Here is a 55,341-nt window from a genome sequence, read left to right on the forward strand (position 1 = left end):
GGGACACAATGTCCTAATAACGGGACATAACGACCCGAAAAAGGGACACAACGTCCTAATAACGGGACACAATGTCCTAATAACGGGACATAACGACCCGAAAACGGGACATAACGACCCGAAAACGGGACATAACGACCCGAAAAAGGGACACAATGTCCTAATAACGGGACATAACGACCCGAAAACGGGACACAATGTCCTAATAACGGGACATAACGACCCGAAAAAGGGACACAACGTCCTAATAACGGGACACAATGTCCTAATAACGGGACATAACGACCCGAAAACGGGACATAACGACCCGAAAACGGGACACGATGACCCGAAAAAGGGACACAACGTCCTAATAACGGGACACAATGTCCTAATAACGGGACATAACGACCCGAAAACGGGACATAACGACCCGAAAACGGGACACGATGACCCGAAAAAGGGACACAATGTCCTAATAACGGGACATAACGACCCGAAAACGGGACACAATGTCCTAATAACGGGACATAACGACCCGAAAACGGGACATCATGTCCTGAAAGAAGAAAGAAAGGTTGTGATATTCATATGATTGAAAGAGAAATTATTATTGACATGCTAAATGTTGGTATGACGAAAATAAAAATCGCTAATTATCTATCTATTAATCGCAAATATTTATATCGATATCTTCTGAGAAATCCAATTTCTGAAGATGAATTAAAAGCTAGCGATATAAGAATAAAAAAAATGATTAATGATACAAATATTAATAAAAAAATTAACATAAAAGATGATGGGATATTAATTGGAGAAAGAGAATTTATTATTGACATGCTAAATATTGGCATCACGAAAATAAAAATCGCTAATTATCTATCTATTAATCGCAAATGTTTATATCGATATCTTCTGAAAAATCCAATTTCTGAAGACGAATTAAAAGCTAGCGATATAAGAATAAAAAAAATGATTAATGATGCAAATATTAATAAAGAAATTAACATAAAAGATAAGGTGAAATACCCTAAAAATGAATTACCAGATGGATTACCAATTAATTGGAAAAAAATGAACCCAAACGAACGAAGAGCATATTTAGATAGATTCATTAAAGAAGATGTTAAAAAAATTTTGGATTAAATAAAATAATGGAGAATTAATATGAAAATAGCAGTTTTAAATTATTCAGGTAATGTAGGGAAAACAACTCTAGCAAGAGATTTGTTACATTTTTATTTGCAAGACCACGAATTGGTAACAATAGAATCTATTAATAGTGATGGTAAAGAAAAAGTTGTTATTAGAGGAGATGATGGAGATAAAATATATACTGAATTATTAGTAACTGATAATTTGATTTTAGATATCGGATCATCAAATCTAGAGAGTTATTTAAAGAATAGTGAAAAAGAATCTGAATTTATTTCTTCTATTGATTTATTTATCATTCCGGTCACAGCAGAAAAAAAACAACAAGTCGATACATTAAAAACGGTGAAAGATATCTTTGCACTAGGTGCATCGCAAAATATCGAAATTATTTTCAATCAAGTTGATGATAATATGAACATCGAAGAAACTTTTTCTGATTTAGCTTCTTCATTAAAGAAACTCGATGTTAAAGTAAATTATGAAAACTCAATATTTCGTCATGATTTATATAGTCGTGGTCATCAATTATCTGAATTAATTAGTAATGAAGACTACCGCGAACTCATGAATGAAGCTAAAAGAAACGGTGACAACGAGCTGGCAAGAGAATATGCCGCCAAATTTATTAGACAGAAAAAAATAAATGCATTAACAGAATGTTACAGCAAAATATTTACTAATATCATGGACGGAAGGCTATGACTGAATACCAAAAATCAGATGTATCTGTAATGCTATCAGATATCTATTTAGTCGTTAATTCTTTACAAGAAGAAACTTCTAAATTATCGCAAAATATAAACTCATTAACGCTTGATATTGATACGATGATCAGATCAATGGAAACATTCAACAGACAACTTGCAGAGCAAAAGCAAGCTATTTTGTCAGATGTCGCAAAGACTAGTGCAGAGATTGTAGCCGTACATCTGGAAGAATTAAGGAAAAATGCAGCTAAAGATGAAAGCAAAAAACGGTGGTTTATATTCAAATAGCTAATTGACATACTCCCACCACCAAACCTAGCGGTTATGGTGGGGGAATCTTTGCGACCCATAGCAACCTAAGTTACTACCTTTTGCCATGCCACTATCGCTGAATAGTATCGGCATGGGGGAACTCTTTACACAGTAGCAAGCCCTGCTACATCAGCTAACGCCTGTTGACGTATATTGCTTGCAGCATTGGTATCACGGTCATGGTGTGTTTGACAGCTAGGACACGTCCAATTTCTCACAGATAATGGCAAATTATCTAGCTTGTAATGACAATGCGAACAAATTTTACTACTGGCAAAGAACCGATTTACTTTTAGAATGTTTTTACCATACCAAGTTGCTTTGTAAGTAAGTAAGGTAACAAATTGCCCCCAACCTACATCATTAATTGCTTTGGCAAGTTTTCGATTTTTTACCATGTTTTTCACCGCTAAATCTTCAAGTGCATAGCTTGTCGCTTGGTTTTCACAGATAAGGTTATGCGTGATTTTGTGGTGTAAGTCTAGGCGTTGCTGTCGTACTTTTTCGTGAATACGAGCAACGGCTAATTTTTGTTTTTGATAGTTTTTACTTTGTTTTTGTTTGCGAGCAAAGATTTTTTGCTGTACCGCCAGTCGTTTACTGGCGTTGGCTAAATACTTTGGATTATCAAACTTGCTACCGTCTGATAGATTGAGTAAGTGATTGATACCTAAATCAATACCCACAGTCAAATTTGGCTCAACGGTGGTTGGTGTTGGCAATATATCGGAGTTTTCAATCAATACGCTTGCATAGTATTTGCCTGTAGCGGTTTTGCTAATCGTAACCGTTTTGATATTGCCAACAAATTCACGGCTAAATACGGTTTTAATGCTTTTGATTTTGGGTAGATTGATAATGCCTTGTTCAAAGTTTACAGTACAATGTTGGGGGCATTGGTAACTACGCCCTAGGATTTTTTTAGATTTGAACCGTGGAAACTTGGCACGACCTTTGAAGAAATTGGTAAAGGCGGTATAGACATTTAGCAAGGCATTAAGTAACGATTGGCTATTGACTTCGTTTAGCCATGCAAACTTGCCTGTTTTCTTTTTCTTAACTAACTGACTTTGGATTTGGGCACGAGATAGCGACTTGCCAAACATGGCATAGTAGCGTTTTTGCAATGCCAACGCCCAGTTGAACACAAACCGACTACAGCCAAAATGCTTTTCAATTAGCAAGGCTTGTTCGCTGTTTGGGTAAATTCTGTATTTGTAGGCTTTGAGCATGGCTTGTTAAGTGTTAGTCACAAAATACCGCAGAAAATGCTTTACCTCAATTATGCTCGATAGGCTAAAAGAAATCGTAACCGACCTTTGCCAAAAATGGGAAGTTGAGCTGTTAGAGTTCAACGGATAAGGCGACCATGTGCATTTACTGCTTGATATGTACCCTAATATTATGCCAAGTAAATTTATCAATAATCTAAAAACGGTGACTAGCCGTTTGATGAGAAAAGAGTTTGCAAAGCATTTGGCAGAGTTTTACTGGAAGCCTGTACTTTGGACTAGGGCGTATTGTTTGCTAACGACAGGGGGTGCTACGATTGATACCATCAGACAATATATCGAAAAACAAGAACGCCCTGATTAGGGCGAAAGTCGCTTACATCTCCACCTAAATCAGAGATTATAGGTGGAGAATTACGCACGATAAGTTAAAAACCACGAAATCTAATTTCTTTATTTTGAACTATTGCCTGCCGCCTCTAAAAGAACATATGTATCCAACAAGAATTTCATTCTGAACCTAAAAATAAGTTACTGATTTCATCTGTAAATATCTCATCAAAATTATCAGGCACATGAATATGTGGCATGAAACCAATCCGCTGTATTTGTTTCACTTCATAAGGAATTACTTGAACTAATGGCTTACCTGCTTTAGCAATAATAAATGCGTCTCCTCGAGCAGCTGCTTCGATTAAGCGAAAAAGATGAATTTTCGCCTCATGAATATTAATAATCCGCATTCTACTTACCTTTTGATTCAATTTATTAAATTTGAAAGGAGTTGAATTAATACATGAAAAACCATTTTTTACGAATTCACCGCCACACGAGTAGCTTGACGACAAACAAGACTAGATAATGTCATCGACATCAACGCATAAAACATCAGCGATGCGTTTGATAACAGCGACAGAACCATTTTTTTTACCATTCTCGATATCGGAAAGATAAGCAGAAGATATACCCACTGCTTCAGCCAATTTTCGCCCAGTAAAACCACGATATTCACGCCATACGCGCAGAGGCGGTTCATTATCTAAATACAGACGATTAATCACCGAGGCGGGAATACGTTCTTCATCATTCAAACGTTCTGTTAAACCGCGTGCTAATGCAGTGTCTGTGTGCCCCTCTACAATATCAATCATTGCACGATAATCTTCTTCTTCCACTAAAACATATTTTTTATCATTAAAAATGAGTGTATTCATTCTTCCTCCTAATAAGAAGATCCATTTTCTTGACTTTTGTTTTGCTTTGAGTGTCAGCAAATCTGGATTTTTAAAATCGAATACCTCTACCTAACACAATCTGACTAACCTTTTCTACTTCAAATTTAAACGCCTATTTTGAATTCACAGAGTTTTTACCTAACGTCAAAAAAAGTCAAAAAGAAATCTACAAAGCGCCAAATTCGAGTCTTAAAAAGACACAACTCTAAATCATCAAAAAAGCAAGTTTGAACACATGAAGATCCTGTTTTTATCTAACTATTTAGGTAATCAACAGTACTTCTATCTATGACTTTATAAAAATATATATGTACTACATAAATAATATTATTACCACATAAAGTACTACTATAATCTAAAGAAATACTTGTTTAAATACAGGTATGTACCACTTATTCAACATGTACTACATAAAAATATTAGCTTTATATGTTTTATTTATTGGGTTATAAAGACTATCCTCATAAGAGTCATAAAAAAGGGAAAAAAAGGGGAAAAAATGAGCGTTTTAAAAATATATCAATATGAAAACAAAAGAAAAAATAAATTATTCATTATTCCTTCCTCGGAACCCGCAATGCGGGCAGATGGGCGAGGCGTCGAGGTTTTGCTCGGTCAGGGCAAAGCAGCTCTTCAGTCCGGCCAGGCGGTTCTGGTAATCGGTGAGCTGCTGCCGGGGCATCAGGTCTATACCAGCCAGCTTGAGCAGGGTTTGCAGGCGTTGATCGTTGAGCAGTCCTGCCTTGCGCTTGTCGTCGTTCACGCCCAGCCGCGCCTTGGTATGCAGGCCGATGTAGGCGACGGTGTAATCCTTCTTCAGCTTTTGCAGCTTGGCCCCGATACTCTGGGACTGGCTGGCCAGCTCGGTCAGGTCGGCCTGCTTGAGGGCATCCAGCACGTCCTGCCGGGTGGTCTTCATGCGATCCACCCAGTCATGCTCGGCGGGCAGCACCGCCTCGGCGGTGGAGAGCCAGGACGCCGTCGGGCTGTGGTCCATGATGAACTCGCGCAGGGCGTCCAGCTCATCCAGGGCCTTCACGGCCTTTTCGTGGGCCAGCACTTCGGGAGCGCTGTAGCGGAAGTTTTTCAGCTTACCCGGCGAGGAATAGGCCTGGAGCGATTCAAAGAAGCCCTTGGCCTCGTCCAGCCCGCTGGCCTGGCTGGCCAGGTCGGTTCCCGCGAGCAGGTCCAGGCCCCAGAAGGAGAGCCCCTCGCGCAGGGTCTGCTGGGTCATGACGATGCGCTTGACGATCTTGCCCACCGCCTGCTGCAGGTTCTGCACCGGCTCGTCCTTGCCCTGGGTGACGAGCTGGGCCATACCCGGTGTCATGCCGAGCAGCTCGAACAGTGCCTTGAGCGCAGGCAGGTTCCATTCCTTGGGCTGCTCCAGGTGCTTGAAGCGGACCAGCTCGTCCATGCCAGTCGCGGCAAGCTGCTGCAGGCCGGTGGCATCGAATTTCTTGCCCGGGATGGCGAGTACAATATCGCCGGAATAGACCAGCGAAGCCAGGATAACCGCAACCCATTCCGGTTCCAGACGTGAACCGCATGGGTTCATGTATTCCAGCCCGTGGTCGTCCTGAATGATCTCGCTGCGGTTGACCACCTGGCCGTGGCCCTTGGCCTTGACGGTATCGAGAATGAACTTGGTGTACTTCGACTTGTAGGGGTCGATCTTCTCGCCGTCGAGCAGCTCCAAGGCGTCCAACACGGCGGTTGCCTGCTTGGTACGGTTCTGCCCGGCGATGGCTCGCAGGGCATCCTGCGCTGCCTGGGCGCGGTTGTTGCTGGTGATCAGGATCGAGAAGAACGGGTAGTCAGGGGCCTGGTTTTCGAAGTTTGGGGCCAGGCAGACACCGGCGATGGTGTTGACCAGATCGCGGAAGTTGATGGTCTCGTGGGGCGAGATGCCCGACAGATCGCGGATGGATTTGCCTTTGGCCCATTCGGTCATGGTCTTCGTTCGGCCCTGATAGGTGACCTCAAAGGCACCGCTCATGTGCTTCTGCAGCCACTGCACCAATTTCTTCAGGAAACCGTTGGCCTTCGATTCATAGGTGGCCTTGGCGTGGCCCGATGAGGTGGCAGCAAGATCCAAGGCGGCCGCGTAGCTCTTCAGCGCGGTCTGGAATTCCTCGTCGGTGCCTTTTAGGCGGAAGAAGACCTCGTCGTTGACCCTGTCGTCCTTGAAGCGTGGTGGGTCGTTGGGCTGGACGAAATACAGGTAGAAGTCCCGCTGCGGCACGGCGGTAGAGCGCTCGTTCGGTGCCCCGAAAAAGAGATAGCCAGTACGGGCTGCTTTATGCTCCTGCCAGACCAGTTCGTGCTGCCAGATTTTGTAGCCGGTCACATAGGTGGCGTCCTGGCACTCCATGACCCGCTTGAGCGCCTCGTAATAGAAGCGGTCGAGCTGAGCCTGACCTAGGCTTTCGGCCCGCTTGTCGATCAAGGCGTCGAAGTCGTCGGTTTTCTTCAGGTCGAGATAGAACTGGCGGTTGTCAGCATTAAAGGAGATGAACTGGCCGCTGACTGTCTTGTGGATCTCGCGCAGGACCGTTTCCACATGGGTCTGGAGATCCTTGTCGGGTTCGTCGCTACCCAGCTCGGCGATCAGCGGATCAAACAGGCAGAGACGGTCGCGCAGTTCCTCGGCGGATGCGCCCATGGGGGCATAGATGTCGCCAGTGGTAAGGCGGTGGACGGACAGAGCATGGATCAGGCGTAGCGCCATCGGCTTGTATTGCTTGCGGGTAATGGCGTTTTCGATCCGGGATTCCAGCACCTGGCTGCAATCGATGACCGCCCGGATTTCGGGAATGGCGCGGAACGAAGCGTTCTGCTTGAGGGTACCCCAATAGCTGTCGAAGGCGATCAGACCGGGTTCGTCCTGCGGCACGTCCTTGCCAAGAATGCTTTTCATGCCCATGGACAGGGTCTTGAGCACCTCGCGCTTTTCCACCACGGTGACCCGCTCGAAGGTGTCGATGTAATCGGGATGCACCGGGAAGAGCCGGACAAACTCGTCCATGCGCTCATTGAGCCCGCCGTAGTATTTGGCAAAAGGCATCAGGTAGTCGTGGATCTTGGCCTGTTGCTCGGTGGTCTTCTTGAGCAGGCGCTCGGCCACGACGAATTTCACGTCGCTGCGGGCGATAAGGATCTGCTCGAAGCGATCCTTCACCCGGCGGATGCTGTCGGCGACAAAAGCGAAGCGCGGGCTGTCGAAAATGGCTTCCTGGACACCGGCCATGAAGCGGAAGCGCAGGTCCTTGCAGACCTCGCCGACCTCGCGGAGGAAGTTGAGGTCGAGGATCAGCTCCTGGTCCTTGCGGGTGCGCAGGTAGTCGAGCAGCTCATCGACCACCAGCAGCAGACCATGCTCGGGGAAGACCTCGCCGAACTTGGCCATCATGTCTTCGAAGGCCCGTTTGTGGCTGGAGATGGTGCCCGCCTCGGGGAAGACATATTCCACGCCGAGTTTTTCGAGATGCTCTTCCAGTTCGGCCACCAGGATGTCGCGCAGGGACATGGTGGTGGCTCCGATCTCGGTACGGATAACCTTGAAACGCCCGGCGATCTGAGAGGCTGCGTCGCGGACACCTTCGCCTTTCAGCCCTTCCAGCAGGGAGGCGTCTGCGGCAAGGCTGGAGACCACCGACATCAAGTGCGACTTACCGGTGCCGTAGTTACCGACGACCAGCAGGCCCTTGTTGTCGACCGGCTGGTCGAACTGCATCTGAGGAATGACAAGCTGGATGAGCCGTTCGGCCATTTCCTCGGAAATGACATAGGTGTTCACGAGGGTGTGTGCGGCGCTCGATTTGTCCGCGTCACGCAACTGAACGACCGACTCAATCGGGTCGAATTGGATAAGGTCTCCGTATTTCATGCTTGTCCTGCCTCTCTATTGTTTTTTGCCGAATCGACAGTGGCCGTGCCATCCATGCCCACAATCAGCGCATCGACCGAGTCATAGCTGCGGTACTCGGGATGGCCGGTTTCGGCGTACAAAAGCCTCCCGGAATTCATGATTCCGTTCCACGAAGCCACCACGGCCCGATTTCTCGAAATGGACTGCAGCAGGCGCAAGGGGTCCTGCTGGAGATCCTTGTCGAAGAGGATCTCGAGATTATCCATCACCACCGGTGCTTGAGCCTGGTCCGCGATCTGATCGAGGATGCCCGGCAACCGAAGCGACCGCTGCTTTGCCGTCAGCTCAAGCAGTTCGCCTGAAAGCGCAAGATTGACGTTGACGACAGATGAGCCGAATTCCTCGGCAATATCCCGAAGAACGCCGGTCTTACCGGAACCGGTCTCACCCACCAGCAACACCAGACGGTGATACAAGCCTTCGGCTGCCTGGAGGGATCGTTTTATCTTGTCGTGAATCGGCTCGGCCATGGTCGCTCCTTATTGCTCGGTGTCCGGCTTATCGGATTTGTCAGCCGCACCGCCGGAGCGGACCCATTCGTCCACTTCGTCTTGTTTGAACATCCAGCGACGGCCGACGCGATGACCGGGCATAGCCCGTTGTTCGATCCACTTGTAGACCGTCTCGTTGCTTACATTCAGGTATTTGCAAATGTCATCGACCGTCAGCCATCTCTCATCCATAGTCTTCGTCCTTCGTCCTTCGTTCATCATGTTTTCGGTAAAAGCCCGAAGGTCTCCGGGAAACCCGAAATTCGGACACAGTACCGCAAATTAACCTTTATAAATTACATTGATGGATTGCCAAAATCAAGCGTTTTGTGCCGAATAGAGACGACTTTTCCAAAAAACGGCCTGATTGTCGTTGGTGATACGTTCGCCGTTCTGAGGCGCATACATGGTGTAAGTCCATACAGCACAGGAGATTGAGCCCCTGGCTGCAGGCACCATCACCCGCTGGTACATGCTGTGCCCCCCGGGCCGAAATCCTTCCAGCCGGTCGATAGGCGGCAGGTCGCGTTGCGGGTCGGTGAAGGTCACCAGTTCCCCATGGATCAGATCCCAGTCTCCGGTCGGGCGACCGAAGCGCGATGTGCCGATCTCCTGCTGCCTGCGGGCGTCGGCCAGTGGATCGGCGGTGCCCCGGGACAGGATCAGACCCTCCGGCACCTCGAGGGCCGGGAACCCGGCGTGGAGATGGTAGAGCCTGCCCCAGACCATGGCCGGTTCGATGCTGCGGGCCTGGGCGCAGAAGCGTTGATGGTTCCAGTAGCCCCGTTTCAGGGTGCCGTAGACGAAGAGCCGGAGGATGGTCTCGGGACTGTTTTCCGGGTTTGTGTTCAGCTTCGAGGGTTCTTCAATGTTCATGCATTCACTCCTTCTGGAATTGTCCCTTTGCGCTCCTGGGGGATGAAGCGAAATTCGCTGTTCTCGATGGCCCGCACATCCTCGTGGCGGATAGTGAGCATGGTCATGGGCGGCACTTCCAGCTCGCGCCAGCCACTCTCGCTGTCCACGGCAAAATCGATGAAGGCGGCCTCCGAGGCGTAGAGCACCACCCGGTGCTGGCGGTGGATACACAGGCAGAGCGGCTTGTTGCCCTTGAGCACGGTGATGGTGCCGGGGTCGAGCCGTGAGGCCAGCACGGCGCTCATCTGGCCGCGACAGAGGGCGAGCGCCTTCTTGAGGTCCTCCTGGTCGATGGGGCCTTCGGGCGCGAAGCGGTCGGCCAGGCGGAAGATCAGCTCGCTTTCCACCTCGGCGTAGCGCGGCAGCCCCAGACGGCGGAACAGATAATCGGCGTTGTAGATGGTGCCGTTGTGGGTGCCGATGACGATCCCGGCCCGGATGGGATGGTTGTTGCGGTTGTTGAACTCGTTGCCCCGGGTGCGCCAGCGGGTATGCCCCATGAGAACGGTGGTCTCGTTGTCGACCTGCCCGAGCAGCTCCTGGAACGGTTTTTCGTACACCAGCTCGTGCGCCCGCATCGGCCGCTTGAAAATCCGGTGACTGCCGTCGGTCTTGAGCCAGGCGAGACCGGAGGCGTGCGGGCCGCGCTCCTCGCTGTGCAGCAGCATGCGGATGAAGAGCTCGCACAGGTAATCCCGCTCGTCGGGCCTCCTGCGCTTGCGGCCGAAGATGATGCCTACTTGTCCGCACATGGAGCCGGGTCCTCCTTGCCGCCGAAGTTTTTGCCGAGCGGTCTCGTCCCTTCGAGGACGAAGGCCGCGTATTCGCGCCGGTGGTCCGCCAGCCACTCGGCCACCTCCGGGTAGCCCATCTCGGCTATCAGCCGGGTCACCTCCGGGTGATCGAGCATGTTGGTGCGCCCGGAGAGCCGCACCGTCTCCAGGGCTTCGAGGAAGCGTTCCGGCCAGGGATCGCTGGCCTTGTCGTCAGGCAGGAACTCGATCAGGCCGTGCCGCGCCAGACGGGTCAGAAACTCGGCGGCCGCAGCGGCGGCATCCTCCGGCAATGGCTGGGTCGGCCCGCCTTCGATGCCTGAGAGCACCTCGGTCATGTAGTCCCGGGGTGCTCGGCTGGCGGTAAATGGCGTCTGGCCGCGCATCAGCTCGACAACTTTGAGGCAGTCGTCGGCTTGCAGGGTTTCCCCGCTGCCTGGGATTGGTTCGCCGTCCAGCGTGATGGAGCGGATCAGAATCTTCATGGGGCACCTCCTTAAACAGTGAGGCCGGGAACTTGCCCGGCCTCGTTGGTGAGAGTGGTTGTTTCGTCCGGAAGGACGTCCTGCGGTTTGGGGCGTCCGTTCTTGAAGGCTGCGTCGCCGGGCATGTTGGCCATCAGATGCTTGCGGGCGGTCTTGAACTCGTTGCCGATCAGGCCGAGGTGGAGCAGGAAGACCCGGAAGTCGTACTTGGCGCATTGGGGATCGAAATCCCGCTTGCGGCTGGAGGCTGCCCGACCGTTGAGCGCCTTGGCGGCGACGGCGAGGCAGAATTGCAGGTAGGCCTTGATCCGTCCCGCATGGAGGGTCGCCTCGAACCAGCGGAACTCCACCGTGCCCCGGTACCAGACGTTGTGCAGGTTGACCCCGTGATAGCGGCTGTTGTCGTAGTGCTGGGGCTGGCGGTTGTGGTAGCCGTACCAGATTCGGTTGAGCTGGTCCTTGGTGCGCGGGCGATGCTGTTCGATACGCTGGATCAGTTCATCGCTGACCGGACGGGTGTAGCGATTGAGCCGGTCGCGGCTGATGTCGAGGGCGTGGAGGATTAGCGGCTCCTGCTTGTAGATGATCTTGGCCAGGTTACCCAGGTGTCTGCCGTCGAAGGGCGCGGCGTCGATATGGATGTGAATGCCGCACTGGCTGTTGATCTTGCCTCCGGCGCGGCGGATGGCCCGGACCGCCTCCTGCAGTTGCGGGATGTCGTCGTAGCCGAGCACCGGGCTGACCACCTCGGCCCGCAGATGGGCCGGGACGCTGGTCAGGGAGGCGTCACCCACCACCTTCCAGACGCAGCCGCGCAGGTCCTCGACCTCCCAGGAGTCATAGCTGTTGGGGATGCCGACATGGCGGACCGTGCCGCCCACCACCGAGTGGATGGCCCAGGCGATCTGCTCCCGGGTGCGTTTTACGGTCTCGATCTCGATCCCGTAGTGGATCTCTTTCAGGTTCATGCATGCCTCCGTCGTTCATGGCGCTTCTAACTCGTTGTCTGGAAAGGCTTTTTAGCCTCCGCTTACACCATGAATGCTTCTTTCCGGACACAAATCAAGTAGAAGAACAGCCGAAGCCGACATTTAACACGTTTATTTTCAATGACTTACAAGTTGCGCCGGTTTGGGCTGTGCACAGATGGCAGAAACCCCTGACAGGACTGGCCGTATCCGGGGTTTCTGGGTTGGCGTTGGCAATGAGCAGGATCAGCCGGAGGCGGTTTCTCCGGTAATAAGGCTGGTGTGCAATTCCAGATTGCGCGACTCATCGGCCCGCATCCGCGTCAGCAGCGCCACGAAGGCCTTCGCTTCGTCGGGTGGCAGACCCGAAGCCCGCTCCAACCGCGCCAGGCGCTGGTGCAGATTCTCCAGCAGGCCCAGGGCGTGGTCGCGGATCAGCCCGTCGCGTTTCTCCTGCGGCGAGGGAATGAACTCGGTCAGGCCGCCTGTGCGTCGAACGATCATGGCCGTGCCTCCTTAGCTCAGGGTCGCGCCCAGCGAATGGATGCGCGGGTAGATCAGCGGCGTGCCGGTCATCTCGGCCTTGTAGCGGACCTTGTTGCCGGTGTTGTCGGTGAAGGTGCGCACCAAGGTGTACTCGGTCCAGTTCTCGTCGATGGGCCGGGTCTCCTGGATGGTCATCGCCTCCCAGGTCAGGCCGCCGTCGTTGCTGGCGAACCATTGCAGGGTGGTGCCGCTGGGGATTTGCATCTGCACATAGGCCTTGGTCGATTCCACCCCCTGGGTCAGCTTATTCTCGCGGGTCAGGTAGGCCCCGGTGGTCTTGTTGAGGTAGCCCACCAGGTTGACGTCGCGGAAGTTGATGGCCGGGGTGTCGTTGGAAAGCGAGCTGCTCAGACGCACGCGGATCTGGACCCGGGTGGCGAGGTTGGGCAGCCGTTCCTCCTCGGCGGGAACCATGGCGTCCCAGGTCACGCCGCCGTCGGTGGAGTATTCCCAGTCGAGGCCGGTGCCCTGGGGGATGGCCGAGTATTCGTCGAGGTTGATGTCGGAGAACTGTACGCCGGTGATCGGCTGGAAGCGAATCATCCCCTCGGACTGGAAGTTGTAGCCGTAGATCTTCATCGCCAGGTCGGAGCCGTTGAGCGGCGTCCAGGTTTCGGCGTTGGAGCTCTCCAGCAGCACGCCTTCCATGTAGGTCTGGCGGGTGATGATGCCCCAGCGGCCCATCTTGCCGAGGGTGGCGGTGCGCACCTTGTAATTGGTGCTGTTGGTCAGCAGCACCACGGAATAGCTGGTGTTGGCCTCTGCGTAGAACGGGTCGTCGAAGCGAATACGGGTCTCGCCGCTCAGACTGATCTCGTTCGGGGCCAGCACTTTCTCGGCGAACACCACACCGTTGGGCAGACCGGTGGTGACGCCGCGAATCTGCACCGTGACCGGGATGCTCGGGTCCCTGGCGGTGAACTGCAGTCCGATGCTGGAGATCACCTGATTTTGGGTGAAACTGAAGGTCTGGGCCAGGGGATCGCGGGGTACGAAGATGGTCTGGGTGCGCCAGACCACCTGCACCACGGGCACGCGGATGATGCGGTTCTCGATGATGCGCTCGATACGGGTGATGACCAGCGGATCGTTGATCTGCAAGCTGGCGCGTGCCGAGTAGACGCCGTCGGCCATCTCCACGATCCGGTTGCCGTTGCGGGCGTTGGTCGGAATGGTGAAGGAGGCGCTGACCCGACCGGCCTCGTCGCTGATCAGGTTGCTGACCATCACTTGGCCGTCGCAGCGCAGCACGATGCCGGACTTGCTCGGGGTGAAGTTGATGCCGGTGACGGCGATGCCGGTCTGGCCGCGCCGCCCGAGGTTGGGCGTGATCTGCAGCATGGCCGGGGGCTTGTCGAACACCGCGTAGGGGTTGATGTTGCGTTCCTCGGACCAGTCGTTCTGCTCCACCAGCACGGTCTCGTTGCCCGGCAGCAGCACCAGGCTGCCGAAGAAGTTGGCGTTGCTGCCCGCCTGATCGACCGAGAGCACGGTGGAGTGCGGAATGCGGTCCGGCGCGACGAAGCGGGCGATCTCGTTCACCCGGGCGTCCCATTCGGCGTGGTAGATGTCCGACTGGGCGGTGTTCGAGAAGTCGTCCGAGTAGATGCCTTTCTTGGTCTGGGCGTCCCGGTTCTGCAGCTCGTTGTTCATCTGGTACTGGGCATCGTTGTACTTCAGATCCTCGACGTCCTGAATGATATCGTGGATCTGGTCCATGGTGATGCGGGTCAGGCCGAAGTTGCGGATCTCCATGTCGGTGGAGTTGGGCGGGCAGTCGATACTGCCCAGCCCCAGGGCGTTTTCCGGCACGATGGGCAGCTTCGGGAAATCGGCCGGAGCCCCTTCCAGCCGCTTGATCTCGGTGGTTGTGGCGTAAACGATGTCGCGGCGGCCGAGGTAATAGTCGTAGTCCAGGCTGCAGTTGGAACCGTTCACCGGCTGGTCGCCGAGGCTGCCGCGCCCGAAGTTGATCACATTGAGATTGCCCAGCTCGAGCTGCACCGGTGACATGTTGAGTCCGGCGGTGTTGGTGGCCGGAGGCGAAGCGGTGCCGATCTCCTCGACGCCGTCGTCGACGTAGGAAAGCGCCTCGCTGCCCAGCTCCATCAGGCGCTTGTAGTCGGTGCGTGCGCCGTTGGTGGCGGCCCGGTAGACGCGATAGCCGGTCGCGCCGCTGACCGGCAGCCAGGAAAGCTTGTTCATCTCACCGGCGGCGGTGGCCCGGGCAATGACCGCAGCGGCGTTGAAGGCCGTCTCGCCGGTGGCGTTGTAGGCGGTCACCAGATAGAAGTAGTTTCCGGCCGCCGGATGGTTGGCCTGTCCGAACCAGCCGCTGTCCACATAGTCGGTGCCCTTGACCATCTGCTTGGTGTAGGTCCAGCGCACCGTGTAGGTGGTGCCGATGGCCGGTTCGTTGCCGGAGCCGAGCCAGTCGACATGGTTGCCCGACTGCTGCCAGTCCACTCCCTCCTGGAAGATGGTCGCCCCCTGGCTGACCTCGAGGATGTCCACTACGGGATTGGGATCGAGCAGGTCTTCACCGCCGCCCACCGAGCCGCGAGTGACGTTGCGGGTGATCTCGACGATGGCTTCCACCTGGGTCGTCTCCTTGAGCGGCGTGGAGTTGACCGGATAGCGGCGCTTGTTGATGTCGAAGGTCTTCTACTCGCCGCGCACCGACTTGGTGGCGATGGATTTGGGCACCAGGGTCGAGGTAGGCAGATCCCGCTGATGCCGGAAGCCCTGGATGTAGGCGCGTCCGGCGTTGGTGATCGCCTCCACGCTGTCGTCGTCGACGCCGCCGATAAAGGTGTCGAAGCCACGCACCAGGTAGCTTCCTGCCTGGTCGAAGGTGCGCTCGGCGAGATTCTGAATCAGGGATTTGAGCCCCTCTGCGGCAGCGAAGGAGAGCTGATCCTCGGTGATCGAGGAGACGGTGATCCGGCTGCCCGGCAGCGTGCCCAGCAGATCCCGCAGGTAGAGGTTGGATTTCTCCTGTACCGTGGGCGTGACGTCGCCGCTCTCGCGGTCGAACTTGTAGATCGGGATCACCCGGCGCTCGGCCACGTTGTTGGGCAGCATCTGGCTGCTGGTGTCCGTCGCCTTGAGGGATAGAACCCATTTTTCCCGTTCGGCGGTTGGCTCACCGGTGGCCGGGTTGATCAGGGACGGGTCCTGGGTGTATAGCCGTAGTTGTACTTCAGCAGCTCCACATAGACGTAATCGGCCCCGCTGGTGGTGGCCGGGTCGTAGGTCAGGGTCGCGCCGCTCACCTGTTCCAAATGGCCGTCGATGTAGACCACACCCGGGGCCAGGGTCAGGACGTTGGCGGCCGCGCTGACCTCGAGGCCCATGATGATGGAGCCTTCCTTGAACAGGATGTCGGCGATCTTGCGCCGCTCCAGGTTGATGATGTCCTGCTGCTCATTGAGTTCGGAATCCAGCAGGTCGCGATCCTGATGGTAGCGGATGCGCTTGTAGTTCTTGGTCGGGTCGAATGTCTCGCGTGAGATGCTCATGTTTGAATCCTCCAGTTAGATCTTGATGATCCCGACCAGCTCCACGCGGGTGTCGGAAATCTTGTTGAAGTCGGGAATGTTCTTCACCTCGTACAGGTAGCCCGGGTGCAGCACCTCGCCGGTCGGGTTGGTGTCCTGATGGAACACGCCGCCCATGGCGAGATCCCCGGTGACGCTTTCCACGTACTGCACATCACCGCCGAAGAAGCCGTATTCGCGGATGGTGATGCCGTTGGCCTCGGCCTCGTCGAAGCGAAAGAAGATGCCGATGGTGTTGGTCTCGGCGCAGGAGCCGGTACAGTCCGCCGTCCTCCAGGCTCTGGCAAGGGCCTTTTCCTGGGCCGACATCCTCGAATCCGGCCAGATCAAGTCCATTAGCGAGCTTGCCCGTACCCTCGACGTCGATGGCTCGTATGTGGCCCGCATCCTCAAGCTGACGACCCTGGCCCCCGACATCGTCGAAGCCCTGATCAACGGCGAGGAACCCAACGGGCTCTCGCTGGCCAAGCTGACCCAGATCTTCCCCGAGGACTGGGCCGAGCAGCGCCGCCAGTTCGGCTTCGCCACCGACTGACGACCGGACTGGAGACCACCCCAGAGAGCCGACCATCAGCGTCGGCTTTTCTTCTTCGGGGGCAGGAAACCGGAGTTGACCACGCTTCTTTTCATGGCCGAGGCGGGTGATTTCGAAAAAAACGTCCGGTTGCGGCATCGAGCGATGATCTAAGACAACCGCCCAAAACGGCAACCAGCCGCAAACCCATATCAATCAAGGATGTAGCTTTCCGGACGAGCTTCGGACTTGGTCCGGAGAAAACAGAGAATCAGGGGCCAAACAGAGAAAAAAAGGCGGGAGAATGGGGAGAATCGATGGTGCGAAGAGGTGCTTTGGAAAGATGTGAAACGGGCGCAACCCCTTTATAAACAAAGAGAAAAAGAAAACCCGTCACCCCGGAGAATGACCCCAGAGAGACGGGTTTGTCTTTTTTAAATGGTGGAGGCGGGGGGATTCGATAAAACTTATAAAGTACTAATAAAACAACGTACTAAAATATTACTATCTAAATTGCACTACAAATAGAACTACATTAAACAAAGTTAAAAAAACACGATTCGACGCATTTAACTAAAAATTTATTGGATGCTATCGGGGAAAGTGCAATAAATGCAATGTTTAATAAAAAAATTTTTTATTGTTTTTAAAATCATATAGATAAAAGATAAAAGAAAGTGCAATAAAAACGAAATAAAAGTGCAATCTTGTTGCATTATTTGTGCAATATTAGATGTAAAACACAAAAATATTATTAGTTGCTGCTTTGCTGTTTTTGCTTATTGCACAAACTTTCGCACGGAATACCATCGTTATCACGATCTAAGCGGCTAAGACCACATTGATTTAGGTAATACATCGCTTCATGACAAGATGACATTTGTTTACAGAACCGTTTTGAGCCACAATTTGTACTCTGTGCTTTGCTTTGCTGATATTTTTTTTCAGCAATTTGAGCTTGTACTTCTCTTTGCCCATGCCGCCAATCAGATGGTTTAATGATTTCTGCTTCTGGCAAACCCCACAATCCGATTTTTTTTGTTTGTGCTTGTATTTGTAAATCAGGTAAATCAGAACGCTTATTGTATTGTGTGTATACCCACGCACTACCTGACATCACTAAATCAGCATTTACATCAATACCACTGGCATTATAGACAGTGCAAACATTACGTTTGTATCTGTCTTTCTCTCGGCAAATTGCGGTTATATTTTGATGAGAAACTAATTTTTGTAACCGTTGCTTAGCTCTGTTACCAAATGGCTGCCCGCTTTCTGGTGCATCAATATCAGCCAATCTAATTTTATACTGTATATTATTGCTATCTAATATTTTGATCGTGTCGCCATCATAAATACCGATAACCAATCCTTTTATTTCATAATTCGCTGACACTGCTAAAGTTGTAAGCATGTAACTAACTAATACCATTATACGTTTAATCATCTTTACTCCCTTGATGTATGCCACCATTAATGACTGATCCCGTAATATTCCCAATATGGTTAGCAACAGCCCGTGACTGTCCGGTTGCCAATACATTCAGTGCTGCATGACGCACTAGCAACGGTGCTGCGTGCCATAGTGTTAATAATTCGCTATCTTCTTTGCTTAAAGTATCTATTCGATGTTTCCCAGTCAGCAAATAATTCACGTCAAAACCGGCAGCGGCTATTCTCTGTAGGTATTCCGCATTTGGAAAAACATTTCCTTTTTCATATTGCTGTTGAGAACGAATACTTACCCCACCAAGAGTAGCCATTTGTTGCTGATTTAATTTAGCCTTCTCTCTTATTTCTCTTATTCTTTCATTCACTTATTAATAATCCTGCATATTTATGTTGATATATGCAAAATACTGCGTTAAAGTTACCCCAACGCTTAACGTTAAGCGTTAAAAAAGCGGTGCAGCTATCGTCGCCATACTGTCAGCTGCACCTTTTCTCATAACCCCTTAGGAGGACTTATGAAATTTTTTCACGCGTCTAATGCATGCATGAGTTGTTTGCAGAATAAGCGCTTAGCGCAAAGACTTAATGCCAATAAAACACGCGCTTTTTCTGTTAAACAGAATCACATTCTAGCGCTTAACGTTAAACGTTAACAGGTTGAAATATGCGATTAGATTTACACCCTATATCAAACGGTTCTCGAATGTATTCGCACGTTTTGATCAGGCTTTCAGAAGTTGATAGAAAAAATTTAGAAAAACTTGCTAAAAAATCTAAATATCCTATATCAACTATTGCTTACTGCGCTCTTCGTGCCGTTCTTGATGCTGAGTTTAATCATAGGAGCGATCAATGAGTAACAATACTTCTTGTTCTATTGCGCAAATTTTGCAACAACATTTGTTTTCTCTTGCACCACAAGAGATTGTAGATGCCTTAAGTATTGATGCTTCGGCAGTCTCTCGCATTAAAAGTGGTGAACGAGGATTAAAATTTGATGAGATTGCGGTTTTACTCTCATTGAGAAGCAATGCATTCCATGACGGTCTCGATGTCATCGCGAAAGATGGTGGTATGTACGTATCAAAAGACGAATTGATTGCTTTACGTTCTCTTGCTTTGAAATACCTCACCGCGGATGTGTCACATGAGTAATATTTATCGAAAATTGCTTTGCCCTATTTGCGGTGCAAGAACAAAAATTCATGCGAGTCATTGTGATCATCAACTATTAAGAAGATCTTACGCTCAATGTACTAATCCACTTTGTGGCGCAACGTATCGTGTTATTACAGAGATTATGGCGCTTCATTCACCGTCATGTGGATTATTCAAAAAAATTCCAAAAATTAAAGGAGATACCATGGATTTAGATGATCAAGCACATGATTTAGCTTATTTTTTTGTTAAAGGAAGTAATCCACGATGGAGTAAAGATGAAACTTTTGTTCAAACAACATCGTATTTAACCAATCATCTTGAAAATCTATCTGAAGACGATGCACAACATGTTGCTGCACGCGCAATCGCAGAATTTGAAAGTAGAGAGTATTCCCCAATTTGGAGAATTGATATTGATACTTCATCAAGTTATGCAATTTTTATCAACAGGTATGTTGAAGACAAAGGTATACAAAAGCACATTATTAGTTTAGCTGAACTCGTTGAATTTATAGAAAATAGAATTAAAAAAGAATGTTGACGGTAACTAATTATGAATGACAATCAAAAAGTGCACATTCTGTCGCGTCTAACTAATGATTACTCGTTTAAAAAATCAGAAGATGGTAGGTGGCTGAACCAAGGTAGCTGCCCAAAATGTCGTAAAAAATCATTATTTATAGCCACTGATAATCCATATGTGATGAGATGCGGTCGTGAAAATAAATGCGGCGCAACGTGGCTAATTAAAGATTTATACCCAGAAGAATTCTGCAAATTTAATGAACGCTATCCAGCTAACGTTACTAATCCAAATGAAACTGCTGATGCGTATATGCGCGAAGCCCGTGGACTCAATGTATTAATGATGAAAGATTATTACGTACAAGGTCTATGGGAAAATCGCTATAACAAAAAAGAAACAGCGACAGTGCGTTTTGAAATTCCACTTACAAACGGCGCATTTATGGAACGGTTTGTTGAAGAAATGGAAATTGAAGACGAAGATGGTAGCGTTGATGTACGTAAATGCCATTTTAATGGTGCACACGCAGGCTGCTGGTGGTTACCGCCAGATATGGAAATTCAATCTGGTGACGAAGTTTGGATAACCGAAGGTATCATAGATGCTATCAGCTTGTGGCAGCATAAAATCAAAGCTGTTGCAATACTATCATGCAGCAATTACCCAGAAAAATCATTAAATAATTTGAAAATTGCCCATACAGTGAATTGGGTTTGGGCTTTAGATAATGATAAAGCCGGTAAAAGTGCAATTATAAAGTTTGTAAAGAAAATGCGTGATCATGGCATGAAATGCGATGCTGCCATTTCTTCAGTGTCAGAAAAAAATGATTGGAACGATCTTCATTTAAAAGGCAGATTAGAAGAGAAAGACATTGAAAATTACAGATATAGCGGAGGCTTATTAATTGCTGAATCAGCGGTTAATAAAGCAGCATTAATATTTGCTCATTCGCAATCACAAAGATTTATTCTTGATTTTAATAATCAGTTGTATTGGTTTTCAATTGACGCGAAAGATTTTGTGGCTGGGAAAGAAGAGGCTAACGCATCACTGACAGAAAAAGAACAATTGATGGCAATTGCTAAGAAATATGGGTTACTTTATATGGTCGCAAATGTTCGACCAGAGTTTTTATATTTTCAACGTAATGAAGTTACAGACGAAAGTTGGTATTACTGTCGCGTTCATTTCCCTGATGGTCGTCAATCAATTAATTTAACATTTACGCCAAGTCAAATAACAACTAGCTCTGAATTTAAAAAACGCTTAGCGCACGCGCCCGGCGCTTGGTGGTCAGGCGATGCAAAGCATCTTGATTATATCGGCAGTCGAGATTTACAAAAAATAAAAATTGTTGAAACAATTGATTATCTTGGTTACTCGTCAGAACATAATGTGTATATTTTCCCGAAACATGCTGTTTTTAAAGGTAAAATATATACTATCAATGAAGAAGATTTCTTTGATTTACCGAATAACAAATCAGTCAAGTCTCTGATCAAAGACAAAAACATAAAATTAGCAGCAACACCAAAAAATTATGAAAAAAATTGGGCACAATTAGTCTGGAAAGCGTTCGGTACAAACGGCATTATTGCGTGCGTTTACTGGTTTGGGTCATTATTTGTACAACAAATTAGACAAAACCAATCATCATTTCCTTTTTTAGAAATTATCGGCGAACCTGGATCAGGTAAAACAACATTAATTGAATTTTTATGGAAATTATTCGGTCAAGATCGCGAAGGAATTGATCCTAATAAAGCAACATCTGCTGGATTAGATAGATCATTAACGCAATATGCAAATATGCCAAATGTCTTTATTGAAGCTGATCGTGCTGAGAATTCGCATAGTAAAAAATTCGATTGGGATGAATTAAAACCATTCTATAACGGTCGCGGTATGAAAGTTCGCGGCGTAAAAAATTGTGGTAATGAAACTAGAGAATCTCTGTTTAGAGGATCTTTAGTTATTGCTCAAAATGACCAGATCAGTGCAAGTGATGCTGTATTAGAACGAATTGTTCAACTTAAGTTTATGCGTTGCAATCATAATTCTGAGTCGAGACATGCAGCCGATGTAATGATACATCTTAGCATTGAACAATTGAGCTATTTTGCATTATTAGCAGTACAACAAGCTGATAGTGTAGTCGACTACATCATAAAAAAAATGCCTGAATATCAAGATAATTTATTAAAAGACAATCGTATTAATCATATGCGGCTAGCAAAAAATCATGCGCAATTAATTGCATTAACTGAAAAATTCTCAGAATTAGTTGGATTGACACAGTTTCAAAAAGACACAACTTGTAATGCTTTAAAACAAGCGTGTATCGAACGAGAAAGTGAAATTGCTGCCGATCATCATATTGTTGCTGAATTTTGGGATATGTTTGATTACATTGAACAATCAGCTTTGTCAAATGAACATGATAACTATCAATCTTGCCTTAACCACAGTCGTGATAAAAATATTATTGCTGTTAACTTAAATGAATTCGTTGAACGAGCATCTTGTTTGAGGCAACAAGTACCAGAATTGGCATTATTAAAGAAGCTACTGAAAACAAGCAAAAAGAGAAAATTTATTGAAGCAAGCAGGACTGTAAGCTCTGCAATTGCATTTAATAAAAATAATAGACCAAAAACTCCGCGCTGCTGGATTTTTGAAAAAGAAAAACAGTTTAGAGGTGAATTAAATGAGTGATTTGAAAATGTTGCCAAGAGAAGCTCACGTAACTATTAATGATATTTCTTCTTCAAAAGCAAAAGGACAAGAAAGAAAAGGATTAACTCCACTATCACCACAAACTATAAAAAGATTGGAAAAAAAAGGAGCATTTCCACAATCTCATAGATATAAAAATGTTAAAGGGCGATTTTACATATTAGGTGAAGTGCTTGATTGGTTAGAAAATCAAACCAAAGATGACGCTAATAAAATGAATTCATGACGCAAACAAACGCGACATATTCTGATAATGTCATTCGTTTTACAGTTTGTTTGCATAGCCAAACCGCCGAAGAGTGCTGGCGGATAGTTGAAGGCGAAGGGCGACCGCCGGAAAATCCATTTATCGCTGTTTTAATTATTAATCTTGCTGATTTTGAGCGGTGTATTGCTTGGGGCTTTTATGAATCTAAGCGTCGTTGGGCGATGCAATGAAAACATCAGCAAAGCAATTAGAGCATGCGCGCAATTATATTCGTCGCTGTTGTACGATAAAAGCTGTTAATTTTCATACTCAAAATGATGCCGATTTAATCGAAAAAGTAGAGGCGCTGCCGCGCGGCGCTTTTTCAAAACTAGTACGCGATTTGCTGCGCGAGCATTTTGATGAAACAACGCGTCGGTAATTTTGTTCATTGACTGTGGATAAGTCTGTGGATAACTTTATTTGATTAAAATATATTATAAATCAATGCGTTATTTTAATAATGCGATTACAGACGCTAAAAAATAAAGTTTAACTATTTAGTTAAGGTTGTCTGAAAAAATGCATTAGAACGCGTTCTGTGCAGTCAATTTACAAACAAAATGCTTAAAAATGATTTTATTGATTAACTTTGTAACTCTTCACAATCAACTTGTGTTGTTAAACCCATCTCATTTAGAGTATGTGTAATTTCTTTTGCAAACCAATGTACAGCATCAATTTCGGCTTTAAATCCATGAACAATTATGGGCATTTCAGCTTGTATATCTGGTCTACCGATCGGTAATTGTAAAGTTAGTGTTTTAGCTTGTGTTTTTATGCGTTTAAATTTACCAGCGGCTGCTTCATTAGCTTCTTCCTCGCTGTTGTATGTCTGTTTTAGATGTCTGCAATATCCACTTTTTCCAGAAGTTACTTTTTTTCGCTTGCCTGTTTTCTTATCTTGCCAGTATGCACAGACCCCAGTTACACATTGATCTCTATCTGCGTCGTGGTAGTCGTGCCTATCATTATCATTACGAATAATCGTTGCTGGTGGCAATTGATTACAACTCGCTGTTTTCCCAGTTGCTCTCGTCACGAACAGTAATCTTTCATCTTTTATTGTGCCAATAGCATCATGTTCTTCTGCTAGTCTAGTAATGAGATTTGCATCAGATTCATTTGTTTGATCAAGATGTTCTACAGTGATGCTTCCAAGATCATCTGTTGCTAATTGCAACCTATTTCGTTCTGCAATTGCACCTAAAATCACAGCAATGGTTGTGTTATGGTAGCTTATTTCGCGTTCTTCCAATAACGATTTTCTAAAATCTGATGAGCTTGCAGATATGCTCAACGTATCTGGTGGTCCGCTATGGCGTAATTCATCGACAACAAAAGAACCAATATATAAAGCATGTTCATTAAAACCAAAAGATAATGCAATCAAAGCACCTTTGCGCGGTAATTGAATATGCCCGTCGGTATCATCAACATCGATGGTTAATTGATCAGCTTCCATGCCATTTTTGTCAATTACTTGCATTGAAATCAAACGACCTTGAAAATCAATCGGATTTCCATCAACAGATAATGTATAAAATGGTTTCAAAATAATCTCGTCAATAATGGTAATAATGGAGCAAGTAACCCAAATTGGCTATTGCCGGTGTAACGTTTTAGAATTAGAGAAAAATCAATTTTTTGCGCAGTACCATCTTCTAGAAAATATGTTTGATCTTCGCTCAAACGGTCAATAAAATAATATCCATAAATTTTTCCATTTCCACTCATTAATAAGTATGGTTCACCACGATCAGCCATTTCTCTCAATATATCAATGTTTGTTAACCCGCCAGAAAATTCTGGCATCAGTGTACCGGATAATGAAATCGTCTCTTCACCCTTACCTGTGAATTGGTATGCAATATCATCATTAGTGCGATTATTCCCAACCCAGCGCCACGCACTCTCACGCTGTATTTGGTCAAATGGCGCAGTCTGCACCGAAAAAACAAACAAACCATATGCCATTAACATCATGTTCTCCTAATCTGTTAACCGCCGCAAATTTCGTGACTGTAATTGTCGTTCTCTGGCATCGAGTTCACGGCGCACAACTAAAGCAATGGTTTTTGCATCATCTTTAGTTGCGTTACCATTGATGTTGATAGTGATCATGTAATTTGTTGGTGTTGCTAAAGATGCATTATTGTTTATTGGGGCAGCAACAGTTGGTAAAGCACTTAAAGTTGCTAAACCGCCAACTGTTGCAGCTTTGCTTAAAGAGTAGGCGACATTTTGCATTACAGAAATAGGTTTTTTCCCATCACTTCGAATTCCAGCAGCTAAACCTTGAGGAATAAATCGTCCGAGTTCTATCATAACGCGAGAAGGTGATCTAATTTGTAGTTTTTCTTTGATGCCATTTACTGCATTTGTTGCCATACTTTTTGCTGCGCTGCTAACAGAACTTGCTGCGTTACTGATACCATTTTTTAAACCGGTGGCGATATTGTTACCAATATTTTTTGCCATTTCGACTAATCCGGATAGCAACTGCGATGCAGCATTGATCGCTGAATTAATCACGTCAACCATCGCACTTCTGATATCCCAATTTTTAATTGAATCACAAAGCCTGCTGCCAAGTGATTGTATAAACTCAGTTAATCTAGTCGGCATTTCAACGCCAAAAAATTCAAAAACTTTGGCAAATGCCATGTACACCATCCCGATAGGAGACCAATTAAGTATGGCTTGACCGATATTGAATAAAGCTTGCATTGGGCTCATTTGCAGTAATTGCCATTGCTCATGCCAAAACGATGAAAAATTACTCCAAATTTGCTTGGAAGTAGAAACAACACTATTCCAATTTTTGTAAAGTAAATACGCTCCAGCTATCAGCACAGCAATCACTGACATTATTGGATTAGCCACCGCAGCTCCTAATAAACTGCGCAATAAACCACCGATTTTGCTGAGCAACGGAACACATGAATGTAATAAACCGCGGACTCTACTAATTTTTGGGAGCAAGCTAACAAAAGTTCCTGCTGCCGATGAAAAAACAGTCATTGCGCCAGAAAAAATCAATAAAAATGCGCCAGCAATCACACTTAATCCAGCAAATGCTGCAGTGGTAAGAATGATACCTTTTACTAGTTTCGGGTGACGTTGTATCCAAGGTTGAATTGTTTCTTCAATAAAATGCGAGCCCCAGTTTGCCAAATTGCGCAAATCATCAGAAACTGCGCTACCAATAGTACCTAATAAAAGTTCTGAGGTTCCAGCAAGCTGCTCAAAAGAAGATGATAATGTCGCGGTTTTTGCCGTAATTCTTGTTTGTAGATCAGCTTGTTCTGACATATCAGCGATGGCTTGTTTATAACCATCAAATCCTTGTTGGGCGATGATTTTAGCGACCCGTCCTCCCTCAGTCCCAAACATTTGTTGCATAGCAATGATCGCTTCATCATCACCCAACTTTTGTCTGATAACATCGAATTTTTCTAACTCCTTAACAATGTCTTCTATATCTTTGATTTTTCCATTTCTGAAAAAATCAAATGACACGCCAGCTTTTTCTAATGCATCTTGTGCCGCCGCTTTTAAACCGCTGCTTGCTGCTTTTAATTCTCTGGGACCAGATGCCATCTTATTAAGCATCGTTGAAAAGTTAGTACCAAACATGGAGCCTTCTAATCCTTGCCTAGCAGCCATTCCTTGAATAGCTAATAGTTTTTCAAAATTTGCTCCACCTGTTAAACCTAATCCGTTGACAGTTGGCGCATAGTACTTCATTGACTCAGCCATATCTTCTTGTTTTAAGCCGAATGCATGGTAAGCTTGTTGCAATTTATTTGCCGAATCACCCAATTCATTAGGATTTAATCTGTGAGCTTCGATCATCTTCGCAGTAAAAGTGCCGCCTTCCTCCATTCCCATGTTCATTAATACTGACAATTGCGCTGCGGTTTTTAAACCACCAGAAGTGAGTAATTTATCGCTAATACCTTGCTCTTTTAATGCTCGTGCCAGTGCAATAAAATCTTCTGTAGTACCGGGTAAAACCGCGCCTAATTGTTGCGCTTGCTCGCGTATCGTATCGAATTCTCCGCTTGTACCATCTCGGCGCATCATTGTTACTTTTAAATCTGCTGCCGCTTGTTCTTGACGCTTATAAACATCTATAGGGTGACTAAGCATACTTAACCCTTTTTGCCCGAAACTCACAGCGGCATAACCGGTTATCGCCGTTGATGATGCAATTTGCATGCGTTTTTCTCTTTGCAATTGTCTCGCGTTTATTTTTTCTAATTGTTTGACTTGTTGATTCAAAGTATCATTGACCAAATTCGCTTCTCTACGTAAGCGTTTTTCTTCATCTGCTAACGCATTAATCTTTATTCCAGCTTTATCGAGTCGGCTGATGTTTTCAGTTAATGCTTTTTTATCAGCATACTGTTGTTTGAAAAGAAGACGCATCTGCTCACGCGTTCTGCCATATTCAGCTCGTAACTTCTTTAGTTTAGTTTCAGAAAGAGAATCTGCATTTTTTAATTGCTGCCGTAATGAGACCATCTCGCTGCGCATTTTAGTAATCGCACTTTGAGAACTTTCAATGTGTTTTTTTAGTTTTTCTAACTTGTTGATATCACGGATCTGCTCATTGAGTTTTCCAAGCGCCTTTCTACTGCCGTCAAATTGCTTCATAAGTTTGTTGGCACTATTTCGAATATGCTCAAATTGCTTACTTGCTTTATCAAAAGCCCTAAGCTGGATATTTAGATTTAAATCTGCCATGATAAAACCTCTGCAATGATAAAAACCGAGAGAGCAATGGCAGATGCAATAATGACCGTTTTAGCGTTACTCATCATTTTAATTTTTGGTGGGTTATCGCTGCTGCTTATCCTAAGCATTATGATGCTGTTCATTGCTGGATTATGCCGTGTTTTTGAGAGTATGGCGTTTTGTTTACACGCACTGAGCACAATTCGCAAAAAAAAGTATTAATTTTTCATTAGCGATTTTTGTTGTTCATTGCGTTCATAAGCCACTTGCCACCATCGCATCACCTCATCAAATGACATCTTATCAAGCTCGGATGGTTGCCAACCGCCACCAAAAACTAAGTTGATATCTGCCCACGCATTTTCTACGCTGCTGGGAATTCTTCCTTTTCTGAAAAAAACTCTCCTATCCCTTTTGCAAGTTCAGTAAAATCAACCAAATTCATCGCGCGTAATTCTATTGGTGATAAAGATGGAGTAGTTATCCGTGGTAGTAATTCTACCAATGCGTTAACGTCCATCGCGACCACATCGAGTAGTTTTAAACCGCGTAATTCACCAGCCGAAGGTTCCCTTAATTCAACTCTGGTAATTTCATTTTTATCACCGCGCTTAATTGCTGTTTTTAATTGAATAACAAGCATCATTTCCTCACTTTTTATTACATCTTCAAGTTTTTACGACGTTTTTCAAGCAAATCAATGCCATTGACTACGAAAATATTATTAGCGTGATCAATATCAAACATTGTTTCACCATTAATAGTGTATGTCAGAGTTGCCAGTGCAACGTTGTATTTACTTGATTGCAAGTCACCGGGTTTAAATTGACCAGGGTCAATTTCACGGAAACGTCCAAGCCCAATCACTTCAATTGCATCACTACCACAGCCTGCGCCATCTGATTCTGCTGATGCATTAATTCGAAAACGAATCGCAGTCACAGCGCAGATAGCCCATTTTTTAAGTAAATCAGCTGATTGTTCATCAAGCTCAAATTCCATTTCTAGCTTTTCGCCGCCTAAATCAATTTCGACGGGACCATGCATGCCACCAGCGCGGTATTCTTCCATTTTGCGCGAAAACTTGGGCCACTGAATCGTCTTCACACGTCCTGCATACCCAATCCCATCAACGGATAAAATGGCATCTTTAATAACTTTTGGTAACATTGTTAACTCCGGCTAAATGGTTGCTGCTTCTACACGTCTAGCAAAATCAATCAAATATGTATCTGTAATCTTTTGAATAAATTCAAGTTGTTCTAATGGTGGCACCGGCGTGTAATCATAAGAAATTACCATTTTTCCAGTTCGTAGAGTTTCTTTTGTGTTAATTGATGTATCAAACCACGCACTACCGCCTAATAAATAACCTGCTGCAGTCAATTCTCGTAGTTTTACATTTACTCCAGCAATGATGTCACCAGCTAGCCCCGGTGTTAACGGCTTATCAATTGCCCATTGATGAGCTTCCTCAATTGTATCCGCTAAAATCTGCGCCGTGCGCGTGTAAGACTCAAAAGCAAATGCTACATCATCAGATGTAGTACGATTACCCCAGAAACGATAACCATCGCTGTGTATAAGTGCCGTTACATTTTTGCTATTAAGATAGTTAGCATCATTAGCTGGATCAGACAGATTAAAACTAACGTCAAGTTTCGTTCCTAATACCCCGTTAACCGCCACATTAGATAGTGTTTTATGCCAACCAATATCATTATCGAGTTTTGCGCGTAAGCCAAGCGCCGTTGCAATGCTATCAATATGCGTTGTTTTCTTTGTAATTTCATCAAAACCGATAAAGTCCCCGTATACAAGCATCAGCTCGCGGTCAGCAAAATGTTCCTCATAAAGTACTGCATCTTCTTTTGTATCTCCGTTCGCATGGGCATAAACAAAAGCACGTAATCTTTTAGCAATACTAACCAGCTCAGTAGTTACAGCTTGTGTATCTAAACCCGGTGCCCCAATGATTCGCGGCGTAATACGCAGTCTATTTTGTGCTGTAAGCAACGCTTTTGCACCAGTATAGATACCATTTTCATAAGCACCAATCACATGAGCTTCTTCAACAAGTGGATCTTCATTTTCTTCGACACGTACTACAATCGTCATCGCATTAGCCTGTCGTTGTATAGCATACAAAGCTTTTGCCAATGTGCCGGTTTTTCCAGCTTTACCAATCGCATTAGGTAAATCAGTGAGTAATACAGGTTGGTTAAGTGGGAATAACTCTACATCTGCATCTTTAGCAGTTGCAATAATCCCGATCACCGCCGTTTGTATCGTGCGAATCGGGCGGATACCATCCGTTTTTTCAATAACACGAACACCGTGTAAAAAATCAGGCATGACGCTGCTCCATTAAGTACTCAAAAAGTGTTTTGGGGCTGTATTGATGAGGATTATCAAGCCCTAGTAGGGCTGCACAAAGCTCTGAACAAAACCATTTTTTCGGATTTTGTTGCAAGCTGCGCAAAATAAATCTAAACACACCGCACCAGTCATAGCGACAACCTTGTATCCGCCCAAATCGTGTACGGATTTTTTCTGCACTTTCAGCAACCGGCACTAGATCCCAGCGCGTATTTGAAAGATACATACGTTTACAGCGCACACCTCCATCGCGCATCGATGCTGAATAACAGTAAAAAACGCCCGCAACAGCTTCATCTCCGATTGCGATTTCACAATGTGAATAACAGCTGTGCGTCACTACTCGAATCAAAAAATCAGCAATATGAGCAACACGTGTTTTAAGATCAGCATCCTTTTTGACTTTCCCCTTATAAAATGCAACATAAACATTACTCATGCTTATACCTCACAAGCTAAAATTGCATCAGCACGTCCCGATTCTAAAATATGAATTGCTTCTAAATATTTAATCCCAATAATAATTTCTGGATCGTGTAGATCAACATTGCGTGCCAAATCAAGTAACGTCCACCAATCATTAATTTCTTGGGAATTGCTTCTTTCTGCCGCGATTTTCAAACGCTCTTCAGCGGTAAACCTGCGCACAAATGCGAGTCGTGTTATTTTGCTTGGTGTGATACGGTCAATATCTAATATTTCCAAGCGATAGAGATTAATCTTATCTGCTTCATTTAGCGATAAGACAGCTAATTCTGCACGATTCCCAGCCCGCCGAATCGCTTCTCTTTCGGCATAAACTTCGATAAGTGTTTCACCTCCGACACCGATTACATCACGTTCCCGAGCACGTTCAACACGCCACTCAATTTCTGCGAGCTTAATACGCACCTCGTCTTTAATTTCAGCAATTTTTTGAATTTTCAAAGCCTGTAAATCTAGATTGTTTTCTACATTTGTTGCCTCTTTTGTCGATTCAATGATGCGTTGTCCTGAAGCGGGTATGATTTTTTCGGCAGTCCAACCGATAATTTCACCGCGATCATTCATAATGTGATAAGCCATTTAAAACCTCTTCTTGCACTATTTTGCTGCCCAGAGTTCGCAATAAACATAACCATCCCCTTCTTCCGTAAAAGTCGCACTGTTAAAGCTTACGGCATCAACACTATTCATTTTCTGCGGATTCGATGTTGTTCTATTTACTGCTGCGAGCGAACCATCAAAATGAAGCATTTTTGTTTTGCCATTTGATGAACCGTAATACCCTAGGCATGCGAAAACTAAGCCAAACGGCGCCGCGATCGCCGCATTAGCATTAGCGACACCATCTTGAGCTTGCTTACTTTTTATTACCCAAGATTTTTGCACAGTGTCATAAAGCGTATTGCGTTGTTGTTGAAAAATATCGTTATGAGCAATAATTGATTGCCGAGCAACATCTGAAGCAGCAACCGCTGCCATCGCAACATCTGAAGCAGCAACCGCTGCCATCGCAACATCTGAAGCAGCAACCGCTGCCATCGCAACATCTGAAGCAGCAACCGCTGCCATCGCAACATCTGAAGCAGCAACCGCTGCCATCGCAACCGAACTATCACTTAATCCTTGTCGAACAACATCTTGTGACAACAGCCAAAGCCATAAGCTTTTGTCTTTAATAGCAGCTTCTATCGGTGTTTGCGGCGCCGGTAATTCGCTCGTTGCTAATCTCCAAAAACCCGCTTTTCGCCCCAATTCAACTTGTAAATTCCGAACACGATAAACGCCATCAGCTTGATGATGAATTTCGATCGAGTCAGATGATTTAATATCGGCAGGAAGAAGCCAAGTATGAATAACGCGCATTTGTGCAGGGGTATCAACCATCGCGGGGAGAGTCAATACATAATTTTGAGGCTGTAATGTATTATCAGATAGAGTTAATGGTAGCCTTACAGTAATCGTCCCAGTATTCTGCGGTGCAGCCGTAGCGTATAAATCATAAGATAAAGTTAGATGCATACCGCTGTAATCCTGAATATTAACACCGTTATCCCATAACCATACTGACGTACCATTACCCACTTCGCGGCGGCTTTCCTTAATTAAATTACGGGTAATTAAATCGCCCATCGCTGCCGTTTGTCCAGCCCATAAGTCAACCGCGGCGCGATGCGCAAAAAAAGCATTCCTAATCGCATCGTTTTGATATAAATCTGCAACAAAATCCGCCCGCGTCAATAAATAACGCACCGCTTTATCATGATGAATAAGCACATTGATCGCAGCCGGCGTAGTTAATAATTTCTGGTAGGAAGCACGATGTGATAATAATAACGGTAAATTCCCCTGTTCAATGATTTCTGTCAATAACGTTGTGGATTCCGCTAATACTGACATACCATTATCTTCAGAGGAAAAATATTCCCAACCATTACTTTGATGAAGGACAGATAAAGCATAAGTGTTTTGCAACAAACGGCGACTACCATGCACATTTTTTGCAAACAGTAAGACGCCATTTTGGGTTTTAAGCAAAATTTCTACTGCTTTTGTGTCTGCAAAAAATAAATCAAGCGCATTATCATCATCTAATAATTGAGCAAAAGATGAAGCATAAGTTTCATGCCAAATCGCCATATCAGCGCTATCTTTGATCGTGTTGATGAATCGCGCCATGATGCTAGGTTTATATTTGTAACCGTTAGCAAGATGTTGTAATACTGCGTAGTCTGTTGGATTTTGAAATAAAGTATCGCGATCAAAGCGCCGCGCAAGTTCTTGTTCTAATCGAAGCGGAAATTCTTTATCTGCTTCCGGATTTGCACGATAAAGCAAACATAATTCAATGAGCTCATCATTCGTTAATTTTTCTATTTCAACAGCGAGTAATGCCGCTGTTGCTGCTAGTTGAATGGGGTTAGCCATCACTTCTCCTTATGACTTATAAAGCAGCAAGTGCAAGGATGCGAATTTTTGCCAATTTTTCGGCGAGATTTTTATTGACTTCTTCACTTGATTTTTTTTGTAAGCTAAGTGCTTCGTCAATACGATTGAACGTAGTTTTAATTCTTTTCACATCTTCACTTAATAAATTTTCAGCATCGGGTAATGGAAAATCATAATTCTTTGTTTTCTCATCAATCATCATTGACACCTTTAAGTTGTAATCATGCGCAACTGACGGCAACGAGGACGGGCATTAATGCCGCCAGAAAGCGTAATCTGACAACGCACCGTATCGCCTCCAGTAACACTTTGTTTGTATTCATTGCGCACCCAGCCGTCGCCGATCGGTTCGCCATTTTCGGGGCTGCATATCTGATATTCGCCGTTAATTTCAATCTCAACTTTTACGCTTGAGCCTTGCGGTGTATTGACTTCTAAAGTCACAATCGCTTCACCGCTGCCAGCTGGGATAGCGCGACTGATATAAGTTGCGCTTTTTTGTAGATCTCCAAGTGCAGCAAAATGACCTGGGTAAAGAATGGGAGAGCGCTTACGAGAGCCCGTTAAAACGGCTTTGGTATGGAATTTTCCATCAGTACGCTCATCAAGCTGTACCGATTGATTTTCTTGTACGCGATAGTTATTGTCGCCATCGTCACTGAGCTGGAAAATCACGTCCGTTTCTATGCCGGTTCGCTCAACTTGCGCCATCACATAGATATCAGAAGCATTGTTCGCGGTAACATCAGCAAGCGTGATTTGAGATTCAGTTACGCTAAACTCAGCAGCATAAAGTCGGAATGCTAAATCAGCGTTATTATGCGGTGTCCACGTACTAGCATTACTTGAAGAAAGTAAGACGCCAACAGTATAACCTTGTTCTGTAACGTAACGTTTGGCGCGTGTATCATATTGTCCAACTTCCGCAATCGCTAAACTGTGCACGTTATCATCGGTCAAAATGACAATCGCAAACTCTTGTAACGCTTCGAGGTAAATCGCGATTGGAAATTCAATAATAGTTTCTTCGCCGTTATTTTTTAAAACATCAGCATTGATGCGTGTTTCTGCTAAAACTACCCCCGTAGGCATCCCCGTGCTGGTTTCTCTAATTTGCACAGTAACGGGTTTTGTGCCGATATCCTCAAACCACAAACCAACCGCTGAGATATGTCTGCCCTCGGTGAGTAAGGTAAACGTTTGTGCGAGTGGATCGTAACGCTCGACGACGCGCACACGACGACGCTCTTCAATTGTGATTTCACCTCGCCCTGTAAATTGAGTCACGCCTCGAGTACCACGGTCGCCAATAAACTCAACATATTTGGTGCCAGCTGGAATATTGCTAGGTATGGTAAATTGTCCGCGGACAATGCCGCTATGATCTGCTGATATCATGACTGTTCCTCTACATTGATTTCAATACCATCAAAATTTACATGACGTAATGGTTCATCAGGTCTAAAACCTTCAATACGAAACTTGATCGTTATAGGGCGTAAAAATTCGGCAGCTTTAATACCGGTAGTTCGCCGTTCTTCCTTTTCGCTAACGCGTTCGCGCAGACCGCTGCCAATTTTTTTAGTGATTAAAGCGTGGTTTACGGTTTCGGTTTGTGTCCAAAAATCCACTGGTGGCATGAGTGTAACCGTCGCAGGAATGGGATCGAATGCAGCGTAAGGATTGATTTTCATGATGCCCGTGCGCGCCGTTTGCTCAACGAGCACAACATGGTTATAAGGCAACGTCATTGGCTTATCAGCAGTATCTAACGCTTGTACATCAGCATGGATAGGCAGCATCAGCTCGCCGTCAACGATTGCCGCGGTTTGGCTTTGCCCAAGGTCGCGCATATTGTCATTCTGAAATGGATCAACAAAGACACCGCGTGTAGCCGATGGCGCAGCAGCAATGGCTTCTCCCTTCAGCCGCTCGATTGCTACCAAATCATAAAGGGTGAAAATATCGTGGCGCATATCCTGTAACGTTGCCATGCTTACGGCACTAATTGCGGTATCACGTACTTGCGTCGGGTAATCGTTAAACCAAGTATGATGCAGTTGTGCCAGCTCTAACTGCCCACTTGGTGCCGGTAAAGCGTGCGGATTAAATCGCCGCGGCATCCCTTTGATGCGCGTAATCTTGCCATCACGGTCAATCGAAAGGGTATCGACACGTGGCAGGCGCCATTGATAATCAATCAAAATTAATGAGCCTTCAACCGCTCCTTCAATCGTAAAACCTCTCTCATCTGCCGCTTGTGCTACAACTTGGGTAATGTATTTATAGGTTACTTCATATGAAGAGCCAGGCGATGGCTCATCGCCTGACGGACTCCAGTCGATTAAGCCACCACTAAAAAGGTAGTCGGTCGTTTTTTTGTAAGTGGTTTTTCCTTGTTTGACCTCGACAATCTCAATTACAGCGTTATCTGGTAACGCATCTGAAACGCCCGAATAACTACCGTGCAAAATCGTTTCAGTTTTTTGCTTAGTAATATCTATTTTTCGAATGTCATGAATCGGTGCGCGGTCGACGTTGACGCGCATCTTGCCGTTGCCTTGATCGGTGAATTGATGGGGCTCTGAAAGAATCGTTTGTAAATCAGGGTCAAATGGGAATTTCATTCGCAGCGCCGTTGGCAATTCAATTTCAAAGCCGTAAACGTGCGCTTTACCTTCCAAAATCGAATAAGTTTCATCACGGTCATCATGGGCAACATAAACCACATCTAAACCATGAATTACATAATGCCCTCCGTTGTTATCACGGTCATAACGCGCCAGTGCATTGTTAAACCCAGTCATATCAGGTGGCGCAGACTTGATCTTCAGCACGGCATTTTCAACGTCAAACACGCGATAGAAATTGCCGGTGTGATCATCGTCGCTCGTTCCCCATTCAGCACTAATGCGCAACCTCGCTGCGCCCGGTTCATCATAGTTACGCGTGCCTTCGGCAGGATCTCGTAATCTTGGATCTTGTAATTCTGTAATTACCGCTTCGGTTAACCAAACCCCGATTTGGACTTCGCCGATAACGGGGATAATCAGTTGTTTTTCTGGCACATCACGCACACGCCCGCGCAGATAAATTTCAGAAGTGGCACAGGTGGTTTCTCCGCTGTTTTGATCTATAACCACTGCACCACCGGATAAGATGCTGCCATCGACCATAAATTGATCAGCAATGCGTTTGATTTGTCGCTCGCGTATCGACTGTAATTCATTTAGTTCCGCAGATTGCAAGCCTAAGCCTGCACGAAATAATAACGTTTCATCTGAGTTTTTATCGTCATCACGGTTGTAATAATTGGCGAGATTAATATTCATCGTCTCTCCTAGAAAGTTATCACAAAATCAAAAGCAATCCGCGCGCCGACGCCGCGCTGGATCGCCGTGATGTAATCAAGCGCAAGCAATGTGCCACCATTGGTAATTTCGGTGGGCTTGAAATAGGTTTGACCGAGGGGTAATCCGGCTTGGATTTCAGTGCTGATAAATACCCCTAATTCTCTGATGGTTTCACCTAAGCCATCGTTAAAATCAAACTCTGTTCTGACGTGTAGGTTCGGTGTAGGCTCACTAGATGGCGAAAACCTTGCGCCCAACATGATGATATTACCGCCCTCATCAGGGGTGCAAAATTCCGCAAGGGTAATCTTGCGCCGTCCGATTTCATGGGTTAATTCCGTAGCTGTTCGTTGTTCGCGCGGCGTGTCAGCATCCCAACTCGGCTCGCCGCTGCCCCAAGCTAAATAAAGTGTACTGTTTTTGACGGCGGTCGCAAGGGCGCTGCGTCCGCTGGTAGTTAATATAGCCATTAAGATTGCTCCGCTTGTGTGATAATCGTACCTGTGTGTTTCCAGCTGCTGTTTTGCCAAGGTTGGTCTGCCCAAATCTGTCCGTAATAGATCGCAAGGGAAGACGGTGTGCTTGCCCCCGTCGATACTTGCCAAACCTCCATTGGTTCGGGTAAGTCGTCTAAATAAGGCATATATGCTTGCCACGAAGTGATGACATAACCATAAGTTACTAACATGGCAACAAGAACGCGCGTATTACTCTCCTCGCGTTGAGCGTAGCTGCTATGTTGAGAGGCAAAAGAGAATTTTGGAATATCAAAACCATTTAGATTGTCGGGCAAGCAAGGTAATTGCGCGCGCGAAGGGCGCCAACCGCTATCATCATCTAAATACGCATCAGACAACAAGCTGTTATCGAGTTTAAAAACACTGCGGTCAAATCCATTTACTAAACGCCATAGGCGGCTGCGAACAGGTTGTGCGAGTGTTGCCAAACGTATCATCGTGCAGATTTCATCACGCGCTAAAGCGCGATCCAAGCGCAGATCATATTCAGCAAAATGAGCGTGTGGGCGATAGCGACTAGCATCAATATCGGCGTTATGTTCAATCGATGGCGGAGACTCTATAATTTCCGCGAAAAGTCCTGCCCAACTCAACGCTATATGAACACTTGCTGGCGTACCACGGATGCGTTGCCACGCAATTCCTTCTCGAATTAATTCTCTTTTATTTGAGATATACGGTGATAGTTCATTTAATCCGTATTCAAAAATCAGCGCATCTAACCAGCTCTCCGGCGGGTTTTCTAATTTTGCGCCACGAATAACATCTGCATCTAAATCAACAGCACACGATAAAACTTGCGATAGTTTGCGCTCTAGATCAGTGCTATTAGGGGGGAGCAAATCCATTAGTAATCTCGCCCTATTAAGATTAAATGAACAGCGTTAATCTCTGCTGCTTCATCTTGGCTAATAACGATGTCTGAAGTAGGGGAGATAAGATTGACTTTTTGTACGCCTGCGCCATGTAAAATACTAATAATCCAGCTGCGCGTTAAATCTCGTCCAAGTCCTAATTGAGACCCAACCGCGCCGCGTAGTTGAGCTTCGAGAGTCCTCAATGTATCTTCAGGCGCATCGGGTAATAAAGTAATCTCAGCATGAATATCCACACCTTGTACCGTTGCTGCTGTAACTGTCACCGTATCCGTTAAAACACGAATATCAGAGCGATTAATATAAGCCGAAACTTTATTTAATAAGTTTTTGGAAGCAATGCCTTGTTGCGCAATCACTGCGATTCTAACCAGCCCAGGTTTCGGACTAGAAACATAGACATCTCGAACATGAGTGCTCGATGCGAGGGCGTGGTAGCGATAGTAAACCGCTGGACCTGCGGTACTTGATGCACGAATTCGTAAAATTAATCGAGCGCGAAACTGTTCATCAGTTTCGTCATGCATTCTGATGAGACCGTAAAAATCCGCTAATCTGTCGAGGTCAGTGTCGCATGCATAAATTAATAAATTAGCAAGCGCGGCATCATTGATACGTGCCCGAAGCAATAATTCTAAATAAGCGGATTCTTCGAGCAATTTAGTAACTGGCTCTGACTCAAGCGCCAGCGTATCTGCCCACGCTTGCTGATCGTGCGCAGGCCACAAAGCAATAAACGCGGCTTTGCGGCGTTCAAAAATTTGCTCATAATTAAGCGGTTCAATAATAGTCGGGGTGTTCATAACACGAGATTATGTATTTGATGTTTATCTCGTGCATCAATCACTTGTCCGCAAACGTACTCAGCGGATATAGACTTGATTTCTGATTTCTTCACCGCTCAAAGTTCTAGCACAGTAGTCGACAGTAATACGACCCTCAAAACTGAGTTTAACCTGTGCATAAGTGATGAAAACGCGTGGTTCCCAACGATATGCTGCATCAACAATTGCTGCTGCAAGCCGTAAACGTCCCGCTTCATTCATCGGGCTATCAATGAGCGCAAATAAATAGCTGCCATAATCGCGACGTTGAATACGTGTTCCGATCGGAGTTGTAAAAATATCGTGTAAAGATTGATGAATATGTTCTAATTGTGGTGTCAATAATGTGCCTGTGCTGCGACTCATACCCTGTTTAGCTAGTTGTGGTTTTACAGTCATTTCGGATGCCCCGTTACAGATGTTCCGGACATGACGCCAAGATGTTTGTGATCACTTCCGATATTGATACCGTTATGTATTAACGTTGTTGATTCTAACTCGATGTTTTTAGCTTTAATTTTAAAACTACAGGGTGTTTCTAGTTCTAGTGTTTCAGTTTTCCGATCGTATTTTATTTTTGTGCCATCAACAAATTCTATTAATTCTGTGGTTTCTCGGTCTTCAATCGGGATTTCTGGCGCTGGTATATTATCATCACAAAGCATTCCAATTACGCAAGCAGTATTCAAATCACCACTCGGTGAAACCATCACAATTTGCGCGTTTTTACGCAATGGGTACCAATATTTAAAATTAGCAGTAATCATTGCGGGCATTTCTAGCCAATTCGTTAGAATTTCACCGCGGCGCGCTCTGAATTTTCTTTTTTCCCAGTCGATTTTTTCAACCGTTGCGATAACGATTGAATTATGTAAACGACGGCAATCATCATTAAAAGTCATAAAAGGTCCTCAGAAGTAAAATGATCAATAAGTAAATCTCTCACAATCGCCTTATCTTCGTCGGTTAACCCGATCAACTCACGTTTCGGGTATTGTGCTAATCCGTATTGAAGCCGTTGTCTTAATCCATAATGATGGATGCGCGCAATATAACCATCTTTGCTACTCCAGCCAATGCTGACTTCATTGAATCGGTTGCGAATCTTAAATCTGCTTGTCTGCCGGAGTTTTTTAAACATTTTCACACGGTTGGTACCAGTGTTTTTTCTTTCAGAAAAATTGATACCGTCCGGATTTTTTTGAGATTGAATCCGTTTAGTATTTATTTTGCGCAATTCTTGCCCGATCTTACGATTGAGTTTTAAACGCTCTTGATTCGTTAAACGTCGCATCATTAAGTTCAACCATTGATCTAAATTATTGAGATTATGCTCTAACATGATGATTCTCAATGTTTGTCACAGTTGACGAAATAATTGGCATTGTCGGTTGATTTGTACAACTGACGATATAGGTTCCATCATCGGTCTTATTGGGACGATATGTGTCTTGTAATGAGTGAATTGTGATTTCTAAGTCAACCGAATTGTGATCCAAGATCACTGATTTAAATTTGATCAATTCTGGTTTGTGCCCTGGATAATTTTTATTGCTCCACTGGTTAAGAACATGGAATAAAAGTTCAGGAGGATGCGTAAAATCCAGAATTAAAACGATTCCGTCATATTTAACGATAAAATTATCATTACAGTTCGGATCATTTTCGCGATCAGAATAGTTAATAATAGTGCCGTTCTCACAGAAAACGCTGATGTTTTCGGGTTCAATGTCTAAAGTTTTAAGCAAATAATTTCTCAAATTGCGTAAATTTTGCATACTTATTTATTCTTCTTTTCAGCAACGATTTGACATGTAACACAACGTTGCGCATGCGGATAAACTTTGCGCCGTGCGACAGCAATTTCTTCACCACAATCAATACAGCTTTTTCTACCCGTTTTACTTTGATTTTGTACTTTTGAATAATTCAGTATCTTTGTAATACTTTCCTGACGATAATATTCTTCAAGTTCAGCTGCATAATCATTCAAATCCATAGCGGTATTCCTTTATCCAGTTTGATAAATATAGTTGTTTATCGCGACAACTATAATAATGAGCAGAAAGCTGTTTAATCCATGTGAGTAAATTTTCTAATTGTCCAGCGGTCAATGTCGGCAAGGGGGGGCATGGTGCCAAGGCTGTTTGTTCGATCGGCGGTCGGATCGGCAATGATACTGTTGATGAGCTGCAAGCCCCGATCATCAATAGTGCAGTTGCTGTGAGTGTTTGATAAGTATGCACGGATATTCCCTTCTAGTGTCATTAAAATGTTTTCTCTTTTATTTTGATTGTGTACAAATTCAGTTGCTAACTTGTCATAATCATGAATCATTTGCCGATATTGTTCGGTTTGTTTCATTACAGTCCGTTGTAAATTGCGTAATTCTAAGATTTCTTTTTTTTGCATACCGTAACGGTACGCAGCGGTCAACGAGCAGCTCCAGATGAAAAATAAAAGTACGGCGATGAGTGCGCGAAATTTGAATGTTAATTGAGCCATTGTTTTGCTTCTCCAGCACGGCGATTAATCAAACCAATAACTTCTTTGCCCCCCGCATATTTCCACCGCGATAATTCTTCAGGAACGGCGTGATATTGACCGGCATTGAGTTTCTTAAGCAATGTTGAGTAAGTAAAAGCATTAATACCGACGTTATAAGAAAATGAGACAAGTGCATCAAATTTGTTTTGCGATAATGTTACGACGACACGTTCGTTGATATTTTTTTCATGCACTCTAATATCTTGTAGTAGTAATTGAGCAATTTGCTCTTTAGTGAGACCTTCTCGCCATTTTACTAACTTGTCATTAATGCGTATTTTCCCGCTCGTTAATTCAGAACGAGTCAGTAAATGACCAGCGCCGATCGTAGGTAATCCTGCAACGTCGAGGTACATCTTTTCACTGCTTCCTTCACGCGACATTAAAAACTCAAAACCTTGCTTTGATAAAGTTAGTTTATTCATCTGATTTCCTTTTAATTTCTGTAATAATTTCAACAATATCTTGATTTTTTCTTACTTCCATGAACCTAAAAGCAGAACGTACTAAAAACCATCCCGGCAATCCGCAGGCAAAATAAACACCTCCGATAACCATTGCGTCTAATTCATTAAAAGGGATACTGATATTGAGTAAATTCGTTACGAAATAAGCACCTAACCCAACAGAACAAACGATAGTACTAATGAATATTGCTGTCCATTCCCTCGGATTTTTCGGTGGCGTCATCAACATGACGATGATACTTGCAAGCAATGGTCCCACAAGATAAAGCAATAACTTATAAACGATGGTACTAATAGCAACGCTTCCCGTAGTTATGATCGGTTCTGACATGGTTAATCCCAAAGTTTAAGAGTTGATTTAACAGCTGGTGCTGCTTGTAGTAAATCAGGCAATTCAATGATAACCCCAGCTTGTAACTGAGCTGGATTTAAAGCATGAGGGTTAGATTCAATGACGGCAACAATCATGTCTGTGCGCCCAAACACGCGATAACACACTTCATCTAAGGTGTCGTTTTGTCTTGTGGTCACATTCATACGAGCACCGCCGTGGTGCGTTTACGTCCTGTGAGTAAACGAATGGCTTCGCGCTCACGCTGTTGTTCGTATGCAATGCGGCGTTCGTAGGCATCGGCTTTGGCATGACCATCACTTGTGGTGTCAATATCGCGATATTGTTCGAGTAAATAGGTTTTCACTCTCCGATAGACCGCAGTTTTATAGAGGGTTGTTGCTGTTCCTGCTGGAAGATGGGAAATGCCAAATTGCTGCGCTTTCCAGTCTGCTATCAAGGCGTTTATCATGACGATTGCAACGGCAAAATGCTCGGCGAGGCGTTCATCTGAGACGGTGTCATCATTACGCATTTCGCGTCGATAATCAGCAAGCGAAAAATCAGGATAGAAGTAATCTCTGTTGCTGATAGTGTCGCTCACGGGCACTGCTGGCGGGTTGTTGTGTGGGATGTAAGCAGAAGCCATAAATCACCTTTTTAAAATAAGGTGCGCGGTTGCGACGGAACAAAATGAAATTTTCACATAAACTTTTGCGTCGTCGCGCCCCGCGCGGGGGTTGAGACTTTAATCGGTTTCTGGATGCGCTTTTTCTAGTTTATTCAGTAAAACTTTTGCGCCGACTTTGTCATTTAAACTAATCGCAGTGCGCAAATTGATCATTGCGGCTTCTTCGTGACCTGCTTCATATTCAGCTTCGCCGAGTGCTCGATAAAGTTTTGCGCGCACTTCATCAAACAAATCATATTCATCGACTAATTGTTTTAAGGTCAGCAGATGCTCAAGGCTTGGTTTTAGTTCATTGCTACGTAGCCACGCTTCACTCATCTCTTCTGTCAATGCATCTTCCAAATCACGTTCAAAATGTGCGGGCAGGCTTAGCTTCGCTGTTAACATAACGCTGCCAATGTTTAATGCTTGCTCGTAGTCACCAACATCAATCGACCAGATAAGCAACTGCCCGATAATCTCATCTTGCACAGGATGTTTTGCAGTGAGCTGACTATCTAAATAACCAGACCACTGCGGCAAGATTTTTTGTTTCAGTGCAATTTTACCTTCGCGCGATTTTATGTTTTTTAATTCGCGTTTTTGTTGAGCAAGTTGATCAAGCATCAATTCATAAGCGCTGCCTTGAGCGACCTCTTCCTTTTGCATTGCAGCAACAAGTGCTGCTTGTTTGTGCTTTTCTGCTGGAGTCATCATTACCCCATTACTCCCAATCGCTACCGTCAGCATTCGGGACTTTGATGCCCGTGAGCAATGCGCAAGCATCGTAGTCTTCAACAACGTATGACTCGTTAACGCTCCTAAATTCTTCAATACGATCGAGTTTTGGGTTATCAAAGTAAGCAAGACGAGTGCTGCCACGCTGAGTGTAAATGCTTAAATTGCTAAGTTTAGTAATCAATAAGGCATCAGCTGGGAAAAATGGTACAGCAAGCGTTCTTAGTGCACCGATAGATTTTGATAACATTAAGTCTTCTAAAGCCTTACGCTCTAACGGAGTATCGTTATTGCTAATCAGATGAAAATATTTTGCTGTTAGCATTTTTCGCCCACAAATAACTACTAACTCATTATCGCGATGCCACGGTTCAACCAAAGTATTGACTAAATCAAATACCGCGGCATCTGCATTCGCATAGTCTTTACCCGTCTGATTACCAATTTTAAGACCATCCATTACTACGCTGGGTTTTTGATCTTTGATGTGTTGCAGCCAACCTTTATTTACGTCTTGCAACATCGGGTTGCTACTTCTGTTAGTAGTCGTCGCTGCGTGTGTGCCGTTAAATCCAATGATTAATCGATCACGGGCAATTTGTTTGCTTGTTACTAATCGCAACAGACGCTGAAAATCAGGTTTATCAGACCAAGCATCTAAAGTGGCATAACGCACATAAGTATCGAAGTTGGTTTGCTCACAACGATATTTTTGGCTGCTTAAAGCGGAAACCGCTTGAGGCTTGCGTTCTGTTTCACCGTCCGAAGTATCGATACGACTAGCGATAGTATTTTTTACACCAATATAAACTTTTTCGCCTTCTTGCGCGGTTACTGTGATATTGTTAATCGCTCTTAAGAAAGGGTCGCTGTCTTGAACTTTTTCTAGTAACTTTTGCTCAATACTGGGCGTAACGTTAAATTTTTGAGTCGCATCGCTTACACTATTGACCTCAGCAATCCGTGCTAAAAACTGATTATATTTTTTTCGGGTTTGGTTTTGCATTTTTACTCCTAATGCTAGCAATCAGTTTGATAATCAGTGCTGCTGCCATCGGCAACGGGGCGGCTAAAAGATTGAGTGTGTTGCGGTTCAGCAGCTAACTGTACTTTGAATGCGTTAAACTCTTCTTTTAGTTGCTGATGTTCTTTGATAAGCGTTTGGTGTGCTGTACAAACTTCTGAAAAACTTTTCTCAATATCTTGATGATAACTGGCAATGATCGTCGCTGTATCGTCATTTTGCTTATCTTGATGTTTAGATAATAGCTGTTTTACTTTTGCAAATAATCCAACGTCTTCATCCGCTTGTTTATCTTCATCTTTTACATCAATATCGCTCTCGCTATACGCGCTAAATAAATGTGTTTGTACTTGCAGAGCGGCGGAAAACATCAATCGCTCTGTGCCAAGACTCGATGGACTGTCCGTTACTGCAAGACCAACTAAATATGCTTCACCACTTTCTGCAAAATTCGGATCAATTTCAACAGATGAAAATAGTTTCTGTTTTTGCTGATTGATTTTTTTTAGTTCATCTGTCGGTTCGATTTGCGCAAGTAAGATGGTTTTTCCATCGCTGTTTTTATCTGTTTTTAGCGCAAGTACATCACCGTATGCTTTAAATGGGCCATTCGGCATAATTGATCTGAAATGCTCTAGCCATACGCGCGCCGCGTATTTTTCGGGGTCGTAATTTTTCGCCATTTGCTCTAAAAGGCTTGCTTGGATTTTTCTTCCATCAGAAGTGAATCCTTCAGTCGCCACTCTGAAAAATTTTCGCATAACTGTCCTCGGTGATAAATCGACACGATTATTGAGAGTAGCTTTGTTATCAGCAAGCGATACTAGTCCGCAAAGATCGTTGGCGGACTAGCACTTGTGGCGTTTATAAGTAGCAACTTGACAATAGCGACATGAGTAAACGATATGAAGCAGCTTTGATGTATTGGCGCGGTTACTCCTGCGCGGAAATTGCTCGACAATTAGACGCCCCAGATACCACAGTGCGCAGTTGGTGCGCGCGTGATGGTTGGGACAAAGCTAGCGTCGCGGTGAAATGTGCAACCAACGTTGAATATCGATATAACCAGCTCATTGCTAAAGAAGACAAATCAGATAAGGATTTTAACGAGATAGAGTTACTCGCTAAGCAGCTAGAACGCATCTGCCGAATGCTTAAATACGAAAAAACAGCAAACGAGGCAGACTTAAATCCGAAAGTTAAAAACCGCAGCAAAGGGCGTGAGAAAAAACGCCAAGAGAAAGAAAACCTCGGTGTGTTTACGCAAGAAGATATCCAGCTTATCAAAGAGTTGTTTGATAAGACGATGTACCCGCATCAAAAATTTTGGTTTGAAAATCGTCACTGGAATTTACGCCAAATCATTAAAAGTCGCCAAATTGGCGCGACTTATTATTTTGCAGTAGAAGCTTTATTAACTGCCATTGAAACTGGTAAAAATCAAATCTTTTTATCTGCTAGCCGCAACCAAGCCAACGTGTTTCGCAGCAATATTATTGCTTTTGTAGAGATTGCTACGGGCAAAACTTTGCGGGGCGAAAATATCAAAATTGGTCCAGGATGCACGTTGTATTTTCTGGGCACAAACAGTAATACCGCACAATCGTATTCAGGAGATTTATACATCGATGAATATTTTTGGATCCCAAAATTTGACAAAATCCAGCACGTCGCATCAGGAATGGCGGTGCATGATGACCGGCGAATTACCTATTTTTCAACACCATCAACTATTGGTCATGAGGCATATTTGCTGTGGAGCGGTGAGCATTACAATAAAGAACGTCCCCAAAAAGAGCATATCAATATTGATATTAGTCACAAAAATTTAGCGAAGGGAAAGTTATGTGATGACGGTTATTGGCGGCAGTTGATCACCATTGATGATGCCATCAACAGTGGGTTTGATCGGGTCACATTGCCCAAACTCAAAGAAAAATTCCCTAATCCGTCGCAATTTGCTAATTTGTTTATGTGCGAGTTTGTCAATGACATGAACAGCTTGTTTAAGTTAGTAGAATTGCAGAAATGTATGATTGACGCGCGAACGATCTGGGAAGATTGGAAACCACAAAACAAGAGACCCTTAGGGAATGCGCCGGTGTGGATCGGCTATGACCCCAGCCGCACTCAAGACAATGCTTCAATTGCCGTGATTGCTCCGCCGGAAACCGCCGGTGGTAAGTTCAGAATTATTGAGTCAGATAGCTATAGCGGGTTAGATTTTGAAGCTCAGGCAAAAAAAATACAGCAGTTTACGCAACGCTACAATGTGAAGTTTATTGGCATTGATGCCACGGGCATCGGAAAGGCAGTACATGATTTGGTGGTTAAGTTTTATCCGCGGGCGCGCGCAATTATTTATAACGTTACTGAGAAAAACAACATGGTGTTAAAAGCTTACCAATTGGTGCATCATAAAAAATTAGAGTTTGACGCGGAAAAAACAGAAATTGCCAGCGCATTTTTAACGATTCATCAAGCTGGCACAGCCAGTGGGCGGGATGTTACTTATCGCGCTAAACGTACTGCAAAAACAGGTCATGCGGATGTGGCGTGGGCGGTCATGAATGCTTTATCAAATGACCCGCTTGGCGCAATAGCAGAGGCGGGTATAGGGAAAGGAAGCGGAAGAGTTAAGGTGTTTTAGTCACACTATAAATGTTTAGATAAAAACCTCTATTTAAATTTGTACGAAAATTCCGCTTTCGAATTGAGCGGACTGATACTGTTTATATTAAAACAATGAACTGTAACAATAAAGTTTTTATACATTTGTCTGCTATGTCAACAAAATCACATGCATTCACCTTCGGTAACCCGGTTACTATTACTCATCCGCTCGAGTTGATTAACTATTTTCAGTGCAGCTATAACGGTCAATATTATGAGCCTCCATTTTCAATGGATGCGCACGCGAAATATTTTTATTCGTTGCTTTACTTGCACAGCGCACTACAGCTTAAAGCTAATGTCTTAACGAGTTGCTACAAACCGCACTCTTTGCTAAAAAGACAGGAGTTTTCTAAATTAGCGATGGACTATTTGTGGTTCGGCAATGCGTATCTAGAGCGCGTACTAAGTCGTACTAATCAGCTGCTCGCTTTAAAACATAGTCCGGCAAAATACACCCGCCGCGGTAGAAATGATCGCTATTGTTTTATCGCGATTGCTGATGGTTGGTTCGATAGCGACAAAATTTATCAATTCCCAGTAGATTCGCTGTATCACTTAATGCAGCCGGACGTTAATCAAGAAATATATGGAGTGCCAGAATGGTTGCCAGCGATTGTCTCTGCCCAGCTTAATGAGGCAGCCACCCAATTCCGCTTGCGTTACTATAACAATGGTAGCCATGCCGGTTATATTCTCTATATTACTGATCCCGCGCAAAATGAGGATGATATCGAAAATCTGCAACAAGCGCTTGCAGATAGCAAAGGTCCCGGAAACTTTAGAAATTTGCTCTATTACGCCCCAAACGGCGAAAAAGATGGATTAAAACTCATTCCAATTAGCGAAGTAACCGCCAAAGATGAGTTTTTTAACATTAAAGCGGTAAGCCGCGATGACCAACTCGCGGCATGCCGTGTACCTCCAAATATTATGGGGATTGTGCCAACGAACAGCAGTGGTTTTGGCAGTATCACTGATGCATCTAAAGTCTTTGCACGCAATGAAGTCAAAACTTTGCAAGATAGATTGTGCGAAATTAATGACTGGTTAGGCTATGAAGTTATCAGCTTTGATCATTATCAAATTGAGGATGATAGCCAACAATAAGACAGTAATAGATGCGCTAACAGTCAATCTGACATCAATGGGCACCACTGCCCAGCTTGACCATTTTCGTGACGCCACGAAAATGGTCAAGCTGCCATCAATGGGCACCACGACCACTAACCAATATATAACAATGGATGATTATGTACAATTTACGTTGTAAGCAGTGCCAGAAGCTGCTGGCTAAAAGCTTTACTGGAAAAATAGAAATCAAATGCCCATGGTGCAAAACCGTGTCACTTTATCAACAGCCGAATGCCTTGAGCATCCAACAAAACAAGAAGGATGCTATTCAACATGCGACGCTACACGCAAGCTCCGCTTCCGTTTATCGGACAAAAGCGTAATTTTATTAAACATTTTGAAAAAGTTCTTAATGATAATATTTGTAATAATGGCAATGGATGGACGTTTATTGATGTCTTTGGGGGTAGTGGACTATTAGCACATGTTGCTAAACGAACTAAACCCAATGTCCGTGTCATTTATAATGATTTTGATGGATATGCAGAGCGTTTACAACATATTCCAGAGATTAATCAATTACGTCATAAACTTGCCGACTTTTTAGCAGATAAACCAAGAGCGAAAATTCTACAACCAGATGTTCGAGAGTCGGTAAAACAAATTATTGATAATTTCAAAGGTTATATAGAATTACAAGTTCTTTCATCCTGGTTGCTTTTTTCTGGACAGCAAGTTGGAAGCATGGATGATTTTATGAAGAAATCTTGGTACAACACCGTAAGGCTTACTGATTATCCGGAAGCTGAGAATTACTTAGACGGGCTAGAAGTCAGGCATCAATCTTATGAGCAATTACTCCCTGAGTTTATTGCTCAATCTAAGACTTTATTAATACTTGACCCTCCTTATATTTGCACAAAACAAGGAGCATATCGATTAAAGAAGTATTTTGGGATGGTCGATTTTCTGAGGTTGATGCGCTTTGTTCGCCCCCCGTTTGTTTTTTTCTCGTCAACACGTAGTGAATTCATTGAGTACATCAATTGGGTAATCAGCGAGAAAATAGATAGGTGGGAACAACTTAATAACTACGAAAAAATCAGTATAAAAACTGGAATAAATCATCAATCTTCATACGAAGACAATCTTATTTTTAAATTTTAATTTAATTTAAACTATGACCAAATAGGCAAGGGGTATTTTTACCCATTGCCGCGCGCTCAACTCCCCGCCTCGCCCGCGCTCTTATGGAGGGTGTTATTACATATTGATAATTACCCCAAGAATCGGGGCGGCTGTAGGCATTGTGCAATCAAATCACACCTGAAGATAACGACGCTAAATTCGAGATTTTTTTTGTACTCTTCCATGATACCTCTATGTCTTTTGTTGCTACATATATTGCATCATATATTGCAGTAATATTGCATTATTATTGCAGTTTATGCGAACAGCCTAATACAATGATTTATATAAAGATTTATACAAAAAAACAAAGGCATATTGCATTTATTGCACTTTTCCCAACAACTATTAGTAATAATGTGATACATTCTCACGAAGCATATCTAAATAATCAGCCCATTCTTGTAACATTTTTCGTCTTTGTTCCAAATAATCTGCATGATTGTAAGTACCACGGATTTGATTTTTATCGCTATGACCAAGCTGCTTTTCTACCCAAATACTTTGATAATTCTGATTATGGAGTAAAGTTGAAGCAGTATGACGCCAACCGTGTGGCACTATCTTGTCAAGGTAACCAATTCTTTTCAGTACCTTACGTTCTGCGCCATCACTATATGGTTTTCCTGTATGTAAATTACAAAAAACATATTCTGTTCTACATGTGATTGTGTGAAGCTCCCTAATCATTTCCCATGCTTGATTAGAAAACGGCACCGCATTGACATTCTTCTTACGTTTATGTGTTGGCATTCTTTGCCACAATTTTTCTTCGAAGTTAATTTCTGACCATTTCATCAACCTTATTTCACTGGGTCTAATGAATATAAGCGGATGAAGACGAGCTAAATTTCTTCCCTGCGGTGTACCAGCATATTCATCTAATGCAATCAGAAGTTTGCCAATTTCTATTGGATCAGTGATATGTCGATAAGGTATGTTTTTTGACGGTTTAATTAATTTAGAGAGTTCTGCTGCGGGGTTATAGCGACAAGCACGATTAGTTATCATCGCATAATTGAATACTTGTGTGATTGAAGAGAGCAGCTTATGTGACGACTCTATTTTGCCCACACTCTGCATCTCTTGAAGAATCGTCAATATTTGCAATGGTTCAATTTCTACAACTGGTTTTTCACCCAATCGTGGGAAAACATATTTTACCAAGCGACTTAACGTCGATTTTTTATGCCGTTCACTCCATTGTTTAACAACAGATATATTTTCTATACAAGCTCTCGCAGTGCTTTCAAATGTATTTTTTAAGGTAATAGCTTTTTCTTCACGTAATTGTTTAGCAGCTTGTTGAGGGTTAATACCTTTAGCAATAATGAGTTTGATTTCATCTCGCCGTTGTCGAGCTTGTTTCAACGACACCTTTGGGTATACACCGAACGATACAGATTGCTGTTTTTGAGTATGGGGCATACGGTAAAAAAGTCGCCAATATTTTTGACCTTTTGCCGTAACTAATAAACAGAGTCCCCCGCCATCAAAATATTTTTTTGCCCCTTTTTCTGGAACAGCCGCATTGCGACATTGAATTTCAGTTAACGCCATATTTTGCACTACAGAATATTTTTGTACTACAAATAGTACTACAAAAATCTTGGTATCACCTGAACTATTGCGGTTATTTGTGGATGCTTAAATCTTGATTTATTGTTGATTGAAAAAGATTTTTAGTAGTTTGTGGATAGTCGTGATAATCATAAATGGTGGAGGCGGGGGGATTTGAACCCCCGTCCGCGAATCCTTAACTTTTGGTACTACATGTTTAGAGCAGTTAATTAGGTTTAACTCATAAACAGCCAACGCTCAGGCATTTTACAAGCGATTCCGCTTAATTTAACCGATTAACAGCGGACGCGTTAACCAGCGATTCTGTGTTAATGTCGCTTACGGTAAACCCACAGACAAATCTAGGTAAGCGAAAGCGGGAATTAAGCCGCTAAAGCGTAGTTGTCGTCGTTTGCAACTATAAGTTTTGAAAGTATTTAACGAGATTCTCTCATTCTCGACATGCACCTCGAGCCTCGCAATCCCCGTCGAATCCAAGAACGCCCCCGAAGTGAGGGCGTAATTATACAAAAACACCACAAAAAAGTCTGCTTTTTTATAAAGCGGCAGGACCAGAACTCGGGCGCCACGGTTGTGTGCGTGATTTATCTTCACTATAACGATAATCGAGCACCACGCCCGTTGCCAAAGAAACCATCACATCTAAACGCCGATTATCCTCGCGGGTTACCGTTGCATTTTCTGCTAAAGCACCGCCCGCAACTGCGCCCACACCCGTTGCCAGCGATTGACCATAACCGCCCCCAATTTGATGACCGAGCACACCGCCGGCAACTGCGCCTAAAATTCCGGTCGCTGTTTTTTTCAAATGATCATTATTGTTATATAAATAAGTTAATGTTTTCGTGCCGGATTGAGCGTTTACGGAAACGGCAGCCGGTTCGCCAAACATCATGCGCACTTGCTGTTCGGTTGTAACATTACGTTGAATTGATTGCACGCTATTTAAATCCATCACATTGCCGCTTTGGCAACCAGTCAGCGCCAAACTCGTTGCCAACAAAAGATGCGTTACGATTTTTTTCATATACAGTTCCTCATGATTAATTTTAATAAAATTTTAAATTAACAAACCGGCGTCATCCAAATTTTTCCCGTTCCTTTATAAACGTTGACCAAACCCTCGCCGGAAGCCGCTGATCCCAATAAAGTTTTGCCCGCGCGTTCAACGGTAAATTTTAAAGTTGAAGACCACGCAATTGCTAGCGCGCCATCGATTTTAATTTGATCATTTTGCAAATCGACTTCGATTAACTCCTCTCGCGGCACCGGACTTTCCACCACAAAACATTCATCATTTCCGGTTAAAGCAAGATTAAATAAACCTTCATTACCCAACGCCACCGATGATAAATTGCTCCGCATCACAACGCCTTGTTTAATGCGCGCATCGCAGGCGAAAAATAATCCATCATCTAAAACAACGGAACCATTCCATTCGTCCAAACTGGAAATAATTAAATGTTTATACGTGGGTTCGGTCACTAAAATCCCGCTGCCGGCGTATTCGGGTTTAATGACAGATTCTTTCGTCAATTGACTTTTTATCGCTTTACTGAATAAATCGCCGACGCCGGTAATGCCGGTGACGGCATCGATAGCGCCCAAAGTCCATTGCATCGCGCCGGCTTGTAGCGTCACGCGGCTATCGTCCATTTCCACATAAAGTTGTCTTTTGCGGATATTCATTTTGCTGGAAAAAAACGCAATCACCGCTTCCTGTGGCATCACGCTTAAATCTCTTTTATATTCAATGACTTTAAACGGACCTTTTTCGCTTTTAATCACGATATCGTCGTTATTTAAAAAGTTACTGATTTGATACATAAAAACTCCTTTTGATGGTTACTCAAGCCATCGGTTTAAAAATAAGCATTTTATTGAATAACGCCTTGAGATAGTGAGCGTCTAACCGCTTTTATTAAAAGTCATCATCAGTAAAACCACCCCAAAAACCGCTGAACTATGTCAAGATAACGTTTTTAAAGCCGAGGAAAGATTATGTCAAAACACGCACTTTTAATGGATTATTACGAATTAACCATGGCAAACAGCTTTTTTGAACACGGAAAAAGCAAAGAATGGGCAGTGTTTGATTACTATTTCCGGCAAATTCCCGATTCCGGTGGCTATGCCATTTTTGCCGGATTAGAAACGCTTTTGTCGTTTATCGAAACTTGGCGTTTTGACGCTGATGATATTGAATTTTTAAACAAAAAAGGCGTATTTTCCGCTGGATTTCTCGATTATTTAAAAAACTTTCGTTTTCAAGGAGAAATTTACGCTTTTCCAGAAGGTTCCGCGATTTTCCCCAATGAACCCATCGTCAGCGTCCGCGCGCCATTGATTGAATGTCAATTATTAGAAACCATGCTGCTGCTTACGCTCAACCATCAATCTTTAATTGCCACCAAAGCCGCCAGAATGTGTTTACAAGCGCAGGGAAAACCGATTTTTGAATTCGGTTCACGCCGCGCGCACGGCATTGATGCGGCATTATATGGCGCCCGCGCGGCATATATTGGCGGCATCGCGGCAACAGCAAATACTGAAGCCGAACAAATGCTTGGCATTCCTGCCGTTGGCACCATGGCGCATTCTTATGTGCAAAGTTTTGATGATGAATACCGCGCTTTTGCCGCGTACGCAGAAAATTATCCACACAATACCGTATTACTTGTTGATACGTATAACACCCTAAAAAGCGGCATTCCCAACGCTATTCGTGTACATCGAGAAATTCTTGCACCGCGCGGCGCTTATTTAAAAGGCATTCGTATTGATAGCGGCGATTTGGCGTATTTAAGCAATCGCGCACGGCAAATGCTCGATGCAGAGGGATTAACTCAAACGCAGATTACCGTCTCCAACGCGCTTGATGAGCACGTCATCCAATCATTACTCAATCAAGGTGCTGCTATTGATGCTTTTGGCATCGGTGAACGCTTAATTACCGCGCGTAGTGAACCGATTTTTGGCGGCGTTTATAAAATTGCGGCTTTAGAAAAATCGCAGGAAATCGTGTTACCTAAAATTAAATTAAGCGAAAACATGATGAAAACGACTACACCCGCATTTAAGCAAGTTTATCGATTGTATGATGAACAACATGCTGTAGCCGATTTAGTGACTTTGCGCAACGAGCCGGCACCCGTTGCGCCGTATTTACTATTTGATCCCGATCACCCTTGGAAACAAAAACATTTATCCACATTTCACGCCAAATCCATGCTCAATTTAGTCTGGCAAAACGGCACCAAAACGGCACCAGCAGAATCGTTGACTACCATTCGAAAACGCGTTAACGATGAATTGGCTTCATTGTGGGCGGAAATCAAACGTTTGGATAATCCGCACGGTTATTATGTGGACTTTTCTAATCCGCTGTGGTCGTTAAAGCAAAAAATGATTACCGATTATGAACAATGCAATCAGGAGCCTTTGCAATGACCGTTCATCAATACATCGATTATTTACTCGTGTGGTTAGAAGAGCAGCGCGCTCATCTTTATGCATCAGATGGTTATACGTTGGGCGTCAGCGGCGGCATCGATTCCGCCGTTTGTCTGCATTTACTCGCCAAAACGGGAAAACCCGTGCAAGCGTTAGTTTTGCCGATCAATGCGAACGCGAACGATTGTGAAGATGCCGAATTAGTGTTAAAAAATGCTAATATTTCCGGCAATATTATCGCGCTCGATGATGTTTATACCGCCGCACAAAACACCTTGGCGCCTGTTTTAAATCGCGATTATGAACGTATGCCCGTATTAAACGGCAATTTAATGGCGCGGCTGCGTATGGTTATGCTTTATACCGTGGCGCAAAGTCATCGTTCGGTGGTCGTGGGAACGGATAACGCGGTGGAATATTATTTAGGTTACTTTACAAAATTTGGCGACGGCGCCTGCGATATTTTGCCGCTGGCAAAACTGACAAAATCAGAAGTAGGACAATTGGCAAAAGCGTTAGGCGTTCCGAAAAAAATCCGAGAAAAAGCGCCGAGCGCAGGCTTGTGGCAAGGGCAAACCGATGAAAACGAAATCGGCGTATCGTACGCGGATTTAGATGCTTTTTTGTGCGGTAAAACCGTTGATGATGCCGTCAGAGAAAAAATTGCTTATTGGCATCAACGCTCGCATCATAAAAGAATGTTGCCGCCGATGCCGGAAATCGGATTATCTTTGGCGTAACCGCGCGATTTTAAACGCAGTTTTTGAAAATAAACCATCGTTATTTTTTTAATGATGGTTTTCGTTAACTTGATAAAAGGATAAAAATATGGCTGATTTTAATCAAATTTTAGACGCTGGCGATGTTGACGGCGGCGTAATTAACGTTGTTGTGGAAATTCCGGCAGGTTCCAATCATAAAATTGAATGGCAACGGCAATTAGGCGTGATGATGCTTGATCGCGTTGAACCGATGATTTTCGCCAAACCCACTAACTACGGCTTTATTCCGCAAACCTTAGATGAAGACGGCGATGAA

At 44.6% G+C, this 55,341-nt stretch carries 65 protein-coding genes, 1 other RNA gene and 5 pseudogenes (1 of these 71 only partly in view); 21 read left to right on the forward strand and 50 right to left on the reverse strand.

What is annotated here, in order from left to right; genetic code table 11:
* The 4 genes and pseudogenes from AKG33_RS07325 to AKG33_RS00835 all read left to right on the forward strand — a co-directional run.
* Positions 1-574 (forward strand): annotated as a pseudogene (locus AKG33_RS07325) (hypothetical protein); the annotation flags it as partial.
* The gene (locus tag AKG33_RS00825) at positions 571-1,125 is read left to right on the forward strand and encodes a hypothetical protein (RefSeq protein WP_050707787.1); all 555 of its coding nucleotides are present in this window, start codon (positions 571-573) and stop codon (positions 1,123-1,125) included. The pseudogene AKG33_RS07325 and the gene AKG33_RS00825, both read left to right, overlap by 4 nt.
* 21 nt (positions 1,126-1,146) lie before the next feature.
* The gene (locus AKG33_RS00830; RefSeq protein WP_050707788.1) at positions 1,147-1,839 is read left to right on the forward strand and encodes a hypothetical protein; all 693 of its coding nucleotides are present in this window, start codon (positions 1,147-1,149) and stop codon (positions 1,837-1,839) included.
* Positions 1,836-2,132 (forward strand): hypothetical protein, encoded by a 297-nt coding sequence (locus AKG33_RS00835; protein WP_050707789.1) that lies wholly within the window; start codon positions 1,836-1,838, stop codon positions 2,130-2,132. Before AKG33_RS00830 ends, AKG33_RS00835 begins: the two co-directional genes overlap by 4 nt.
* 128 nt (positions 2,133-2,260) lie before the next feature.
* Here AKG33_RS00835 and AKG33_RS00840 read toward each other — a convergent pair whose 3' ends face one another.
* Entirely contained in the window at positions 2,261-3,388 is a 1,128-nt protein-coding gene (locus AKG33_RS00840; protein ID WP_050707790.1) for an RNA-guided endonuclease TnpB family protein, read from the reverse strand.
* A gap of 10 nt (positions 3,389-3,398) precedes the next feature.
* Here AKG33_RS00840 and tnpA point away from each other — a divergent pair.
* Positions 3,399-3,752, forward strand: a pseudogene (gene tnpA, locus AKG33_RS00845) (IS200/IS605 family transposase).
* Between the two features lie 145 nt (positions 3,753-3,897).
* Here the strand turns inward: tnpA and AKG33_RS00850 are convergent.
* From AKG33_RS00850 to AKG33_RS00905, 14 genes and pseudogenes are all read right to left on the reverse strand, one after another.
* A complete protein-coding gene (locus tag AKG33_RS00850) occupies positions 3,898-4,131 on the reverse strand; it encodes a type II toxin-antitoxin system Phd/YefM family antitoxin (protein ID WP_050707791.1) in 234 nt (77 codons plus the stop codon).
* Positions 4,132-4,242: 111 nt separating this feature from the next.
* Positions 4,243-4,602 carry a helix-turn-helix domain-containing protein gene (locus AKG33_RS00855; RefSeq protein ID WP_050707792.1) on the reverse strand — a complete coding sequence of 120 codons (360 nt, stop codon included), beginning with the start codon at positions 4,600-4,602 and terminating at the stop codon, positions 4,243-4,245.
* Between the two features lie 586 nt (positions 4,603-5,188).
* Positions 5,189-8,512, reverse strand: a pseudogene (locus tag AKG33_RS00860) (DUF6079 family protein); the annotation flags it as partial.
* On the reverse strand, positions 8,509-9,024 hold the full coding sequence (gene brxF, locus AKG33_RS00865) for a BREX-3 system P-loop-containing protein BrxF (protein WP_011927932.1): 516 nt from the start codon (positions 9,022-9,024) through the stop codon (positions 8,509-8,511). The pseudogene AKG33_RS00860 and the gene brxF, both read right to left, overlap by 4 nt.
* A 9-nt stretch (positions 9,025-9,033) precedes the next feature.
* A complete protein-coding gene (locus AKG33_RS00870; RefSeq protein ID WP_011927933.1) occupies positions 9,034-9,237 on the reverse strand; it encodes a helix-turn-helix domain-containing protein in 204 nt (67 codons plus the stop codon).
* A gap of 126 nt (positions 9,238-9,363) precedes the next feature.
* Positions 9,364-9,921: a gamma-glutamylcyclotransferase family protein gene (locus tag AKG33_RS00875; protein WP_011927934.1), complete on the reverse strand. Its 558-nt coding sequence runs from the start codon at positions 9,919-9,921 to the stop codon at positions 9,364-9,366.
* Positions 9,918-10,715, reverse strand: coding sequence for a glucosamine 6-phosphate synthetase (locus AKG33_RS00880; protein ID WP_011927935.1), 798 nt, complete (start codon positions 10,713-10,715; stop codon positions 9,918-9,920). The genes AKG33_RS00875 and AKG33_RS00880 overlap by 4 nt, the downstream gene beginning before the upstream one ends.
* Positions 10,700-11,221, reverse strand: coding sequence for a DUF5049 domain-containing protein (locus AKG33_RS00885; RefSeq protein ID WP_011927936.1), 522 nt, complete (start codon positions 11,219-11,221; stop codon positions 10,700-10,702). Before AKG33_RS00885 ends, AKG33_RS00880 begins: the two co-directional genes overlap by 16 nt.
* Before the next feature lie 11 nt (positions 11,222-11,232).
* Positions 11,233-12,189, reverse strand: a complete 957-nt coding sequence (locus AKG33_RS00890; protein ID WP_011927937.1) for an amidoligase family protein — start codon at positions 12,187-12,189, stop codon at positions 11,233-11,235.
* Positions 12,190-12,435: 246 nt separating this feature from the next.
* Entirely contained in the window at positions 12,436-12,693 is a 258-nt protein-coding gene (locus AKG33_RS00895; RefSeq protein WP_011927938.1) for a hypothetical protein, read from the reverse strand.
* Positions 12,694-12,705: 12 nt separating this feature from the next.
* Positions 12,706-15,099, reverse strand: coding sequence for a DUF4815 domain-containing protein (locus AKG33_RS00900; protein WP_321163735.1), 2,394 nt, complete (start codon positions 15,097-15,099; stop codon positions 12,706-12,708).
* Positions 15,100-15,138: 39 nt separating this feature from the next.
* Positions 15,139-15,819, reverse strand: a pseudogene (locus AKG33_RS07480) (DUF4815 domain-containing protein); the annotation flags it as partial.
* An 80-nt stretch (positions 15,820-15,899) separates the two neighbouring features.
* Positions 15,900-16,256: a DUF4815 domain-containing protein gene (locus AKG33_RS07440; RefSeq protein ID WP_200902124.1), complete on the reverse strand. Its 357-nt coding sequence runs from the start codon at positions 16,254-16,256 to the stop codon at positions 15,900-15,902.
* Positions 16,257-16,271: 15 nt separating this feature from the next.
* Positions 16,272-16,604, reverse strand: coding sequence for a hypothetical protein (locus tag AKG33_RS00905; protein WP_200902131.1), 333 nt, complete (start codon positions 16,602-16,604; stop codon positions 16,272-16,274).
* Between AKG33_RS00905 and AKG33_RS07590 the strand changes: the two are divergent.
* A pseudogene (locus tag AKG33_RS07590) lies at positions 16,540-16,830 on the forward strand (hypothetical protein); the annotation flags it as partial. The gene AKG33_RS00905 and the pseudogene AKG33_RS07590 sit on opposite strands and share 65 nt — an antisense overlap.
* 733 nt (positions 16,831-17,563) lie before the next feature.
* Here the strand turns inward: AKG33_RS07590 and AKG33_RS00910 are convergent.
* A complete protein-coding gene (locus tag AKG33_RS00910) occupies positions 17,564-18,256 on the reverse strand; it encodes a thermonuclease family protein (RefSeq protein WP_050707793.1) in 693 nt (230 codons plus the stop codon).
* Entirely contained in the window at positions 18,249-18,626 is a 378-nt protein-coding gene (locus tag AKG33_RS00915) for a helix-turn-helix domain-containing protein (RefSeq protein ID WP_050707794.1), read from the reverse strand. The genes AKG33_RS00910 and AKG33_RS00915 overlap by 8 nt, the downstream gene beginning before the upstream one ends.
* A 299-nt stretch (positions 18,627-18,925) precedes the next feature.
* Here AKG33_RS00915 and AKG33_RS07450 point away from each other — a divergent pair, with 299 nt between their 5' ends.
* Genes AKG33_RS07450 through AKG33_RS00945 form a run of 7 tightly spaced genes read left to right on the forward strand, consistent with a single transcriptional unit; the run spans position 18,926 to position 23,316 of the window.
* Complete coding sequence (locus tag AKG33_RS07450) at positions 18,926-19,117, forward strand: ribbon-helix-helix domain-containing protein (RefSeq protein ID WP_152907703.1); 192 nt, start codon at positions 18,926-18,928, stop codon at positions 19,115-19,117.
* The gene (locus tag AKG33_RS00920) at positions 19,114-19,416 is read left to right on the forward strand and encodes a hypothetical protein (RefSeq protein ID WP_050707795.1); all 303 of its coding nucleotides are present in this window, start codon (positions 19,114-19,116) and stop codon (positions 19,414-19,416) included. Before AKG33_RS07450 ends, AKG33_RS00920 begins: the two co-directional genes overlap by 4 nt.
* Positions 19,409-19,963, forward strand: a complete 555-nt coding sequence (locus AKG33_RS07115; protein ID WP_161802447.1) for an ogr/Delta-like zinc finger family protein — start codon at positions 19,409-19,411, stop codon at positions 19,961-19,963. Before AKG33_RS00920 ends, AKG33_RS07115 begins: the two co-directional genes overlap by 8 nt.
* A gap of 12 nt (positions 19,964-19,975) precedes the next feature.
* Positions 19,976-22,666, forward strand: coding sequence for a toprim domain-containing protein (locus tag AKG33_RS00930; protein WP_082203947.1), 2,691 nt, complete (start codon positions 19,976-19,978; stop codon positions 22,664-22,666).
* Positions 22,659-22,913 (forward strand): helix-turn-helix transcriptional regulator, encoded by a 255-nt coding sequence (locus AKG33_RS00935; protein ID WP_235503144.1) that lies wholly within the window; start codon positions 22,659-22,661, stop codon positions 22,911-22,913. The genes AKG33_RS00930 and AKG33_RS00935 overlap by 8 nt, the downstream gene beginning before the upstream one ends.
* Positions 22,910-23,125: a hypothetical protein gene (locus AKG33_RS00940; protein ID WP_050707798.1), complete on the forward strand. Its 216-nt coding sequence runs from the start codon at positions 22,910-22,912 to the stop codon at positions 23,123-23,125. Before AKG33_RS00935 ends, AKG33_RS00940 begins: the two co-directional genes overlap by 4 nt.
* The gene (locus tag AKG33_RS00945) at positions 23,122-23,316 is read left to right on the forward strand and encodes a hypothetical protein (protein WP_050707799.1); all 195 of its coding nucleotides are present in this window, start codon (positions 23,122-23,124) and stop codon (positions 23,314-23,316) included. The genes AKG33_RS00940 and AKG33_RS00945 overlap by 4 nt, the downstream gene beginning before the upstream one ends.
* A 204-nt stretch (positions 23,317-23,520) precedes the next feature.
* Here AKG33_RS00945 and AKG33_RS00950 read toward each other — a convergent pair whose 3' ends face one another.
* Genes AKG33_RS00950 through AKG33_RS00960 form a run of 3 tightly spaced genes read right to left on the reverse strand, consistent with a single transcriptional unit; the run spans position 23,521 to position 27,686 of the window.
* A complete protein-coding gene (locus AKG33_RS00950; protein WP_082203948.1) occupies positions 23,521-24,489 on the reverse strand; it encodes a contractile injection system protein, VgrG/Pvc8 family in 969 nt (322 codons plus the stop codon).
* Positions 24,486-24,920, reverse strand: a complete 435-nt coding sequence (locus AKG33_RS00955) for a phage tail protein (protein ID WP_235503145.1) — start codon at positions 24,918-24,920, stop codon at positions 24,486-24,488. Before AKG33_RS00955 ends, AKG33_RS00950 begins: the two co-directional genes overlap by 4 nt.
* A 6-nt stretch (positions 24,921-24,926) precedes the next feature.
* Positions 24,927-27,686 carry a phage tail tape measure protein gene (locus AKG33_RS00960; protein ID WP_082203949.1) on the reverse strand — a complete coding sequence of 920 codons (2,760 nt, stop codon included), beginning with the start codon at positions 27,684-27,686 and terminating at the stop codon, positions 24,927-24,929.
* Between the two features lie 36 nt (positions 27,687-27,722).
* Here AKG33_RS00960 and AKG33_RS07330 point away from each other — a divergent pair, with 36 nt between their 5' ends.
* Positions 27,723-27,899, forward strand: a complete 177-nt coding sequence (locus AKG33_RS07330; RefSeq protein ID WP_161802448.1) for a hypothetical protein — start codon at positions 27,723-27,725, stop codon at positions 27,897-27,899.
* Here AKG33_RS07330 and AKG33_RS07595 read toward each other — a convergent pair.
* The 26 genes from AKG33_RS07595 to AKG33_RS01085 all read right to left on the reverse strand — a co-directional run bounded on the left by AKG33_RS07595 (position 27,896) and on the right by AKG33_RS01085 (position 45,077).
* On the reverse strand, positions 27,896-28,057 hold the full coding sequence (locus AKG33_RS07595) for a GpE family phage tail protein (RefSeq protein ID WP_082203950.1): 162 nt from the start codon (positions 28,055-28,057) through the stop codon (positions 27,896-27,898). The genes AKG33_RS07330 and AKG33_RS07595 overlap by 4 nt on opposite strands.
* A complete protein-coding gene (locus AKG33_RS00965; protein WP_050707803.1) occupies positions 28,042-28,323 on the reverse strand; it encodes a phage tail assembly protein in 282 nt (93 codons plus the stop codon). Before AKG33_RS00965 ends, AKG33_RS07595 begins: the two co-directional genes overlap by 16 nt.
* 14 nt (positions 28,324-28,337) lie before the next feature.
* The gene (locus AKG33_RS00970) at positions 28,338-28,847 is read right to left on the reverse strand and encodes a phage major tail tube protein (protein ID WP_050707804.1); all 510 of its coding nucleotides are present in this window, start codon (positions 28,845-28,847) and stop codon (positions 28,338-28,340) included.
* Between the two features lie 12 nt (positions 28,848-28,859).
* Positions 28,860-30,032 (reverse strand): phage tail sheath protein, encoded by a 1,173-nt coding sequence (locus AKG33_RS00975; protein WP_050707805.1) that lies wholly within the window; start codon positions 30,030-30,032, stop codon positions 28,860-28,862.
* Positions 30,025-30,495, reverse strand: a complete 471-nt coding sequence (locus AKG33_RS00980; protein WP_050707806.1) for a hypothetical protein — start codon at positions 30,493-30,495, stop codon at positions 30,025-30,027. The genes AKG33_RS00975 and AKG33_RS00980 overlap by 8 nt, the downstream gene beginning before the upstream one ends.
* Before the next feature lie 2 nt (positions 30,496-30,497).
* The gene (locus tag AKG33_RS00985) at positions 30,498-31,121 is read right to left on the reverse strand and encodes a hypothetical protein (protein ID WP_050707807.1); all 624 of its coding nucleotides are present in this window, start codon (positions 31,119-31,121) and stop codon (positions 30,498-30,500) included.
* A gap of 18 nt (positions 31,122-31,139) precedes the next feature.
* Complete coding sequence (locus AKG33_RS00990; RefSeq protein ID WP_050707808.1) at positions 31,140-32,966, reverse strand: hypothetical protein; 1,827 nt, start codon at positions 32,964-32,966, stop codon at positions 31,140-31,142.
* Between the two features lie 16 nt (positions 32,967-32,982).
* Positions 32,983-33,186 (reverse strand): hypothetical protein, encoded by a 204-nt coding sequence (locus AKG33_RS00995; RefSeq protein ID WP_050707809.1) that lies wholly within the window; start codon positions 33,184-33,186, stop codon positions 32,983-32,985.
* A gap of 11 nt (positions 33,187-33,197) precedes the next feature.
* Positions 33,198-34,385: a hypothetical protein gene (locus tag AKG33_RS01000; RefSeq protein ID WP_050707810.1), complete on the reverse strand. Its 1,188-nt coding sequence runs from the start codon at positions 34,383-34,385 to the stop codon at positions 33,198-33,200.
* Positions 34,382-36,319 (reverse strand): DUF4815 domain-containing protein, encoded by a 1,938-nt coding sequence (locus tag AKG33_RS01005; protein WP_050707811.1) that lies wholly within the window; start codon positions 36,317-36,319, stop codon positions 34,382-34,384. Before AKG33_RS01005 ends, AKG33_RS01000 begins: the two co-directional genes overlap by 4 nt.
* Positions 36,320-36,327: 8 nt before the next feature.
* Positions 36,328-36,810 carry a hypothetical protein gene (locus AKG33_RS01010; protein WP_050707812.1) on the reverse strand — a complete coding sequence of 161 codons (483 nt, stop codon included), beginning with the start codon at positions 36,808-36,810 and terminating at the stop codon, positions 36,328-36,330.
* The gene (locus AKG33_RS01015) at positions 36,810-37,706 is read right to left on the reverse strand and encodes a phage tail protein (protein WP_050707813.1); all 897 of its coding nucleotides are present in this window, start codon (positions 37,704-37,706) and stop codon (positions 36,810-36,812) included. Before AKG33_RS01015 ends, AKG33_RS01010 begins: the two co-directional genes overlap by 1 nt.
* Entirely contained in the window at positions 37,706-38,536 is an 831-nt protein-coding gene (locus tag AKG33_RS01020) for a baseplate J/gp47 family protein (RefSeq protein ID WP_050707814.1), read from the reverse strand. The genes AKG33_RS01015 and AKG33_RS01020 overlap by 1 nt, the downstream gene beginning before the upstream one ends.
* Before the next feature lie 60 nt (positions 38,537-38,596).
* The gene (locus AKG33_RS01025; RefSeq protein ID WP_235503146.1) at positions 38,597-38,923 is read right to left on the reverse strand and encodes a GPW/gp25 family protein; all 327 of its coding nucleotides are present in this window, start codon (positions 38,921-38,923) and stop codon (positions 38,597-38,599) included.
* Between the two features lie 29 nt (positions 38,924-38,952).
* A complete protein-coding gene (locus AKG33_RS01030) occupies positions 38,953-39,459 on the reverse strand; it encodes a phage baseplate assembly protein V (RefSeq protein ID WP_050707816.1) in 507 nt (168 codons plus the stop codon).
* A complete protein-coding gene (locus AKG33_RS01035) occupies positions 39,456-39,899 on the reverse strand; it encodes a phage virion morphogenesis protein (protein ID WP_050707817.1) in 444 nt (147 codons plus the stop codon). The genes AKG33_RS01030 and AKG33_RS01035 overlap by 4 nt, the downstream gene beginning before the upstream one ends.
* Positions 39,886-40,335 carry a phage tail protein gene (locus tag AKG33_RS01040; RefSeq protein ID WP_050707818.1) on the reverse strand — a complete coding sequence of 150 codons (450 nt, stop codon included), beginning with the start codon at positions 40,333-40,335 and terminating at the stop codon, positions 39,886-39,888. The genes AKG33_RS01035 and AKG33_RS01040 overlap by 14 nt, the downstream gene beginning before the upstream one ends.
* Before the next feature lie 2 nt (positions 40,336-40,337).
* The gene (locus tag AKG33_RS01045; RefSeq protein ID WP_050707819.1) at positions 40,338-40,556 is read right to left on the reverse strand and encodes a TraR/DksA C4-type zinc finger protein; all 219 of its coding nucleotides are present in this window, start codon (positions 40,554-40,556) and stop codon (positions 40,338-40,340) included.
* 74 nt (positions 40,557-40,630) lie between these two features.
* Positions 40,631-41,062 (reverse strand): hypothetical protein, encoded by a 432-nt coding sequence (locus AKG33_RS01050; RefSeq protein ID WP_050707820.1) that lies wholly within the window; start codon positions 41,060-41,062, stop codon positions 40,631-40,633.
* Positions 41,050-41,529, reverse strand: a complete 480-nt coding sequence (locus AKG33_RS01055; protein ID WP_050707821.1) for a lysozyme — start codon at positions 41,527-41,529, stop codon at positions 41,050-41,052. The genes AKG33_RS01050 and AKG33_RS01055 overlap by 13 nt, the downstream gene beginning before the upstream one ends.
* A complete protein-coding gene (locus AKG33_RS01060) occupies positions 41,522-41,902 on the reverse strand; it encodes a hypothetical protein (protein WP_050707822.1) in 381 nt (126 codons plus the stop codon). The genes AKG33_RS01055 and AKG33_RS01060 overlap by 8 nt, the downstream gene beginning before the upstream one ends.
* Before the next feature lie 2 nt (positions 41,903-41,904).
* On the reverse strand, positions 41,905-42,108 hold the full coding sequence (locus tag AKG33_RS01065; RefSeq protein WP_050707823.1) for a tail protein X: 204 nt from the start codon (positions 42,106-42,108) through the stop codon (positions 41,905-41,907).
* Positions 42,105-42,551, reverse strand: coding sequence for a head completion/stabilization protein (locus AKG33_RS01070; protein ID WP_050707824.1), 447 nt, complete (start codon positions 42,549-42,551; stop codon positions 42,105-42,107). Before AKG33_RS01070 ends, AKG33_RS01065 begins: the two co-directional genes overlap by 4 nt.
* A 99-nt stretch (positions 42,552-42,650) precedes the next feature.
* Positions 42,651-43,289 (reverse strand): phage terminase small subunit, encoded by a 639-nt coding sequence (gene gpM / locus AKG33_RS01075; RefSeq protein ID WP_161802449.1) that lies wholly within the window; start codon positions 43,287-43,289, stop codon positions 42,651-42,653.
* A 7-nt stretch (positions 43,290-43,296) separates the two neighbouring features.
* Positions 43,297-44,316, reverse strand: a complete 1,020-nt coding sequence (locus AKG33_RS01080) for a phage major capsid protein, P2 family (protein ID WP_050707826.1) — start codon at positions 44,314-44,316, stop codon at positions 43,297-43,299.
* A gap of 14 nt (positions 44,317-44,330) precedes the next feature.
* Positions 44,331-45,077 (reverse strand): GPO family capsid scaffolding protein, encoded by a 747-nt coding sequence (locus tag AKG33_RS01085; RefSeq protein WP_200902125.1) that lies wholly within the window; start codon positions 45,075-45,077, stop codon positions 44,331-44,333.
* Positions 45,078-45,226: 149 nt separating this feature from the next.
* On the opposite strand from AKG33_RS01085, the gene AKG33_RS01090 reads away from it, so the two are divergent.
* The 4 genes from AKG33_RS01090 to AKG33_RS01105 all read left to right on the forward strand — a co-directional run bounded on the left by AKG33_RS01090 (position 45,227) and on the right by AKG33_RS01105 (position 49,248).
* Positions 45,227-46,984 carry a terminase large subunit domain-containing protein gene (locus tag AKG33_RS01090; RefSeq protein ID WP_082203953.1) on the forward strand — a complete coding sequence of 586 codons (1,758 nt, stop codon included), beginning with the start codon at positions 45,227-45,229 and terminating at the stop codon, positions 46,982-46,984.
* 134 nt (positions 46,985-47,118) lie between these two features.
* Entirely contained in the window at positions 47,119-48,117 is a 999-nt protein-coding gene (locus tag AKG33_RS01095) for a phage portal protein (protein ID WP_200902126.1), read from the forward strand.
* Between the two features lie 143 nt (positions 48,118-48,260).
* On the forward strand, positions 48,261-48,464 hold the full coding sequence (locus AKG33_RS07600) for a Com family DNA-binding transcriptional regulator (protein ID WP_152907704.1): 204 nt from the start codon (positions 48,261-48,263) through the stop codon (positions 48,462-48,464).
* Positions 48,415-49,248, forward strand: a complete 834-nt coding sequence (locus AKG33_RS01105) for a DNA adenine methylase (RefSeq protein WP_200902127.1) — start codon at positions 48,415-48,417, stop codon at positions 49,246-49,248. Before AKG33_RS07600 ends, AKG33_RS01105 begins: the two co-directional genes overlap by 50 nt.
* A 369-nt stretch (positions 49,249-49,617) precedes the next feature.
* On the opposite strand, the gene AKG33_RS01110 is transcribed toward AKG33_RS01105, so the two are convergent.
* From AKG33_RS01110 to AKG33_RS01120, 4 genes are all read right to left on the reverse strand, one after another.
* On the reverse strand, positions 49,618-50,829 hold the full coding sequence (locus AKG33_RS01110; RefSeq protein ID WP_050707832.1) for a tyrosine-type recombinase/integrase: 1,212 nt from the start codon (positions 50,827-50,829) through the stop codon (positions 49,618-49,620).
* 156 nt (positions 50,830-50,985) lie between these two features.
* Positions 50,986-51,337: a transfer-messenger RNA gene (gene ssrA / locus AKG33_RS07130) on the reverse strand.
* 48 nt (positions 51,338-51,385) lie between these two features.
* Entirely contained in the window at positions 51,386-51,877 is a 492-nt protein-coding gene (locus tag AKG33_RS07555) for a glycine zipper 2TM domain-containing protein (protein ID WP_011927942.1), read from the reverse strand.
* Positions 51,878-51,915: 38 nt separating this feature from the next.
* On the reverse strand, positions 51,916-52,677 hold the full coding sequence (locus tag AKG33_RS01120; RefSeq protein WP_011927943.1) for an AIM24 family protein: 762 nt from the start codon (positions 52,675-52,677) through the stop codon (positions 51,916-51,918).
* A gap of 174 nt (positions 52,678-52,851) precedes the next feature.
* On the opposite strand from AKG33_RS01120, the gene AKG33_RS01125 reads away from it, so the two are divergent.
* From AKG33_RS01125 to AKG33_RS01135, 3 genes are all read left to right on the forward strand, one after another.
* Positions 52,852-54,300 (forward strand): nicotinate phosphoribosyltransferase, encoded by a 1,449-nt coding sequence (locus tag AKG33_RS01125; protein ID WP_011927944.1) that lies wholly within the window; start codon positions 52,852-52,854, stop codon positions 54,298-54,300.
* On the forward strand, positions 54,297-55,043 hold the full coding sequence (nadE, locus tag AKG33_RS01130; RefSeq protein WP_011927945.1) for an NAD(+) synthase: 747 nt from the start codon (positions 54,297-54,299) through the stop codon (positions 55,041-55,043). The genes AKG33_RS01125 and nadE overlap by 4 nt, the downstream gene beginning before the upstream one ends.
* Before the next feature lie 88 nt (positions 55,044-55,131).
* Positions 55,132-55,341, forward strand: partial view of an inorganic diphosphatase gene (locus AKG33_RS01135; RefSeq protein ID WP_011927946.1) — the start only. 324 nt of this gene lie beyond the right edge of the window; only the first 210 of its 534 coding nucleotides appear in the window; it begins with the start codon at positions 55,132-55,134; its stop codon lies off the right edge, out of view.

It is taken from the genome of Dichelobacter nodosus, assembly GCF_001263335.1.
GTDB lineage: Bacteria > Pseudomonadota > Gammaproteobacteria > Cardiobacteriales > Cardiobacteriaceae > Dichelobacter > Dichelobacter nodosus.

Bases quoted from the DNA above. Each gene is read 5' to 3' on its own strand.
- AKG33_RS00825 (WP_050707787.1), top strand. From the start codon at position 571: ATGATTGAAAGAGAAATTATTATTGACATGCTAAATGTTGGTATGACG.
- AKG33_RS00830 (WP_050707788.1), top strand. From the start codon at position 1,147: ATGAAAATAGCAGTTTTAAATTATTCAGGTAATGTAGGGAAAACAACT.
- AKG33_RS00835 (WP_050707789.1), top strand. From the start codon at position 1,836: ATGACTGAATACCAAAAATCAGATGTATCTGTAATGCTATCAGATATC.
- AKG33_RS00840 (WP_050707790.1), bottom strand. From the start codon at position 3,388: ATGCTCAAAGCCTACAAATACAGAATTTACCCAAACAGCGAACAAGCC.
- AKG33_RS00850 (WP_050707791.1), bottom strand. From the start codon at position 4,131: ATGCGGATTATTAATATTCATGAGGCGAAAATTCATCTTTTTCGCTTA.
- AKG33_RS00855 (WP_050707792.1), bottom strand. From the start codon at position 4,602: ATGAATACACTCATTTTTAATGATAAAAAATATGTTTTAGTGGAAGAA.
- brxF (WP_011927932.1), bottom strand. From the start codon at position 9,024: ATGGCCGAGCCGATTCACGACAAGATAAAACGATCCCTCCAGGCAGCC.
- AKG33_RS00870 (WP_011927933.1), bottom strand. From the start codon at position 9,237: ATGGATGAGAGATGGCTGACGGTCGATGACATTTGCAAATACCTGAAT.
- AKG33_RS00875 (WP_011927934.1), bottom strand. From the start codon at position 9,921: ATGAACATTGAAGAACCCTCGAAGCTGAACACAAACCCGGAAAACAGT.
- AKG33_RS00880 (WP_011927935.1), bottom strand. From the start codon at position 10,715: ATGTGCGGACAAGTAGGCATCATCTTCGGCCGCAAGCGCAGGAGGCCC.
- AKG33_RS00885 (WP_011927936.1), bottom strand. From the start codon at position 11,221: ATGAAGATTCTGATCCGCTCCATCACGCTGGACGGCGAACCAATCCCA.
- AKG33_RS00890 (WP_011927937.1), bottom strand. From the start codon at position 12,189: ATGAACCTGAAAGAGATCCACTACGGGATCGAGATCGAGACCGTAAAA.
- AKG33_RS00895 (WP_011927938.1), bottom strand. From the start codon at position 12,693: ATGATCGTTCGACGCACAGGCGGCCTGACCGAGTTCATTCCCTCGCCG.
- AKG33_RS00900 (WP_321163735.1), bottom strand. From the start codon at position 15,099: ATGGTCAAGGGCACCGACTATGTGGACAGCGGCTGGTTCGGACAGGCC.
- AKG33_RS07440 (WP_200902124.1), bottom strand. From the start codon at position 16,256: ATGAGCATCTCACGCGAGACATTCGACCCGACCAAGAACTACAAGCGC.
- AKG33_RS00905 (WP_200902131.1), bottom strand. From the start codon at position 16,604: ATGTCGGCCCAGGAAAAGGCCCTTGCCAGAGCCTGGAGGACGGCGGAC.
- AKG33_RS00910 (WP_050707793.1), bottom strand. From the start codon at position 18,256: ATGATTAAACGTATAATGGTATTAGTTAGTTACATGCTTACAACTTTA.
- AKG33_RS07450 (WP_152907703.1), top strand. From the start codon at position 18,926: ATGCGATTAGATTTACACCCTATATCAAACGGTTCTCGAATGTATTCG.
- AKG33_RS00920 (WP_050707795.1), top strand. From the start codon at position 19,114: ATGAGTAACAATACTTCTTGTTCTATTGCGCAAATTTTGCAACAACAT.
- AKG33_RS07115 (WP_161802447.1), top strand. From the start codon at position 19,409: ATGAGTAATATTTATCGAAAATTGCTTTGCCCTATTTGCGGTGCAAGA.
- AKG33_RS00930 (WP_082203947.1), top strand. From the start codon at position 19,976: ATGAATGACAATCAAAAAGTGCACATTCTGTCGCGTCTAACTAATGAT.
- AKG33_RS00935 (WP_235503144.1), top strand. From the start codon at position 22,659: ATGAGTGATTTGAAAATGTTGCCAAGAGAAGCTCACGTAACTATTAAT.
- AKG33_RS00940 (WP_050707798.1), top strand. From the start codon at position 22,910: ATGACGCAAACAAACGCGACATATTCTGATAATGTCATTCGTTTTACA.
- AKG33_RS00945 (WP_050707799.1), top strand. From the start codon at position 23,122: ATGAAAACATCAGCAAAGCAATTAGAGCATGCGCGCAATTATATTCGT.
- AKG33_RS00955 (WP_235503145.1), bottom strand. From the start codon at position 24,920: ATGATGTTAATGGCATATGGTTTGTTTGTTTTTTCGGTGCAGACTGCG.
- AKG33_RS00960 (WP_082203949.1), bottom strand. From the start codon at position 27,686: ATGGCAGATTTAAATCTAAATATCCAGCTTAGGGCTTTTGATAAAGCA.
- AKG33_RS07330 (WP_161802448.1), top strand. From the start codon at position 27,723: ATGGCAGATGCAATAATGACCGTTTTAGCGTTACTCATCATTTTAATT.
- AKG33_RS00965 (WP_050707803.1), bottom strand. From the start codon at position 28,323: ATGATGCTTGTTATTCAATTAAAAACAGCAATTAAGCGCGGTGATAAA.
- AKG33_RS00970 (WP_050707804.1), bottom strand. From the start codon at position 28,847: ATGTTACCAAAAGTTATTAAAGATGCCATTTTATCCGTTGATGGGATT.
- AKG33_RS00975 (WP_050707805.1), bottom strand. From the start codon at position 30,032: ATGCCTGATTTTTTACACGGTGTTCGTGTTATTGAAAAAACGGATGGT.
- AKG33_RS00980 (WP_050707806.1), bottom strand. From the start codon at position 30,495: ATGAGTAATGTTTATGTTGCATTTTATAAGGGGAAAGTCAAAAAGGAT.
- AKG33_RS00985 (WP_050707807.1), bottom strand. From the start codon at position 31,121: ATGGCTTATCACATTATGAATGATCGCGGTGAAATTATCGGTTGGACT.
- AKG33_RS00990 (WP_050707808.1), bottom strand. From the start codon at position 32,966: ATGGCTAACCCCATTCAACTAGCAGCAACAGCGGCATTACTCGCTGTT.
- AKG33_RS00995 (WP_050707809.1), bottom strand. From the start codon at position 33,186: ATGATTGATGAGAAAACAAAGAATTATGATTTTCCATTACCCGATGCT.
- AKG33_RS01000 (WP_050707810.1), bottom strand. From the start codon at position 34,385: ATGATATCAGCAGATCATAGCGGCATTGTCCGCGGACAATTTACCATA.
- AKG33_RS01005 (WP_050707811.1), bottom strand. From the start codon at position 36,319: ATGAATATTAATCTCGCCAATTATTACAACCGTGATGACGATAAAAAC.
- AKG33_RS01010 (WP_050707812.1), bottom strand. From the start codon at position 36,810: ATGGCTATATTAACTACCAGCGGACGCAGCGCCCTTGCGACCGCCGTC.
- AKG33_RS01015 (WP_050707813.1), bottom strand. From the start codon at position 37,706: ATGGATTTGCTCCCCCCTAATAGCACTGATCTAGAGCGCAAACTATCG.
- AKG33_RS01020 (WP_050707814.1), bottom strand. From the start codon at position 38,536: ATGAACACCCCGACTATTATTGAACCGCTTAATTATGAGCAAATTTTT.
- AKG33_RS01025 (WP_235503146.1), bottom strand. From the start codon at position 38,923: ATGAGTCGCAGCACAGGCACATTATTGACACCACAATTAGAACATATT.
- AKG33_RS01030 (WP_050707816.1), bottom strand. From the start codon at position 39,459: ATGACTTTTAATGATGATTGCCGTCGTTTACATAATTCAATCGTTATC.
- AKG33_RS01035 (WP_050707817.1), bottom strand. From the start codon at position 39,899: ATGTTAGAGCATAATCTCAATAATTTAGATCAATGGTTGAACTTAATG.
- AKG33_RS01040 (WP_050707818.1), bottom strand. From the start codon at position 40,335: ATGCAAAATTTACGCAATTTGAGAAATTATTTGCTTAAAACTTTAGAC.
- AKG33_RS01045 (WP_050707819.1), bottom strand. From the start codon at position 40,556: ATGGATTTGAATGATTATGCAGCTGAACTTGAAGAATATTATCGTCAG.
- AKG33_RS01050 (WP_050707820.1), bottom strand. From the start codon at position 41,062: ATGGCTCAATTAACATTCAAATTTCGCGCACTCATCGCCGTACTTTTA.
- AKG33_RS01055 (WP_050707821.1), bottom strand. From the start codon at position 41,529: ATGAATAAACTAACTTTATCAAAGCAAGGTTTTGAGTTTTTAATGTCG.
- AKG33_RS01060 (WP_050707822.1), bottom strand. From the start codon at position 41,902: ATGTCAGAACCGATCATAACTACGGGAAGCGTTGCTATTAGTACCATC.
- AKG33_RS01065 (WP_050707823.1), bottom strand. From the start codon at position 42,108: ATGAATGTGACCACAAGACAAAACGACACCTTAGATGAAGTGTGTTAT.
- AKG33_RS01070 (WP_050707824.1), bottom strand. From the start codon at position 42,551: ATGGCTTCTGCTTACATCCCACACAACAACCCGCCAGCAGTGCCCGTG.
- gpM (WP_161802449.1), bottom strand. From the start codon at position 43,289: ATGATGACTCCAGCAGAAAAGCACAAACAAGCAGCACTTGTTGCTGCA.
- AKG33_RS01080 (WP_050707826.1), bottom strand. From the start codon at position 44,316: ATGCAAAACCAAACCCGAAAAAAATATAATCAGTTTTTAGCACGGATT.
- AKG33_RS01090 (WP_082203953.1), top strand. From the start codon at position 45,227: ATGAGTAAACGATATGAAGCAGCTTTGATGTATTGGCGCGGTTACTCC.
- AKG33_RS01095 (WP_200902126.1), top strand. From the start codon at position 47,119: ATGTCAACAAAATCACATGCATTCACCTTCGGTAACCCGGTTACTATT.
- AKG33_RS07600 (WP_152907704.1), top strand. From the start codon at position 48,261: ATGTACAATTTACGTTGTAAGCAGTGCCAGAAGCTGCTGGCTAAAAGC.
- AKG33_RS01105 (WP_200902127.1), top strand. From the start codon at position 48,415: ATGCGACGCTACACGCAAGCTCCGCTTCCGTTTATCGGACAAAAGCGT.
- AKG33_RS01110 (WP_050707832.1), bottom strand. From the start codon at position 50,829: ATGGCGTTAACTGAAATTCAATGTCGCAATGCGGCTGTTCCAGAAAAA.
- AKG33_RS07555 (WP_011927942.1), bottom strand. From the start codon at position 51,877: ATGAAAAAAATCGTAACGCATCTTTTGTTGGCAACGAGTTTGGCGCTG.
- AKG33_RS01120 (WP_011927943.1), bottom strand. From the start codon at position 52,677: ATGTATCAAATCAGTAACTTTTTAAATAACGACGATATCGTGATTAAA.
- AKG33_RS01125 (WP_011927944.1), top strand. From the start codon at position 52,852: ATGTCAAAACACGCACTTTTAATGGATTATTACGAATTAACCATGGCA.
- nadE (WP_011927945.1), top strand. From the start codon at position 54,297: ATGACCGTTCATCAATACATCGATTATTTACTCGTGTGGTTAGAAGAG.